The organism is Streptomyces prunicolor NBRC 13075 (genome assembly GCF_000367365.1).
GTDB classification, from domain to species: domain Bacteria; phylum Actinomycetota; class Actinomycetes; order Streptomycetales; family Streptomycetaceae; genus Streptomyces; species Streptomyces prunicolor.
The window spans coordinates 1-54,269 of sequence record NZ_BARF01000002.1; the positions used below are offsets into that span (position 1 = coordinate 1).

The 54,269-nt window shown below is 69.9% G+C and carries 65 protein-coding genes and 2 tRNA genes; 33 read left to right on the forward strand and 34 right to left on the reverse strand.

The window, feature by feature from the left end:
* Window positions 1-103 precede the first annotated feature (103 nt).
* A complete protein-coding gene (locus SPR02S_RS00245) occupies window positions 104-307 on the reverse strand; it encodes a hypothetical protein (RefSeq protein WP_019054919.1) in 204 nt (67 codons plus the stop codon).
* A gap of 219 nt (window positions 308-526) precedes the next feature.
* Here SPR02S_RS00245 and SPR02S_RS00250 point away from each other — a divergent pair, with 219 nt between their 5' ends.
* From SPR02S_RS00250 to SPR02S_RS00265, 4 genes are all read left to right on the forward strand, one after another.
* Window positions 527-1,045, forward strand: a complete 519-nt coding sequence (locus SPR02S_RS00250; RefSeq protein WP_019054920.1) for a MarR family winged helix-turn-helix transcriptional regulator — start codon at window positions 527-529, stop codon at window positions 1,043-1,045.
* A gap of 102 nt (window positions 1,046-1,147) precedes the next feature.
* Window positions 1,148-3,595 (forward strand): MFS transporter, encoded by a 2,448-nt coding sequence (locus SPR02S_RS00255; RefSeq protein ID WP_019054921.1) that lies wholly within the window; start codon window positions 1,148-1,150, stop codon window positions 3,593-3,595.
* A gap of 102 nt (window positions 3,596-3,697) precedes the next feature.
* Window positions 3,698-4,519 (forward strand): YceI family protein, encoded by an 822-nt coding sequence (locus SPR02S_RS00260; RefSeq protein WP_019054922.1) that lies wholly within the window; start codon window positions 3,698-3,700, stop codon window positions 4,517-4,519.
* Between the two features lie 28 nt (window positions 4,520-4,547).
* The gene (locus SPR02S_RS00265; RefSeq protein WP_019054923.1) at window positions 4,548-5,015 is read left to right on the forward strand and encodes a PPOX class F420-dependent oxidoreductase; all 468 of its coding nucleotides are present in this window, start codon (window positions 4,548-4,550) and stop codon (window positions 5,013-5,015) included.
* Between the two features lie 95 nt (window positions 5,016-5,110).
* On the opposite strand, the gene SPR02S_RS00270 is transcribed toward SPR02S_RS00265, so the two are convergent.
* From SPR02S_RS00270 to SPR02S_RS00310, 9 genes are all read right to left on the reverse strand, one after another.
* Window positions 5,111-5,905 carry a TetR/AcrR family transcriptional regulator gene (locus tag SPR02S_RS00270; protein WP_019054924.1) on the reverse strand — a complete coding sequence of 265 codons (795 nt, stop codon included), beginning with the start codon at window positions 5,903-5,905 and terminating at the stop codon, window positions 5,111-5,113.
* 112 nt (window positions 5,906-6,017) lie between these two features.
* Complete coding sequence (locus SPR02S_RS00275) at window positions 6,018-7,496, reverse strand: MFS transporter (RefSeq protein WP_043257981.1); 1,479 nt, start codon at window positions 7,494-7,496, stop codon at window positions 6,018-6,020.
* 116 nt (window positions 7,497-7,612) lie between these two features.
* Window positions 7,613-9,871 carry a glycosyltransferase family 39 protein gene (locus SPR02S_RS00280; protein WP_019054926.1) on the reverse strand — a complete coding sequence of 753 codons (2,259 nt, stop codon included), beginning with the start codon at window positions 9,869-9,871 and terminating at the stop codon, window positions 7,613-7,615.
* Entirely contained in the window at window positions 9,868-11,382 is a 1,515-nt protein-coding gene (locus SPR02S_RS00285; RefSeq protein WP_019054927.1) for a bifunctional glycosyltransferase family 2/GtrA family protein, read from the reverse strand. The genes SPR02S_RS00280 and SPR02S_RS00285 overlap by 4 nt, the downstream gene beginning before the upstream one ends.
* Window positions 11,383-11,396: 14 nt before the next feature.
* Window positions 11,397-13,100: a sensor histidine kinase gene (locus SPR02S_RS00290; protein ID WP_019054928.1), complete on the reverse strand. Its 1,704-nt coding sequence runs from the start codon at window positions 13,098-13,100 to the stop codon at window positions 11,397-11,399.
* A complete protein-coding gene (locus SPR02S_RS00295; RefSeq protein WP_019054929.1) occupies window positions 13,097-13,837 on the reverse strand; it encodes a response regulator transcription factor in 741 nt (246 codons plus the stop codon). Before SPR02S_RS00295 ends, SPR02S_RS00290 begins: the two co-directional genes overlap by 4 nt.
* A gap of 220 nt (window positions 13,838-14,057) precedes the next feature.
* Window positions 14,058-14,984, reverse strand: a complete 927-nt coding sequence (locus SPR02S_RS00300) for an amidohydrolase family protein (protein WP_019054930.1) — start codon at window positions 14,982-14,984, stop codon at window positions 14,058-14,060.
* Between the two features lie 58 nt (window positions 14,985-15,042).
* Window positions 15,043-15,987, reverse strand: a complete 945-nt coding sequence (locus SPR02S_RS00305; protein WP_078622768.1) for a DUF2797 domain-containing protein — start codon at window positions 15,985-15,987, stop codon at window positions 15,043-15,045.
* A 36-nt stretch (window positions 15,988-16,023) separates the two neighbouring features.
* Complete coding sequence (locus SPR02S_RS00310) at window positions 16,024-16,401, reverse strand: HGxxPAAW family protein (RefSeq protein ID WP_019054932.1); 378 nt, start codon at window positions 16,399-16,401, stop codon at window positions 16,024-16,026.
* A 92-nt stretch (window positions 16,402-16,493) separates the two neighbouring features.
* On the opposite strand from SPR02S_RS00310, the gene SPR02S_RS00315 reads away from it, so the two are divergent.
* Complete coding sequence (locus tag SPR02S_RS00315) at window positions 16,494-17,024, forward strand: MarR family winged helix-turn-helix transcriptional regulator (RefSeq protein ID WP_019054933.1); 531 nt, start codon at window positions 16,494-16,496, stop codon at window positions 17,022-17,024.
* A gap of 145 nt (window positions 17,025-17,169) precedes the next feature.
* Window positions 17,170-17,634: a hypothetical protein gene (locus SPR02S_RS54810; RefSeq protein ID WP_019054934.1), complete on the forward strand. Its 465-nt coding sequence runs from the start codon at window positions 17,170-17,172 to the stop codon at window positions 17,632-17,634.
* On the opposite strand, the gene SPR02S_RS00325 is transcribed toward SPR02S_RS54810, so the two are convergent.
* The gene (locus SPR02S_RS00325) at window positions 17,618-18,580 is read right to left on the reverse strand and encodes a phosphotransferase family protein (protein ID WP_019054935.1); all 963 of its coding nucleotides are present in this window, start codon (window positions 18,578-18,580) and stop codon (window positions 17,618-17,620) included. The genes SPR02S_RS54810 and SPR02S_RS00325 overlap by 17 nt on opposite strands.
* Window positions 18,581-18,605: 25 nt before the next feature.
* Window positions 18,606-19,583 carry an AraC family transcriptional regulator gene (locus tag SPR02S_RS00330; RefSeq protein WP_019054936.1) on the reverse strand — a complete coding sequence of 326 codons (978 nt, stop codon included), beginning with the start codon at window positions 19,581-19,583 and terminating at the stop codon, window positions 18,606-18,608.
* Between the two features lie 111 nt (window positions 19,584-19,694).
* On the opposite strand from SPR02S_RS00330, the gene SPR02S_RS00335 reads away from it, so the two are divergent.
* Both SPR02S_RS00335 and SPR02S_RS00340 read left to right on the forward strand, forming a co-directional pair.
* Window positions 19,695-20,555 carry an NmrA family NAD(P)-binding protein gene (locus SPR02S_RS00335; protein WP_019054937.1) on the forward strand — a complete coding sequence of 287 codons (861 nt, stop codon included), beginning with the start codon at window positions 19,695-19,697 and terminating at the stop codon, window positions 20,553-20,555.
* A 2-nt stretch (window positions 20,556-20,557) separates the two neighbouring features.
* Complete coding sequence (locus SPR02S_RS00340) at window positions 20,558-21,007, forward strand: nuclear transport factor 2 family protein (protein WP_043257973.1); 450 nt, start codon at window positions 20,558-20,560, stop codon at window positions 21,005-21,007.
* 167 nt (window positions 21,008-21,174) lie between these two features.
* Here the strand turns inward: SPR02S_RS00340 and SPR02S_RS58795 are convergent, their stop codons facing one another.
* From SPR02S_RS58795 to SPR02S_RS00360, 4 genes are all read right to left on the reverse strand, one after another.
* Window positions 21,175-21,339, reverse strand: coding sequence for a hypothetical protein (locus tag SPR02S_RS58795; protein WP_019054939.1), 165 nt, complete (start codon window positions 21,337-21,339; stop codon window positions 21,175-21,177).
* Between the two features lie 78 nt (window positions 21,340-21,417).
* A complete protein-coding gene (locus SPR02S_RS00350; RefSeq protein WP_026150079.1) occupies window positions 21,418-21,639 on the reverse strand; it encodes a hypothetical protein in 222 nt (73 codons plus the stop codon).
* A 239-nt stretch (window positions 21,640-21,878) separates the two neighbouring features.
* Window positions 21,879-21,951, reverse strand: a tRNA-Arg gene (locus SPR02S_RS00355).
* 394 nt (window positions 21,952-22,345) lie between these two features.
* Window positions 22,346-22,612, reverse strand: a complete 267-nt coding sequence (locus SPR02S_RS00360) for a hypothetical protein (RefSeq protein WP_019054941.1) — start codon at window positions 22,610-22,612, stop codon at window positions 22,346-22,348.
* 178 nt (window positions 22,613-22,790) lie between these two features.
* Between SPR02S_RS00360 and SPR02S_RS00365 the strand changes: the two genes are divergently transcribed.
* The 12 genes from SPR02S_RS00365 (at window position 22,791) to SPR02S_RS00420 (ending at window position 29,157) form a co-directional block, all read left to right on the forward strand.
* Window positions 22,791-23,186 (forward strand): hypothetical protein, encoded by a 396-nt coding sequence (locus SPR02S_RS00365; protein WP_019054942.1) that lies wholly within the window; start codon window positions 22,791-22,793, stop codon window positions 23,184-23,186.
* 16 nt (window positions 23,187-23,202) lie between these two features.
* On the forward strand, window positions 23,203-23,712 hold the full coding sequence (locus SPR02S_RS00370; RefSeq protein WP_106436874.1) for a hypothetical protein: 510 nt from the start codon (window positions 23,203-23,205) through the stop codon (window positions 23,710-23,712).
* A complete protein-coding gene (locus tag SPR02S_RS54815) occupies window positions 23,709-24,269 on the forward strand; it encodes a hypothetical protein (RefSeq protein WP_019054944.1) in 561 nt (186 codons plus the stop codon). Before SPR02S_RS00370 ends, SPR02S_RS54815 begins: the two co-directional genes overlap by 4 nt.
* Entirely contained in the window at window positions 24,266-24,631 is a 366-nt protein-coding gene (locus tag SPR02S_RS00380; RefSeq protein WP_019054945.1) for a DUF6907 domain-containing protein, read from the forward strand. Before SPR02S_RS54815 ends, SPR02S_RS00380 begins: the two co-directional genes overlap by 4 nt.
* On the forward strand, window positions 24,628-24,825 hold the full coding sequence (locus tag SPR02S_RS00385) for a hypothetical protein (protein ID WP_019054946.1): 198 nt from the start codon (window positions 24,628-24,630) through the stop codon (window positions 24,823-24,825). The genes SPR02S_RS00380 and SPR02S_RS00385 overlap by 4 nt, the downstream gene beginning before the upstream one ends.
* Window positions 24,822-25,181, forward strand: a complete 360-nt coding sequence (locus tag SPR02S_RS00390) for a helix-turn-helix domain-containing protein (RefSeq protein ID WP_019054947.1) — start codon at window positions 24,822-24,824, stop codon at window positions 25,179-25,181. Before SPR02S_RS00385 ends, SPR02S_RS00390 begins: the two co-directional genes overlap by 4 nt.
* Window positions 25,178-25,354 carry a hypothetical protein gene (locus tag SPR02S_RS63890; protein ID WP_019054948.1) on the forward strand — a complete coding sequence of 59 codons (177 nt, stop codon included), beginning with the start codon at window positions 25,178-25,180 and terminating at the stop codon, window positions 25,352-25,354. The genes SPR02S_RS00390 and SPR02S_RS63890 overlap by 4 nt, the downstream gene beginning before the upstream one ends.
* Window positions 25,351-25,758, forward strand: coding sequence for a hypothetical protein (locus SPR02S_RS00400; RefSeq protein ID WP_106436875.1), 408 nt, complete (start codon window positions 25,351-25,353; stop codon window positions 25,756-25,758). Before SPR02S_RS63890 ends, SPR02S_RS00400 begins: the two co-directional genes overlap by 4 nt.
* 95 nt (window positions 25,759-25,853) lie before the next feature.
* Window positions 25,854-26,093, forward strand: coding sequence for a hypothetical protein (locus SPR02S_RS00405; protein WP_019054950.1), 240 nt, complete (start codon window positions 25,854-25,856; stop codon window positions 26,091-26,093).
* Window positions 26,094-26,095: 2 nt separating this feature from the next.
* On the forward strand, window positions 26,096-26,431 hold the full coding sequence (locus tag SPR02S_RS54820) for a DUF6257 family protein (RefSeq protein WP_019054951.1): 336 nt from the start codon (window positions 26,096-26,098) through the stop codon (window positions 26,429-26,431).
* 83 nt (window positions 26,432-26,514) lie between these two features.
* Entirely contained in the window at window positions 26,515-28,611 is a 2,097-nt protein-coding gene (locus tag SPR02S_RS00415; protein ID WP_019054952.1) for an FtsK/SpoIIIE domain-containing protein, read from the forward strand.
* 354 nt (window positions 28,612-28,965) lie between these two features.
* Window positions 28,966-29,157, forward strand: coding sequence for a hypothetical protein (locus SPR02S_RS00420; RefSeq protein ID WP_019054953.1), 192 nt, complete (start codon window positions 28,966-28,968; stop codon window positions 29,155-29,157).
* Window positions 29,158-29,255: 98 nt separating this feature from the next.
* Here SPR02S_RS00420 and SPR02S_RS00425 read toward each other — a convergent pair whose 3' ends face one another.
* Both SPR02S_RS00425 and SPR02S_RS00430 read right to left on the reverse strand, forming a co-directional pair.
* Window positions 29,256-29,495 (reverse strand): hypothetical protein, encoded by a 240-nt coding sequence (locus tag SPR02S_RS00425; RefSeq protein WP_019054954.1) that lies wholly within the window; start codon window positions 29,493-29,495, stop codon window positions 29,256-29,258.
* Between the two features lie 21 nt (window positions 29,496-29,516).
* Window positions 29,517-29,732 carry a hypothetical protein gene (locus SPR02S_RS00430; RefSeq protein WP_020684146.1) on the reverse strand — a complete coding sequence of 72 codons (216 nt, stop codon included), beginning with the start codon at window positions 29,730-29,732 and terminating at the stop codon, window positions 29,517-29,519.
* Between the two features lie 313 nt (window positions 29,733-30,045).
* On the opposite strand from SPR02S_RS00430, the gene SPR02S_RS00435 reads away from it, so the two are divergent.
* The 9 genes from SPR02S_RS00435 (at window position 30,046) to SPR02S_RS00475 (ending at window position 34,009) form a co-directional block, all read left to right on the forward strand.
* Complete coding sequence (locus tag SPR02S_RS00435) at window positions 30,046-30,231, forward strand: hypothetical protein (protein ID WP_019054956.1); 186 nt, start codon at window positions 30,046-30,048, stop codon at window positions 30,229-30,231.
* A gap of 320 nt (window positions 30,232-30,551) precedes the next feature.
* A complete protein-coding gene (locus SPR02S_RS00440; RefSeq protein WP_019054957.1) occupies window positions 30,552-30,968 on the forward strand; it encodes a hypothetical protein in 417 nt (138 codons plus the stop codon).
* Between the two features lie 193 nt (window positions 30,969-31,161).
* Window positions 31,162-31,398, forward strand: a complete 237-nt coding sequence (locus SPR02S_RS54825; protein WP_052346892.1) for a hypothetical protein — start codon at window positions 31,162-31,164, stop codon at window positions 31,396-31,398.
* Window positions 31,399-31,403: 5 nt separating this feature from the next.
* The gene (locus SPR02S_RS00450; protein WP_019054959.1) at window positions 31,404-31,940 is read left to right on the forward strand and encodes a DUF6879 family protein; all 537 of its coding nucleotides are present in this window, start codon (window positions 31,404-31,406) and stop codon (window positions 31,938-31,940) included.
* Entirely contained in the window at window positions 31,937-32,779 is an 843-nt protein-coding gene (locus SPR02S_RS00455) for a helix-turn-helix domain-containing protein (protein ID WP_019054960.1), read from the forward strand. The genes SPR02S_RS00450 and SPR02S_RS00455 overlap by 4 nt, the downstream gene beginning before the upstream one ends.
* Before the next feature lie 86 nt (window positions 32,780-32,865).
* Window positions 32,866-33,321 (forward strand): hypothetical protein, encoded by a 456-nt coding sequence (locus SPR02S_RS00460; protein ID WP_019054961.1) that lies wholly within the window; start codon window positions 32,866-32,868, stop codon window positions 33,319-33,321.
* Window positions 33,318-33,503, forward strand: a complete 186-nt coding sequence (locus tag SPR02S_RS00465; protein ID WP_019054962.1) for a hypothetical protein — start codon at window positions 33,318-33,320, stop codon at window positions 33,501-33,503. The genes SPR02S_RS00460 and SPR02S_RS00465 overlap by 4 nt, the downstream gene beginning before the upstream one ends.
* The gene (locus SPR02S_RS00470) at window positions 33,500-33,706 is read left to right on the forward strand and encodes a hypothetical protein (protein WP_019054963.1); all 207 of its coding nucleotides are present in this window, start codon (window positions 33,500-33,502) and stop codon (window positions 33,704-33,706) included. The genes SPR02S_RS00465 and SPR02S_RS00470 overlap by 4 nt, the downstream gene beginning before the upstream one ends.
* A 108-nt stretch (window positions 33,707-33,814) precedes the next feature.
* The gene (locus SPR02S_RS00475; RefSeq protein ID WP_019054964.1) at window positions 33,815-34,009 is read left to right on the forward strand and encodes a hypothetical protein; all 195 of its coding nucleotides are present in this window, start codon (window positions 33,815-33,817) and stop codon (window positions 34,007-34,009) included.
* Between the two features lie 145 nt (window positions 34,010-34,154).
* Here the strand turns inward: SPR02S_RS00475 and SPR02S_RS00480 are convergent, their stop codons facing one another.
* From SPR02S_RS00480 to SPR02S_RS00545, 14 genes are all read right to left on the reverse strand, one after another.
* Entirely contained in the window at window positions 34,155-37,934 is a 3,780-nt protein-coding gene (locus tag SPR02S_RS00480; RefSeq protein WP_019054965.1) for a hypothetical protein, read from the reverse strand.
* A complete protein-coding gene (locus tag SPR02S_RS00485; protein WP_019054966.1) occupies window positions 37,931-38,302 on the reverse strand; it encodes a hypothetical protein in 372 nt (123 codons plus the stop codon). Before SPR02S_RS00485 ends, SPR02S_RS00480 begins: the two co-directional genes overlap by 4 nt.
* A 428-nt stretch (window positions 38,303-38,730) precedes the next feature.
* Window positions 38,731-39,447, reverse strand: coding sequence for a hypothetical protein (locus SPR02S_RS00495; RefSeq protein WP_043257975.1), 717 nt, complete (start codon window positions 39,445-39,447; stop codon window positions 38,731-38,733).
* Between the two features lie 87 nt (window positions 39,448-39,534).
* Complete coding sequence (locus SPR02S_RS66035) at window positions 39,535-39,843, reverse strand: WhiB family transcriptional regulator (RefSeq protein ID WP_019054968.1); 309 nt, start codon at window positions 39,841-39,843, stop codon at window positions 39,535-39,537.
* Window positions 39,840-40,019, reverse strand: coding sequence for a hypothetical protein (locus tag SPR02S_RS54840; RefSeq protein WP_019054969.1), 180 nt, complete (start codon window positions 40,017-40,019; stop codon window positions 39,840-39,842). Before SPR02S_RS54840 ends, SPR02S_RS66035 begins: the two co-directional genes overlap by 4 nt.
* A complete protein-coding gene (locus tag SPR02S_RS00510; RefSeq protein ID WP_019054970.1) occupies window positions 40,019-40,267 on the reverse strand; it encodes a hypothetical protein in 249 nt (82 codons plus the stop codon). The genes SPR02S_RS54840 and SPR02S_RS00510 overlap by 1 nt, the downstream gene beginning before the upstream one ends.
* Entirely contained in the window at window positions 40,264-40,614 is a 351-nt protein-coding gene (locus tag SPR02S_RS00515) for a helix-turn-helix domain-containing protein (RefSeq protein WP_078622769.1), read from the reverse strand. The genes SPR02S_RS00510 and SPR02S_RS00515 overlap by 4 nt, the downstream gene beginning before the upstream one ends.
* Window positions 40,614-41,006 (reverse strand): hypothetical protein, encoded by a 393-nt coding sequence (locus tag SPR02S_RS62755; RefSeq protein ID WP_158697756.1) that lies wholly within the window; start codon window positions 41,004-41,006, stop codon window positions 40,614-40,616. The genes SPR02S_RS00515 and SPR02S_RS62755 overlap by 1 nt, the downstream gene beginning before the upstream one ends.
* Before the next feature lie 47 nt (window positions 41,007-41,053).
* Complete coding sequence (locus SPR02S_RS62760) at window positions 41,054-41,212, reverse strand: hypothetical protein (RefSeq protein WP_019054972.1); 159 nt, start codon at window positions 41,210-41,212, stop codon at window positions 41,054-41,056.
* Between the two features lie 13 nt (window positions 41,213-41,225).
* Window positions 41,226-41,462 carry a hypothetical protein gene (locus SPR02S_RS00525; RefSeq protein WP_019054973.1) on the reverse strand — a complete coding sequence of 79 codons (237 nt, stop codon included), beginning with the start codon at window positions 41,460-41,462 and terminating at the stop codon, window positions 41,226-41,228.
* Window positions 41,463-41,674: 212 nt separating this feature from the next.
* Window positions 41,675-44,374, reverse strand: a complete 2,700-nt coding sequence (locus SPR02S_RS00530) for a hypothetical protein (protein WP_019054974.1) — start codon at window positions 44,372-44,374, stop codon at window positions 41,675-41,677.
* 67 nt (window positions 44,375-44,441) lie between these two features.
* On the reverse strand, window positions 44,442-44,849 hold the full coding sequence (locus SPR02S_RS00535; protein WP_158697757.1) for a hypothetical protein: 408 nt from the start codon (window positions 44,847-44,849) through the stop codon (window positions 44,442-44,444).
* Window positions 44,846-45,121 (reverse strand): hypothetical protein, encoded by a 276-nt coding sequence (locus tag SPR02S_RS00540; RefSeq protein ID WP_019054976.1) that lies wholly within the window; start codon window positions 45,119-45,121, stop codon window positions 44,846-44,848. Before SPR02S_RS00540 ends, SPR02S_RS00535 begins: the two co-directional genes overlap by 4 nt.
* Before the next feature lie 128 nt (window positions 45,122-45,249).
* The gene (locus tag SPR02S_RS00545) at window positions 45,250-45,591 is read right to left on the reverse strand and encodes a helix-turn-helix domain-containing protein (protein ID WP_019054977.1); all 342 of its coding nucleotides are present in this window, start codon (window positions 45,589-45,591) and stop codon (window positions 45,250-45,252) included.
* A 327-nt stretch (window positions 45,592-45,918) separates the two neighbouring features.
* Between SPR02S_RS00545 and SPR02S_RS62765 the strand changes: the two genes are divergently transcribed.
* Both SPR02S_RS62765 and SPR02S_RS00555 read left to right on the forward strand, forming a co-directional pair.
* Window positions 45,919-46,446 carry a helix-turn-helix domain-containing protein gene (locus tag SPR02S_RS62765; RefSeq protein ID WP_019054979.1) on the forward strand — a complete coding sequence of 176 codons (528 nt, stop codon included), beginning with the start codon at window positions 45,919-45,921 and terminating at the stop codon, window positions 46,444-46,446.
* Complete coding sequence (locus tag SPR02S_RS00555; protein WP_019054980.1) at window positions 46,443-47,951, forward strand: site-specific integrase; 1,509 nt, start codon at window positions 46,443-46,445, stop codon at window positions 47,949-47,951. The genes SPR02S_RS62765 and SPR02S_RS00555 overlap by 4 nt, the downstream gene beginning before the upstream one ends.
* Window positions 47,952-48,014: 63 nt before the next feature.
* Here the strand turns inward: SPR02S_RS00555 and SPR02S_RS00560 are convergent.
* Window positions 48,015-48,105, reverse strand: a tRNA-Ser gene (locus SPR02S_RS00560).
* A 168-nt stretch (window positions 48,106-48,273) separates the two neighbouring features.
* On the opposite strand from SPR02S_RS00560, the gene SPR02S_RS00565 reads away from it, so the two are divergent.
* The gene (locus SPR02S_RS00565) at window positions 48,274-48,777 is read left to right on the forward strand and encodes an SSI family serine proteinase inhibitor (protein ID WP_019054981.1); all 504 of its coding nucleotides are present in this window, start codon (window positions 48,274-48,276) and stop codon (window positions 48,775-48,777) included.
* 226 nt (window positions 48,778-49,003) lie between these two features.
* Window positions 49,004-53,512 carry a hybrid sensor histidine kinase/response regulator gene (locus SPR02S_RS00570; protein WP_086021574.1) on the forward strand — a complete coding sequence of 1,503 codons (4,509 nt, stop codon included), beginning with the start codon at window positions 49,004-49,006 and terminating at the stop codon, window positions 53,510-53,512.
* Window positions 53,513-53,563: 51 nt separating this feature from the next.
* Here the strand turns inward: SPR02S_RS00570 and SPR02S_RS00575 are convergent, their stop codons facing one another.
* Entirely contained in the window at window positions 53,564-54,142 is a 579-nt protein-coding gene (locus SPR02S_RS00575; protein WP_019054983.1) for a TetR/AcrR family transcriptional regulator, read from the reverse strand.
* Between the last annotated feature and the right edge of the window lie 127 nt (window positions 54,143-54,269).

Consider the following 54,269-nt stretch of genomic DNA (forward strand, 5'->3'; position numbering starts at 1 on the left):
GCCCCTTTAAGGCGCTGCAGATCGCCCGGGACGCCGGGGCCCGGACCGTTCCCCTTGGAACCGGCCCGGTAGACCCCCGCGGTGAGCAGCAACGCGGTCGGTGTTACATGAAGGCCAGGTACGCCACCGCCGCCACGACCAGCACCGCGACGACGACGCCGACGATCAGGCCGACGCGGGGGCCGGCCGAAGCCGTGGGTGCGGCCTGGGGGCCGCCGCCCTGGGGGGTCTCGTCGACGAAGGCGCGGAACATCTGGGTGCTGCCGGCGGGGTCGTAGTTGCCCTCGGGGCCCTGGGTGTTTGCCATGGGCCGAGACACTAGCGAATCCCCGGGGGACACCCAAGTGCGGGGCCTCGAATGTCCTTTCCCACCTGCGGGTTTACATACCGTAATGCTTGCCTTTGCCAACTTTTTATGCCACGCCTACCCGTTTTATTTGCCTGTAGCAACCAACATCTCTTAGTCTCTTATGGTTGCCCTAAGCAACGAACATGGCACGAACGCGGCACGAGCATGGGAGGTGAGATGGCCGAGCGGACGCAGTACGAAGAGCTGATGCGTCAGTTCAGTGCCTTCGGCGCCGTACGCAGGGAGTTGGGGCGGATCATGCCGTCCGACTGTCCCGGCGGCTCCGCGGCCGTACTGACCCTGCTCGACCGGTACGGCGACATGCGGATGAGCAAGCTCGCGGAGCTGCTCTCCGTCGACATGTCCGTGACCAGCCGCCATGTCACGCACGTCGTCGACCGGGGCTGGATCGAACGGTCCCCCGACCCCGCCGACAAACGCTCCCGCATCCTGCGCCTCACCCCCGGCGGCCGGGCCCAGGTGGACGAACTGTCCCGGCGGACCGCCCAGTTGCTCGCCGACCGGCTGGGCGACTGGAGCGACGAGGAGGTCGGCCAGCTGATCCGGCTGATGACCCGGCTCCGGGCGAGCTTCGGCGACTGTCGAGCCGCGGCGCCCTCATCCCCGTCCCCGCCCGTCGTAGCCGGGACCCCCCACACCCCCGAACTCGAACACACCACCCGTACACCCGCATAAGCACGGAAGAAAAGGAAGCCCATGGCAACGACCACACCAGCCGGTGTGCGGGCTCACGCCAAGCACGGAGGGGCCTCCCCCGCGGCCCCCGACGGCGCTCCGATGACGCACCGGCAGATCATGGAGGCGCTCTCCGGGCTGCTGCTCGGCCTGTTCGCCGCGATCATCTCGTCGACGATCGTCACCAACGCCCTGCCGACCATCATCGGCAGTCTGGGCGGCGGCCAGGAGGCCTACACCTGGGTCGTCACCGCGGCCCTGCTCTCCATGACGGCCTCGGTGCCGCTGTGGGGCAAGATGGCCGACCTGGTCAGCAAGAAGGCCCTGGTCCAGATATCCCTGGTCATCTACATCATCGGCTCGGTCGTCGCCGGCCTCGCGCAGAACCCGGCGATGCTGATCGGCGCCCGTGTCATCCAGGGCCTCGGGGCCGGCGGTCTCTCCGCCCTCGTCCAGGTCGTGATGGCCGCGATGATCGCCCCGCGCGAGCGCGGCAGGTACTCCGGCTACACCGGCGCCACCTTCGCGGTCGCGACCGTCGGCGGTCCGCTGCTCGGCGGCGTGATCACCGACACCTCGTGGCTCGGCTGGCGTTACTGCCTCTTCGTCGGGATCCCCTTCGCGCTGATCGCGCTGGTCGTCCTGCAGAAGACGTTGAACCTCCCGGTCGCCAAGCGGAAGGTCAAGGTCGACTGGACCGGCGCCTTCTTCATCACCGCGGCCGCCTCGCTGCTGCTGGTCTGGGTGACCTTCGCCAACGACAAGTACGACTGGCTGTCCTGGCAGACGTACACGATGGTGGGCGGCACGTTCGTGCTCGCGCTGCTGTTCGTGTTCACCGAGACCCGGGCCGCCGAGCCGATCATCCCGCTGCGCCTGTTCCGCAACCGCACCGTCTCGCTCGCCTCGCTGGCCTCGCTGTTCGTCGGCGTCGGCATGTACGCGGGCACGGTCTTCTTCTCCCAGTACTTCCAGCTGGCCCGCGACAAGTCCCCGACGATGTCCGGGGTCATGACGATCCCGATGATCGGCGGCCTGTTCGTCGCGTCGATGGTCTCCGGCCGCTTCATCACCAAGACCGGCCGCTGGAAGGGCTGGCTGGTCGCCGGCGGTCTCTTCCTCACCGCGGGCCTGGGCCTGCTCGGCCTGATGCGCTACGACACCCCGTACTGGGAACTGTCCATCTACATGGCCCTGTTGGGCATCGGCGTCGGCACGATGATGCAGAACCTGGTCCTCTCCACGCAGAACCAGGTCACCCCGAAGGACCTCGGCGCCGCCTCCTCCACGGTGAGCTTCTTCCGCTCGCTGGGCGGCGCGGTCGGCGTCGGTGTGCTCGGCTCGGTCATGTCCGGCCGGATCACGCACTACGCCAAGGACACCGTCGCCTCCCTCGACCCGCAGTCGCAGGCCGCCGCCGCCAAGGCCGTCGGCAGCAGCGCGCTCCCCGACATGGACGCCCTGCCCAGCACGGTCCGCACCTGGCTGGAGGGCGCCTACGGCCACGGAATCGCCGACGTCTTCCTGTACGCGGCGCCCTTCGCGCTCATCTCCTTCATCGTGGTGATGTTCATCAAGGAGGTTCCGCTGCGGACCTCCGGCGGGCTGGCGCAGGCGGCCGAGGAGGCCGTGGGTGTGCTGGACGCGGCGGAGATCCCCGCGCCCGCCGAGCAGAAGGTCCCCAGCTGGGCGGCCGAAGGTACCGAGCAGCAACTCGCCGCCGTGGCAACGGTGGTGGGGGAGGAGACCGCACCCGTGACCGCATCCGACTCCACACCCCTCTCGGGTGGGATTCCCGTCCGCGGCTTCGTCCGGGGCGCCGAGAGCGCGCCCGTCCCGCAGGCCGCCGTCACCCTGATCTCCCTCGGGGGACGGCAGTTGGGCCGCTCGGTCACGCAGTCGGACGGCTCCTACGCGCTGGCCGCGCCGAGCGTCGGGTCGTACGTCCTGATCGCCTCCGCCGACGGCTTCCAGCCGCAGGCGTCGACGGTCGTCGTCAACGGCCACGAACCGGTGTCGTACGACGTGCTGTTGAGCGGTACCAGCGGTCTGAACGGGATCGTCCGGGCGGCGGAGACGGGGCTGCCCGTCAAGGACGCGATGGTCATCGTGACGGACGTGCGCGGCGATCTGCTGTCCACCGGAACCACCGGTGAGCAGGGCGAGTTCGCGTTCGCCGAGCTGGTGCCGGGGGCCGTGACCGTCGCGGTGAACGCCGCCGGGTACCGGCCGCGCGCGCTGCCCGTCGAGGTCGGCGGCACCGGGGTCACCCGGGTCGAGATCGACCTCGACTCCGGCGCGCAGGTCCTGGGCGTGGTCCGCGCCCCGCACGGCCCGTTGGCCGACGCCCGCGTGACCCTCGTGGACGCGGCGGGCAACGTGGTCGGCACCGCCACGACCGGTTCGGACGGGGCGTACGCCTTCACCGACCTGAGCGGCGGCGAGTACACGGTGATCGCGACGGGCTACCCGCCGGTCGCGACCGCCCTCACGGTGAACGGCCGCGGAGCCGACGGGCACGACATCGAACTCGCCCACCCCGGTGAGTAGTTGATACCCCGGTCCGCGGAACTCGTCCCGAGCGGAGGCGTGTTCCGCGGACCGGTCTCATTTCTGCCGAATCTCGGCTGTACGGCAAGGAGTTAGAGGGACATGGGACTGACCGCGAAGATCCGTACCCGCGACGGATGGGCCGTGTCGCACGCGGTCGTCACGGTGACCGACATGACCGGGGCGCAGGTGCTGCGGGCCGAGGCGGACGTGGAGGGGGCGGTGCGGGACGTGAACCCGCTGGCGCCCGGGCCGTACACCGTGATCGTCACGGCCGTCGGGTACGCGCCCGCCGCCGCCACCGCGATCGTCACCGCGAGCGGGCGGGCCGAGGTCGGCACGGTGACGCTGGCGCGGCAGGGCGGTACGGAGCTGCCGCCGCCCGGGCCCTGGACGGTCGACCCCGCGCACTCCACGGTCGGCGCGGTCGCGCAGCATCTGGGGATCTCCAGCGTGCGCGGCCGTTTCACCGACTTCACGGCGTCGGTCGAGATCGCGCCCGATGACATCGCCAAGTCCCGGGTGGAGGCGGTGATCCGGGCCGCGTCCATCGACACCGGCAACGGGATGCGCGACGACCATCTGCGCTCGGCCGACTTCCTGGACGTGGCCCGCTACCCCGAGATCACGTACCGCTCGACTGCCCTCACCCCGGCCGGTTCCGACCGCTGGACCGTCTCCGGCGAGCTGACCCTCCACGGTGTCGTACGGCCCGTCGACCTCGACCTCGCCTACCTCGGCACCGGGGCCGACCCCTGGGGTGGCACGCGGGCGGCGTTCCGGGCGACCACGGAACTGCACCGCGAGGACTTCGCGATGAACTACAACCAGGTCGTGCAGGCGGGGATCGCGGCGATCGGTACGACGCTCAAGGTGGAGTTGGACATCCAGGCGGTGCAGGGGGACGCGTTGCCGCAGGCGTAGTGGGGTGGGCTGCGCCTAGGCTGGCCGTATGGCTTCGAACATCGCGAGCAACACCTCTGTGTCCCTGGACGAGCTGCTGGACTTCGTACGGCCCCGGCACCGGGCGATCCTGCTGACCCGGCGGGCGGACGGGAGCCCGCAGGGGTCGCCGCTGACCTGTGGGGTCGACGACTCGGGGCGGATCGTCGTCTCCACGTACCCCGAGCGGGCCAAGACCCGTAACGCCAAGCGGGATTCGCGGGTCAGCGTGATCATCCTGAGCGACGAGTGGGACGGGCCGTGGGTCCAGATCGACGGCACGGCCGAGGTCATCGACTCACCGGAGTCGGTGGAGCCGCTTGTCGAGTACTTCCGGAACATCTCGGGGGAGCATCCGGACTGGGACGAGTACCGCGCGGCGATGGTGAAGCAGGGGAAGTCGATTGTGCGGGTTACTCCGGAGCGGTGGGGGCCTGTTGCCACCGGCGGTTTTCCGGCGCGGCTCGTCGAAGGCTGAGGTGGTGCTGGGGGCTCCGCCCCCAGACCCCCCTTCGGCCCTGAAGGGGCCTCGTCCTCAAACTCCCCCAGAGGGGGGACCCCCAGACGGGCTGGTCATTGCCGACCTGGGTCTTGGTCTCCAGCCCTCTTCACCATCGCCTCGATGCCCGCCACCAGCAGGTCCAGGGCGAAGGTGAAGTCGCGGTCCATCATCTCCGCGACCGTGTCGCCGCCCCGGGCCGCCATGAGTTGCTTGGACTCCTCCACGACCTCGGCGGTCGTCGGGGCTCCGTCCAGCGTCGTCATGGCGTGCCGGAAGTAGTCGTCGGGGGTCATGCCGGTGTCGGCGACCCGGGCGAAGAAGTGGCCCTCGATCGTGCCGTAGCCGTACACGAACTGGAAGACCGCCGAGATCGCCCCGGTCAGCCCGTGCTCCGGCAGTCCCGTGCGCCGGATCACGCGCTGTACGACACGGGAGAAGGCCAGCGACTTCGGCCCGATGTTGAGGAAGGTACCGGCGAGCGGCGACAGCCAGGGGTGGCGGACGAGCAGGGACCTGTACTCCGTTGCCAGCATGCGGAGTTGGTCCCGCCACTCCTCTCCCTCGGCCCCCGGATCGGGCAACCGCAGCTCCCCGAAGACGGCGTCCAGGGCGAGTTCGAGGAGATCGTCCTTGGTGTCGACGTACCAGTAGACGGACATCGCGGTCACGTTCAGTTCGGCGGCGAGCCTTCGCATGGAGAACTTGGCCAGGCCTTCGGCGTCCAGCAACCGCACGGTGACTTCGGTGATGCGCGTGCGATCGAGGCCGGAGGGCTGCCCGCCGCCGCGCCCGCCCCGACGCGTCTTCGTCTCGAGCCAGACGCTGCTACGCGCGGAACGCCCTGACGGCGGGCTTGTCCTGGCCATGACGCACCTTCCTCAAGATCCAGATCCCGGATCACTGTAATCAGGGGCGCGGGGCTGTGACATGTGCGGCTCCGCCGCCTGGGCGCGACCAGCCACAACGCACCCGCAGACACTACCGAGCGACCACCACCCCCGAGTCTGCCCGCTCCGCCCGCCACAACAACGCCGCCGCAAGCAACCCCCCGGTCAAGACAGCGACCGCCCCCACCAACTGACTGACCTCCAGCCCCGCAGCGAAGGAATCGGTCACCCTCCTCCTCTCCGCAGCCGAAGACGCCTCCGCCAAGCCGACCGGCAGGGACACCGCCGCGAACCGAGAACTCAGCACCGCACCGAGAACCGCGACCCCCAACCCGTTCCCGAACTCCCCCAACGTGCCGTTGATGCCCGCACCGACCCCCGCCTTCTCCGGCGGAATCGCACTCATGATCGCGTGAGCCATCGCCGGATTGGCGATCGCCGCCCCCGCCCCGATCAGCACCAGCCCCACCAACGTCCCCGCATACCCACCGGACGCGAGCGACGCGATCGACACCAGCCCCGCCGACATCGACACCATCCCCAGCGCGATGGCCCGCGGAGCGCCGAGCCGCGCCGTCCACTTCGCCGCCAACCCCGAGAAGTTGAGCGCGACGATCACCAGAGCGAGCGGCGCCGTACGGACACCCGCCTCCAACGGGCCGTAGCCCAGGACGAATTGGAGGTGCTGGGTAAGGAGGAAGAGGGAGCCGGCCATGCCGAAGGTGATCAGGACGACCCCGGTGACCGCGCCCGTGAAGCGGCGGTCGCGGAAGAAGTCCAGGTCGAGCATGGGGTAGGGGACGCGGTTCTCCCAGTACGCGAAGGCCGCGAGGACTACGACCGCCACCGCCACCGTCAGGAGCACCCGGCCGGACGTCCAGCCGTGTGCCGGGCCGGAGATGATCGCGTAGACCAGCGTGGCCATGCCGATGGTCGAGAGCAGCGCGCCGAGGAGGTCGGGGCGGTCACCCCGAGGGTTCTTCGACTCGGGGACGAGGGCCACCGCCGCGACCAGCGCCAGCGCCGCCACCGGGATGTTGATCAGGAAGATCGCGCCCCACCAGAAGTGGTTCAGCATGAAGCCGCCGAGGAGCGGGCCCGTCGCGAAGCCGAGCGCGTTGACCGCGGCCCAGATGCCGATCGCCCTCGGCTGTTCCTCGGGGGTGAAGATCTGCATCACTACGGCCAGGGTGGTCGTGATGAGCAGCGCCCCGCCGACCCCCATACCGGCCCTCGCGGCGATCAACTGCCCTGTGGACTGGGCGAGTCCGGCCACCAGTGAACCCGCGCCGAACAGCACCAGGCCCGCGATCAGCATCTTCTTGCGGCCGTAGCGGTCGGCCGCGCTGCCTGCGGTGAGGAGGAGTCCGGACTGTACGAGGGAGTACGCGTTGATCATCCATTGGATGTCCGCGGTGCTCGCGTCGAGTTCGCGGGTGAGCGAGGGGATCGCGACGTTCAGGACGGTGTTGTCGAGCAGCACGGTGAGCTGCGCGAGGCAGATGACTCCGAGGACGATCCAGCGCTTGGGGTGGCCCTGGAGGGTTTGGGGGCCTGGGGAAGTCGGCATGTTGTACACCGTAGAACAGTTCCTATACGGCGTACAACAGAGATTCGGCGGACACGAAGAGGGGCGGTGACCGTGTGGTCACCGCCCCTGCTCAGTGGAGAACCGTCAGCCGGGTGTCAGCTGCTCGTCTTCTGCGTCAGGTCGTAGAAGGTGGCCGAACCGACCGTCACCTTCTTGTAGTTCTTCTCGACCCACGAGGAGATCTGCGAGGAGCTGCCCGTGCTGCTGCCGCCCATTCCGGTGCTGCCCGAGATGAAGTAGTGGATCTTGCCGTCCGCCACGTACTTCTTGAACTGGGCCAGCGTCGGCGACGGGTCGGTGCCGTTGAAGCCGCCGATCGCCATCACCGGGTCGCCGGTGGCGAGTTGGTAGCTCGCGGCGTTCTGGGAGCCGATGGACGCGGCGACCCAGGTGTACTTGCCTGCGTCCGTCTGGAGGAGCTTCTTGGCCGCCGAGGTGACCGTCGCGCCGTTGAGCAGGCCGCCGACGCCACCGCCGCCGCCCATGCCTCCGTCGCCGCCCGTCTGACCGCCGAAGCCGCCGCCCTGGTTCTGCGTGGTGCCGCCGCCACCGGGGGTGGTGCCGGTACCGCCGCCAGGAGCTGTGCCCGTGCCGCCGCCGGGGAAGCCGCCGCCCTGGTTCTGGGTGGTGCCGCCGTTGCCGCCCTGCTGGCCGGGCATGGTGCCCGTGCCGCCGGTGCGGTTGCCGCCGCCGAAGCCGCCTCGGCCACCGCCGCCCGGACCGCCGCCGCCCATCATGCTCGCGCCGGCCGGACCGGCCGTCGGGATGGAGCCGGTGTGTGCGGAGTTGACCGTGGAGAGGGTGTACGCCGCCGGGCCCGCGAGGCCCGCCACAATGCTCAAGCCGACTGCCGCGAGCGCGAGTTGGCGGCCGATCTTCGCTACGAAGATCAGGCCGAGCGCGCCCGCCAGGGAGCCGAGGAGGACCAGCCACTTCAGCCAGGGCAGGTAGTCGGAGGTCCGGTTGAGGAGGACGTAGCCCCAGACGCCGGCCGCAACTACCGCTGCCGCGAGGGTGATTGACGCCCAGATCTCGCCGCGCTTCTCCCAGAGGGAGCCGGCGCCGATGCCGATCACCGCGGCCATGTAGGGGGCCAGCGCGATCGTGTAGTACTGGTGGAAGATGCCGGCCATGTAGCTGAAGACGACCAGGGTCGTCACCAGCGAGCCGCCCCACACCAGCATCGAACTGCGCCTGACGGAGGTGCGGTTGAGCTTGCGCGTGGCCACCAGGCCCGCGACGAGGAGGATCAGGGCGGTGGGGAGCAGCCAGGAGATCTGGCTGCCGATCTCGTCGTTGAACATGCGGTTCCAGCCGGTGGCGCCCCACATGCCCGTGCCGGTGCCGCCGCCTCCGCCGCCGACGCTGCCGGTCTCGTCGCCGCTGAGGCGGCCGAACCCGTTGTAGCCGAAGGTCAGTTCAAGGAAGCTGTTGTTCTGCGAGCCGCCGATGTAGGGGCGCGAGGAGGCCGGCCACAGTTCGACGAGCGCCACCCACCAGCCGGCCGCGACGACCAACGCGCCGGTGGCCAGGCCCAGTTGGGCGAACCTCTTCTTCACGCTCACCGGCGCGCAGACCGCGTAGACGATGGCCAGCGGCGGCAGGATCAGGAAAGCTTGCAGGGTCTTCGACAGGAACGCGAAGCCGATCGCGACTCCGGCCCACACCAGCCACTTCGTACGGCCGTCCTCCAGGGCCCGGACGACGAGGTAGCAGGCGAGCGCCATGAGCAACGCCAGTGCGGCGTCAGGGTTGTTGAAGCGGAACATCAGCGCGGCGACCGGGGTGAGCGCCAGCACGGCGCCCGCGATCAGACCGGCCTGGGGGCTGTGCCGACGGCGTACCGCCGCGTAGACGACCGCGACCGTGCCGACGCCCATGAGGACCTCGGGGACCAGGATCGCCCACGAGTTGAGGCCGAAGATGCGGACCGAGATCTCCATCGGCCACAGGAAGGCCGAGGGCTTGTCGACGGTGATCGCGTTGCCCGCGTCGAGCGAGCCGAACAGGAACGCCTTCCAGCTCTTGCTGCCGGCCTGAACGGCCGCCGAGTAGAAGGAGTTGGAGTAGCCGGACGCGCTCAGGTTGTAGAGGTAGAGCAGCGCCGTCGCCAGCAGCATGCCCCAGAACGCGGGGCGCGCCCAGCGCGGGTCCTCGGGCCGGCCGCGCCACAGGCGGCGCCCGAGCGGCTGCTTGGGCTCACCGGCCTGGGGGGCCAAGGTGTCGGTGTCCGCGGGCGCCACCGGCTCGTGCACGGCCGTATCTCTGCCGGTGTCGCTGTCACCGGTAGGCGGCCCCCAGGACGAGGGGCTGCCTCCTCCCGGGTAGGTCGTCTGATCGGTGTCGGTGGTCATCGGGGGTCCCTCGGATCGGTGTCGTGGGGACGCACCGGCTGCAACTGCATCGTCGCGTCCCTCCAGGTGCCGTCCGCGGCTTCACCGGCGCGGAACTGGGTGGTGGTGTCGTACGACCCCTGGTGGGCCTGGGGCTGCTGCCGCTGGGGCAGCGGGGCGTACGAACCGGGGTACTGCGGGTTCTGGGGGTTGTGCGGGTACTGCGTCGCCGTCGAATAGGTGGGCGACGAAGGGGTGTTGAGGGCTACGACCGTCGACTCCTCGGCGCTGTCGCCGCGGTCCGGGAACACCCAGGCACGGAAGAGCAGGAAGCGGAGGACGGTCGCGGCGAGGTTGGCGGCCACCAGGACCGCGAGTTCGGTGGAGTGCGCCGGGTTGCTGCTGGCCGCGTTCAGGGCGGCGAGCGAACCACTGGTCAGCGCGAGGCCGATGGCGAAGACGACGAGGCCCTGCGCCTGGTGGCGGACGGCGCCGCCCCGGCCGCGGACCCCGAAGGTCAGCCTGCGGTTGGCGGCGGTGTTGGCGACCGCCGAGACCAGCAGGGCGAGCGCGTTGGCGACCTGTGAGCCGCCGAACTGCCGGAAGAGGCTGTAGAGGACGAGGTAGAAGAGGGTGGAGAGACCGCCGACCACGCAGAACCCGACGAGCTGGCGGGCCAGCCCCTTGGGCACGTCCTGGATGTCGCGGTCGCGCGGATCGTCGCCGAAGGGCCGCGTGACGCGGTCGAGCGGCAGCGAACCGGAGGCCAGGGCCTTGCCCACGCGCCACACTCCCTTCAGGTCCTCGGTCGCCGTCCTGACGATGTGGACGGTCGAGTTCGGGTCGTCGACCCAGTCGACCGGCACCTCGTGGATACGGAGTCCGGCACGTTCGGCCAGCACCAGCATCTCGGTGTCGAAGAACCAGCCGGTGTCCTCGACGAGCGGCAGCAGCGCCTGGGCCACATCACGCCGGATCGCCTTGAATCCGCACTGGGCGTCCGAGAAGCGGGCCTGGAGCGAGCCGCGCAGGATCAGGTTGTAGGTCCGGCTGATGAACTCGCGCTTGGCGCCACGCACGACACGCGACGAGCGGGCCAGCCGGGAACCGATCGCCAGGTCGGAGTGACCGGAGATCAGCGGCGCCACCAGGGGGAGCAGCGCGTTGAGGTCGGTGGAGAGGTCGACGTCCATGTAGGCGAGGATCGGGGCGTCCGAGGCGGACCAGACGGTGCGCAGTGCTCGACCGCGCCCCTTCTGCTCCAGCCGGAACGATTTGACCTCCGGGATGTCCGACTCCAGCCGCGCTGCCACCTGAGGAGTGGTGTCGATCGACGCGTTGTCCGCGATGGTGATGCGGAACGCGTACGGGAACGTGCGCTTGAGGTGCTCGTGCAGTCTGAGCACACATGGCTGGAGGTCCTTCTCCTCGTTGTAGACGGGGATCACTACGTCCAGGACAGGCGTACCGGCGTCTCCGGCCGGGAGGTGCTCCCGCGCCGGCAGGGTGCCGGGAGAAGTGTCGGTTCGCATGGAACCGACTCTCCTCAAGCGCCCTGTTGCACCCATGTGGTGGCACTGTGCTGTGCCTGTGAGTGCGATTGCCAATTTGTTTCGGGGGCGGGCGCGGGCACAGCCGGTGCGAGCGCGGGAAGATGCACGGTGAACACAGTGCGTCCGGGAACGCTGTCCACGGTGACCGCGCCGCCGTGTGCGGTCGCGACCGCCTGCACGATGGCGAGGCCCAGACCCGTCGATCCCGTGGAGCGGGAACGCGCCGAGTCGCCGCGCGCGAACCGCTCGAAGACATGCGGCAGCAAATCGGGCGGGATGCCCTGGCCGTTGTCCTCGACGTCCACGCACATCCACGGGCCGCGTCGCTGTACGCGTGCGGTGATCGTCGTACCCGGTGGGGTGTGCTTGCGGGCGTTGCCCAGCAGGTTGATGAGCACCTGCTGGATACGGGCCGCGTCCGCCGACACGAGGGCCGGTTCGTCGGGCAGGTCGAGGCGCCAGTTGTGGTCCATGCCGGCCGCGCGCGAGTCGCTGATGGTGTCCACGACGAGCGGGATGAGGTCGGTCTGGTCGAACTGGAGCGGTCTGCCCGCGTCGAGCCGGGCGAGGAGCAGCAGATCCTCCACGAGGAGGGTCATGCGCCCGGCTTCGGACTCGATTCTCCCGAGGGCGTGCTTGGTGTCGGGCCCGGTCTGTTCGCGTCCGCGCCGGGTCAGCTCCGCGTAGCCGCGGATGGAGGCGAGGGGCGTACGCAGCTCATGACTGGCGTCGGCCACGAACTGCCGTACCCGCATCTCGCTCTGCTGTCTGGCGTGCAGGGCACCGTGGACGTGGTCGAGCATCCTGTTGAGCGCAGCTCCGACCTGGCCGACCTCGGTGTGCGGGTCGGTCTCGGACTCGGGGACACGTTCGTTGAGAGTGACTTCGCCGGTGTGGAGGGGGAGTTCGGAGACGCGGGTGGCGGTGGAGGCCACGCGGCGGAGGGGGCGGGTGGCGATGCCGACCAGTACGTAGCCGGCGATCCCGGCGGCGACCAGGCCGGCGGCGGTGACGCTGAGCTCGACGAGGATGAGGGTGTTGACGGTGTTGTCGACGTCTGCGGTCGGCAGGGCGACGTAGTAACCCTCGTTGGTGGTGTCGGGGCTCTTGGCGTACTTGACCAGGTAGTCACCGAGCCCCGGAATGGTCACTGCGTGCGTGTTGCCGTCCTTCGACACGGACGCGAGGGCCTGCTTCTGCGCCGTGTTGAGACCGACGGCGTTCATCTTCTTGAACGCGCCGCTGCTGTCGGTCACCTGCTGGCTGTAGGACGCGCTGGCGATCGCGCCCTTCTTCACGTAGGCGGCAACGGTCTTCTCCTGCGTCGGACCGTTGGTGAGGAGCTTGTTGACCCTGCCGGCCGGCGTCTGGACGGGAACGGAATCGTCGCTCCCGGAAGAGGTGGACGAGGTCGAAGGGGTCGTGGAAGTGGAGGCCTTGCCGTTCGGGTTCGCCGGACCACCCGGTCCGTCCTCCGGGCTGCCCTGAGGGCGGCCCACCGCACGGATGGCCGTCTCCGTGACCTTGCCCTTGAGCTGGTCGTACAGGTGCGACTGCAAAGCGACAGTCGTCACCGTCCCGATCACCGCACACACCACCGCGATCAGCGTCACGGACGCGACGACGAGCCGGGTCCGCAGGGTGCGCGGCTTACCCGCTCGTTTCTTCTGCGCACGCGGCCGTCGTCGCCCGCTCATGAGGCCGCGGGCTTGATCAGGTAACCGGCACCGCGCCGGGTGTGGATCATCGGCTCACGTCCCGCGTCGATCTTCCGGCGGAGGTACGAGATGTAGAGCTCGACCACATTGGCCTGCCCACCGAAGTCGTACGACCACACACGGTCGAGGATCTGCGCTTTGCTGAGTACACGCCGGGGATTACGCATGAGGAAGCGCAACAGCTCAAACTCGGTCGCGGTGAGGTGGATGCCCTCACCGGCCCGCGACACCTCGTGGCTGTCCTCGTCGAGGGTGAGGTCACCCACGACCAGCACGGAGTCCGAGCGGCGGTCGGCGGCACCGGAGCGGCGGATCAGTCCGCGCAGCCGGGCGACGACCTCTTCGAGGCTGAAGGGCTTGGTGACGTAGTCGTCGCCACCGGCGGTGAGCCCGGCGATACGGTCCTCGACGGCGTCCTTCGCCGTCAGGAACAGCACCGGGACGTCCGGCAGTTCTCTGCGCATCCGACCGAGAACGGTCAGGCCGTCCATGTCCGGCAGCATCATGTCGAGGACGACGGCGTCGGGCCGGAACTCACGCGCGGTCTGGATCGCGCCGGTTCCGTCACCCGCGCTTCTGATCTGCCAGCCCTCGTATCGGAGGGCCATGGACAGCAGCTCGGTGATCGACAGCTCGTCGTCCACCACAAGCACTCGGACGGGGCTCCCGTCCGGCCTCAGCAGTTCGGTGCGCCCCTGGGGCGAGGTCGTGGTCATAGTGGACACCTTGTCGGGGTCCCCTAAGAGCACGCTTTCCAGAGTCTGTGATTTTCCTGAGAAACTCACAGGCACCACTCAGGGAACACCTTGAAACCGCTTGCCCAACGCTCATCCGACGGTCATGAAGCCGTGCGCGCCTTACACACCCGCCCCTCCCTCCCCTCCATCTGCACACTCTCCCCGCATTCCCCATACCGGCCGTACTCTCAGCTCCCGCTCACGGTCCGAACAGCCGCGCCCCGTTGTCATGGCAGACCGCCCGCAGCCAATCCTCGCCCAGGTCCAGCCGCTCCAGGGCGTGCAGCTGGTGAACGTACGGATACGGAATGTTCGGGAAGTCGCTGCCCAGGAGCACCCGGTCGCCGAGCGCGGCCAGCCGGGGGAGTGCGCGGGGCGGGAAGGGCGCGAAGCGCTCACTGAAGTCGGTGAACGCCATCGTCGTGTCCAGCCGCACCTCCCCGTACCGTTCGGCCAGGTCCAGGAAGTCCTCGTACTCCGGCATCCCCATGTGCGCGAGGACGAGTCGCAGCCGGGGGTGCCGGGCCAGCACCCGTGCGATCGGCTCGGGTCCGGTGTGCTTGCCGGGTGCGGGACCCGACCCGCAGTGGATGACGACGGGCGTCCCGCTCTCGGCGAGCAACCCCCAAGCCGGGTCCAGGAGTTCATCGGCCGGGTCGTACGCACCCACCTGCACATGCGCCTTGAACACCCGCGCGCCGGCATCGAGGGCTCGCCGCACGTAGTCCTCGACTCCCGGCTCCGGGAAGAGGGTCGAGGTGTGCAGACAGTCGGGTGTGCGCGCGGCGAAGTCGACGGCCCAGCCGTTGAGCCACTCGGCCATCCCGGGCTTGTGCGGATAGAGCATGGCGGTGAAAGCGCGTACTCCGAACTCCCTTATCAGCGCGACCCGTTCCGCCTCCTCCTTCCGGTACGTGATCGGCCACTCCAGTGCTCCACCGGTCGCCGGCCCGAGCGCGTCGAAGTAGTCCCAGACCTTGCGCAGCACCCGCTCGGGCATGAAGTGGGTGTGCACGTCGACGAGCCCGGGGAGCCCGAGCCGCCGCCAGAACGCCCGGACTTCGGCCACTTCAGATGCTTCGCCTGCTTCGGCCACTTCGGCTGCTTCGGTCTTCTCAGCGTCCACGTCTGATCCTCCCTGCCCGATGACGACAGTCACTTCGGCCACGCTGCCAGAACCGGCCTCAGAACAACCCCTCCTGCACCCCCGGCGCCTCCCGCCTGAACTCCCGTACCGGCACGGTGAATCCACCCGTCTCACCCCTGTCACCCCTGTCACCCCCGGAGGAACCGGCCGGGATCAGCTCCCACCCCGTCATCAGCCGCGTGTCCAGCACGACCACCCCCCGCCCGGTCGCGAGGTGGAGGTCCGGTCCCGCCACCGCGACGACCTCCCCGCTCACCACCCCGCCCGCGACCAGCCCGCTCACCTCGCCGACCGCGGCCGGGAGTCCCGCGAGGCCGAAGACGTCGACGTGGTCCACGGGTCGGTACGGCTCGCGGTGGAGCGACTCCGGCCATTCGCGCAGCGCGAGGGCCCATCCGTGCAGCTCGGCGATCTCGGCGGCCCGCTCCTCGGCGGACCCCGGCAACGCGGACCGTACGGCGCGCTTCTCGCCGTAGGGAATCCGGTCCGGCACCCGGAGGGCGGCGCGCAGCAACTCCTCCGTGCGCCGCGCCGCCATCAACGGGCCGAGGCCGAGCCAGCTGAAGCAGACGGCACCCTGCTCAAGCAGTCGCGCCGAGCCGCGCTCTTCGGCGGTGATGCCGACCTTGAGCAGGCCGGGACCGAACCAGGCCAGATATACGTGGTACGGCCGCGGGTCGTCCGCGATCGTGTCGGCGGCCACCGAGTGCGCCCGGTCCAGCCGCGCGCACTCCTCGCACCGCGCCCCCGTACTCCGCTCCGGCACGGCCGCCCGCACCGGACAGGCGTTCCCCCGCGCCCCCACGCATGTCCGCCCGCCCCCTTCCGCGACCTCGAAGGCCACCCGCTTCCCCCGGGGCAACGGGCTCCCGCGCCCGCCGTCCCACTTCAGCTCGGGACCGCCCGCCGCCCACCGCAGCCCCGAGCACTTCCATGCCTGCGATGCCTTCGGTGCCTGCGATCCCCGTGCTGTCTGTGCCATCGCTCACGAGATTAGACGGCGCCACTGACAATGCCGTCAGCCCGCGGTTTCACCGACCGGAGCCGACTCCCGGTACGCGACCGCGCGCTCCTCGGCCGTGTACTCCGCCGCCGCCCGCCCCCGCCCCGCCAACCGGCACCCGACACACCCGGCATGCCCCGCCCGCGCCAACGGGTCCCGCACCCGCATCCCCCACTGCGCCCGGTCCCGTCGCCCGGGCGGCTTGCCCCACCCGGTGAGATGGAGCGCCCAGGTGACCAGGACGCTCACCGCGACGATCCCCAGCCCGCCGCCGATCAGCGGGGCGGAGACCACGCACATCCCCACCCCGGCGACGGTCGTCCCGAGGGTCGCGATACCGAATCCGGTCCAGCCCGCGACCGTATGTCCCTCGTCATACTGATGTGCGCTCACGTGCGGCCTCCCTCGAAGCCCAGACAGACAACAGGTACCTCACTCGCTAAGAAGTTTAGAATAGAAACCTCTCACTAGCTAAGGCAATAACCATGCACGCCAAGCCTCGCCCCGCCGCCACCCCGGCCCAGGCGCTGGACGCGATGGACTCCCTCATCGCCACCGCCCAGCTCGGTCAGCAGGAAATGGCCGAGCGGCTGGGTCTGAACGTCACCGATCTCGTCTGTTTCGCCTACGTCATCAGGTCCGGCGAGCACCTCCTCACCGCGGGCGACCTCGCCGCACACGTCCACGTCACGACGGGCGCGGTGACCGGCATCCTCAACCGCCTGGAGCGCGCCGGTTTCATCACCCGCGTCCCCGACCCGACCGACCGCCGCCGCGTCCGCGTGGCCCCGGTACCGGCGGCGGTGGCCCGCGTGGTCGCCCTCTACGGCCCCTACTACGACCGCCTCAACGCCCAGTTCGCCGACTACTCCCCCGCCGAGATCGCCGTACTGAACGACTGGTTCACGCGGACGTCGACGCTGGCGCAGGGCTACATGGAGGAACTCCGGGCGCGGGACGGGGAACAGGGGACGGGGAACAGGGGACGGGAAACGGGGAACAGGGGACGGGGGTAAACCCGACCCCGTAGGTACAGCCCACTCCACCAACCATCCGGGAGACCACTCCATCGTGCCCGGAGCCGTACGACGACATCGTTGACCACAGCCGGGGACAGAGACCCGGCGCAGGCCCAACGGCCGCCGTACGGAGGGAAATTCCATGAAGCCCGGCGCGTTCGCATCGTTCGTCAGGTTCGTGGTGTGCGGCGGCGGGGTCGGGGTGCTGTCCAGCGCGGCGGTACCGCTGCTGGCCGCGCTGATGCCGTGGGCGGCGGCGAACGCGCTGATCACGGTCGCCTCGACCGTCCTCTGCACCGAGCTGCACGCCCTGTTCACCTTCAGCACCGGCCGCCGTCCCGGCCTGCGCGAGCACTGGCAGTCGGCGGGTTCGGCCACGGCGGCCTACGCGGCGACGTCCGCGGCGATCCTGATCCTCCACACCGTCCAGTCCTCCCCCACGATGCTCACCGAACAGCTCGTCTACCTCAGCGCCTCCGGCCTCGCCGGCATCGGCCGCTTCCTGGTCCTCCGCCTGTTCGTCTTCGCCGACCGCGGCGCCTCGGCTCCGGTCGCGATCGCGGTACGGCCGACGGTGGCAGCGCCCGCGTTCAGCGCGGCGGCGTGAGCGCCCCACGCCTCAACAGCCCTGCGCACCAACGGAAATGTCCGTCACCGCCGTCCGAGCCCGAGGCGAACAGGTCGTAGGTCGCCAGCGCATAGGCACGCTGATAGAGGACGAGCGTGTCCGGCGCGTACCCGAACTCCGCCGCGAACAGCCGGGTGAGGGCGACGGTGTGCGGCTCCGCGTACGGCCCGTACATGTCCCACACGGCGGCTGTCACGGCGGCCTCGAAGGCCGGGTCACCGGTGGTGGTGAAGAACCCGAAGTCGAGTACGGCCGTAGGGGCGCCGGTGTCGTCGACGTGGATGTTGGGCGGCACGAGGTCACCGTGCACGACGCTGACCGGGCCGCCCTCCGGCAGTGCCCGCAGGGAGTCCACTGTCCGGCGCGCGATGCCCGCGAGGTCGGGGACGTGAGCGGCGAGCAGGTCACCATGGCGATGGACGGCACGCCGGACGAGGGCGGCGAGCGCGTCGGGAAAGCGGGCGTGCCCTTCCCAGAGCGGCCGGTCGTCACCTTGCACGACGAGCCGCCGCATGGCCTCGGTACCGGGCACGGCGGCCAGCCCGCGCAACACCGTCAGCAGGGCACCGGTCTCCCGCCCGGCCAACTCCCGCCCCGGCGCCACGACCGCCGAGTCGGCCCGCAGCGGGACTCCGCCCAACTCCCGTTCATAGGTGACCAGTACGCCCTCGCGCTCCTCGACGCCGAGGATCTCCGGCGTGGCGAAGGGCAACGACTCCGCCGCCCGCGCGATGTCCTCGTAGACCCGCCGCATGAGCTCCACCCCGACCGGCCGCCGCCCGCTCCACACCTTGCCGACGATCCCGTCCCCGAGGCGGTACACGGCGCCCTCGACACCTGCGGCGAGCGGCCGGGCGTCTCCGTGACCGCGGTCGGCGAAGTACTGGATCCAGCGGGCGGTGTGTTCTTGGCGGTGGGTGACCATGGCTTGAGCGGAGCCCCTCGGGATGTCAATGGCCGTACGGGTCAGGGTCGTTCGCGAGGTGGGACTCGCGTTGGCGCCAGCTGCCCGGGGGTTCGCCGTGGTGGCGGGTGAAGGCTGCGGCGAAGGCGTAGGGGGAGCCGTAGCCGACCGTGCGGGAGATGGCGGTGAGGGTGAGGTCGCCGGTGCGGAGGTGGTCGCGGGCCAGGGCCATCCGCCAGTCGGTCAGGTACTGCATCGGGGTCTGGCCGAGGGCCTCGCGGAAGGTGCGGGCGAAGGCGGCCCTCGACAGGCCGCTGATCGCGGCGAGTTCGGGGACCGTCCAGGGGTGGCCGGCGTTCTCGTGGACGGCCTGGAGCGCGGCGTTGAGGCGGGGGTCCGCGCAAGCCCGGTACCAGCGGGGCGCGTTGGGGCTGCGCCGGAAGTCGTTGCGGATGGCGAGCACGAGGAGGACGTCGAGGAGGCGGTCCAGGACCGTGGGCCCGCCCGGTTCGCCGGGCGCCGGTGTGGCCAACTCGTGGGAGAGCAGCCCGATCACGTCCCGCAACGGGTCCCCGACCGCCGCCGACAGCGTCAGCACCTGCGGCAGCGCCTCCAGCAGCCCGGCACCGATGTCCCCCGAGAACCGGTAGGCACCGCACAGGAACACCGTCGCCCGCGGATCCTCCGAACTCCCGCCCGGGACTTGCCCGTTCCGGGACTCCTCCGAACTCCGGCCCGGGGCATGCCTGTTCCGGAACTCCTCCGGTTCGAGGCAGTCCGCGCCCGGCGCGTGACCGATGTGGTGATCGGGGCCGCCCCGGACGAGCGTCACCTCACCGGGTACGAGTTCCACCGCGTCGGCGGGGTCGCCCAGCCACAGCCAGCCCCGGCCCCGTACGACGGTGTGCACGGCCAGCTGGATCGACCCGGCCAGCCGCAGTCCCCACGGCGGCTCGGCCACCGTCCGCGCGAAGACGGCACCGGAAGCGCGGGCCCGCGCGAGGCGATCGTGCAGTATGTCCACCCGATCAGTATCCGCCGGGCGGCCCCGATGAGGGTTCCTTCGAGCGTCTGACGCAATGAATCGAGCGATTCACGCATTGATCCGCTCGCATCGCGCTCCCACGATGGAGCCATGACTGGATCACCACCCACCGCCCTCGTCCTCGGCGGCACCGGCCGCACCGGCTCCCTCGTGGCGCGGCAGCTCCCCGAACAAGGACTGCCCGCCCGCACCGCCGCCCGCCACGGCGCCGACGTCCGCTTCGACTGGGACGACCCGACCACCCACCCCGCCGCCCTCGCCGGCGTCGACCGCCTCTACCTCGTCACCCCCGTCCTGCGGATCTCCTACGCCGACCAGGTCGCCGCCTTCCTCGACCTCGCCGTGGCCGCGGGGGTACGTCACGTCACCTACCTCAGCACCTACGGCGGCCAACTGGCGCCCCCGGACGTCGACATCAGGGCCGTGGAGGACGATCTCGCCGCCCGGGACACCCTCACGCACACGATCCTGCGCCCGTCCTGGGTGATGCAGAACTTCAGCGACGCGCATCTGCCGGTCGTCGACGGAGTGATCACGGTGCCGACCGGCGGCGGTACAGAAGCCTTCGTCGACGCGGCCGACATCGCCGCCATCGCGGTGGAGACCCTGCTCGCGCCCGAGGCCCACGCCGGGGCGGAGTACGCGCCCACCGGACCGCGGGCCCTCACCGTCGCCGAGGTCGCCGACATCATCGCCGCGGTGTCCGGCCGCCCGGTCGCGCACCAGGACATCGACCCCGAGGCGTGGATCGGCGGCGCGGTCGCGGCCGGGCTCGTGCCCGCCGACTACGCGGTGATGCTCCGCTGGCTGACCGGCGCCATCGTCTCCGGCGACGGTTCCACGCCCAACGGCGACATCGAGAAGGTCACCGGCCGACCGGCGACCACCTTCGACGAGTTCGCGCGGCGCAACGCCGGTGCCTGGGCCGCACCGGTACCGGCGGTGAAGTGACCATGCCGGTGAAGGACGTTGGGGACATCGGTGACTTCGCGGCGCTCGATCCGTTCTTCCGGATCGTCCAGGAGGGGCTGGCCGGCCTCGTCGACGGCGATCACTTCTTCGAGCTCCTGGCCGAGGACGTGGTCTTCGAGTACGTCGTCTCCGTGCCCGGCTACCCACGCCGTGTCCAGGGACGCGCGGCGGTGGCCGACCTGTACCGCGGCTACGGCGACGTCATGGTCCTGCACGGCGCGGACGGACTGGCCGTCCACCGGGACTCCGGGACGTCAGTGGTCGTACTCGAGTACGCGGTGCACGGACGGGCCGTCCACACCGGGCGTGCCTACGACAACCACTTCGTCTCCGTGATCACCGTCAGGAACCGCGAAGTGACGCACTGGCGGGACTACTTGGACCCCGTCGCCGTCTTCCGGGCCGTCGGATGGCCGGCGAAGGAGCACTGAGAACCGCTGAAGGTACTGAGGTACTGGCTCAGGTACTAGCTGAGGTACTGAAGGTGCGGAGGGTGCTGAAGACATGGCGGAGGAACCGCCGAGGAACTGGCACCGGCGCCGGCACATGGTTGACGGGCTTCGCCGGACGGTGCCCGTGGAAGCCCAGCCCGCCCTGACTAGCCCGCCCTGCGGTAAGCCTCGTCCATGTCCGAGAAGGACTGTCCGTCGTCGAACGGCAGCGTCTCGTCCTCCCCGAAGTCCGGGGCCTGGAAGGGGTTCGTCGCCGGAGGGGGCGATCCCGCGTTGGACTGGCGGGTCGCCCCTTCCGGGGCGGAGAACAACGAGGTCAGTTCGATGAGAGGTCTCCCGTTCGTTACAGGCCGCTGGGACCTGGTGTGCCGTGACCGGGCACGGCGGTCCTACAGCTTGCTCATCTTGGCGTACGGACTCAGGATGCGCTCCTGAACCGACCCGAAGTCGACGAGCACCGCGATTCCGTCCTCGATGCCGATGACCCGGCCGAGGCCGTACATGTCGTGTGTGACCTGGTCGCCCACGGCGAACTGCTTGGGTGCCGCCGCGGCCGGGGCCTTGAAGGGACTGGTGGGCAAATAGCGCTTCGGTGCAGCTGGCTTTGTCATTGACTCCAGTATGGGCCTAGACACGCCACTCGCTGAGGCCGTCCACATCGCTTGTTCATCACAGATCGAGCAACCGGGAACCACTTCGCCGCCCCGGACGTACCCCTCACGCCCCTGACCTGGCCGTTCCCGGGCCAACCCCGGAACCGCCGCCGGCCTTCGAAACACAGGCTTCGAAACAACGGACGCCGGGGCACACGCGAGAGGCCCCGGATCACTCCGGGGCCTCTCGTCAGATGTGCACTCGGCAGGATTCGAACCTGCAACCTTCTGATCCGTAGTCAGATGCTCTATCCGTTAAGCTACGAGTGCTTGTTTTCTCTTGTTTTCCTTCGCCGTTCCCTGCCCTTCCGGGCCGCTCGCGGCGACAGGAAGAACATTACATGACTGCCGCCGCCATGTGAAATCCGTTAGCCATACCCCTTGTGAGCTGCGAAAACGGCCCTACGGAGGGGTTCCGGGAACGGCCGAAGCCCCGGTCGCGCGGACCAGGGCTTCGGTGAGGTGCGGAGGCGGAGGGATTTGAACCCTCGATGGGATTTGCGTCCCAAACCGCATTAGCAGTGTGTTGCCTGTCGTATGACGGTGACGCGCCTCGATTGGCCGAGACGCTCCTACGCAGGTCAACCCAGAAGCGTCATCCGATCGTGATGGGTCCCATCGAACAGCGACCGTGCCACTTGGTGCCATCGCCGTGCCATCGGAGTCAGCCCGCGCCGTCGGCCTTCTTCGGCCGGCCGCCCCTCCGTGCGCGTCGCTCCGCCAACTCCTCTTCCGCCTTGGCGAGGTCGTCGCGGTCCTGGTCGTCGCCGTGCTCGCGGACGCGGTCGCGCATGTGGTCGAGCAGGTCGTTCGTGCGGTCCGTATCGAGCCGGTCGCAGATCCGTCCGTACGCATCCCACAGAGGACCCGGCACCCGGATGGGGCGGGTCCTGGTGTGCCGGGGTGGCTCGGTCACCGGTTCCTCGGTCACTGCACTCCCTCGCTTGTAGTTGCAGGGAATCTTCGCACGAGGCTTGTGCATCTACAAGGTTTCCGGATACTGTGTAGTTGCAAGGTTAGCCACTCCGGAAACGGAACGGCCCCGGCTCGGTGCTACGAACACTGAGTCGGGGCCTGACGGACCACCTGCTACGAACAGGAGCCCCGCTATGTCGCATCCTTCCATCCGCCGCGAGCGCCGCACGACGCGCCGTTCGCTTCGAGCCACCCTGCGCCGCCGCGCCGCCGGTACCCGCCTGGCCGCCTCGTGTCACCGCCGCCCGCGTTCGCTGGCTACGGTCGCCATCGCCGCCGGCGTCGACAAGACCACCGCATCCGGCTGCGCCAACGGCCTCCGTACGGTCGCCAAGCGCTGCGGGATCGTCCCCGCCGAGACCGCCCGGACCCGCCGCACCGTCACCGGTGGCCGCGCCCGTAAGACCCGCACCGTCGCGCACTACACCCTCGGCCAGGTCTGCACGCTCCTCGGCTCGTACAAGCCCCGCAAGGCGGAGTACGTCGCCGCCGTCGCCCTGATCGCTGCCTTCACCACCAACGCCGCCTGAGCCGGGGATGAACACCATGAGCAACCGCATCCAGAACCACGTCCCCGCCGTCGACACCACCACGACCGGCCACCTGCCCTACGCCGTCCAGGCCGCCGCCCACCCGGCCGACACCACCACGGACGCCCGCGAGCACACCGAGCACACCGACGACCGCATCACCCTCGCCGCCGCCGGCCTCTACGCCGCCACGTGCGCGTACGACGAAGCACTCCGCAGGCCGAACCCCGCCGCCACGTTGGACAACATGTGTGACGCGGTCCACGAGATCGCACCGGACCTCGCCAAGGTCATCAACAGCAAGGCCAGTGCCGAGTTCGCCGAAGGTCTGCGGGTCGCGACCGTGGCCCCCCTGTGGGCGTTCGCTGCGATCGAGCACGCCCGCGTCGAGGCCGGTGACGGCTACGGCTACGTCTTCGATCTGCTCGTCGACGGCCTGAAGAACGGTGTCGACCCGGACATCACCCGGAAGACCGCGCTCGACGTGCCCCGGCGGCTCCGTGAAAACGCTGAGGCCAGCGCGTGAGCGCCACCCCGGCAGAGCAGGCGTCCACCCTCGTGGTGGGCGCCCTGCCCGGGCCCATCGACCCGGACGACCTCGACGTCGCCATCAGCGTCGGTCAGCAGATGCTCGCCATCTACGGCGACACCGACGGCCGCGACATCTACGCCTACGTCCAGGCCCACGGCGCCCTCGCCGAAGCCCTCCGCATCCTCCTGCGCGCCCTCGGCGCCGAGTCCAGTGGTCTTCCTGAGAAGACGAGTGGGCAACAGGAGACCGCGCCCCGTTGCCCGGCTGCTCACCCCGAGGACCCCACCCCGTGCGTCGGCCTGGTCGCGGTCACCGTCCTCGACGCGACGAACGCCGGCACCCACGGGTGTGAGCACCACGCCGCCCGACTCCTCGCCTCGCTGGAAGGCGGGCGCGTGTACGCCCTCGGCACGGCCCCCGAGTCCGCAGCGATCCGCGTCTTCAAGGCCGCCGCCGCCCTTCGCCCGTTCGCGTGGCTGACGGACGCCCCGCGCGTCCTGCCGTCCCAGCTCAGCCACGACGAGAACCGCCTGCGGGGCGAAGGCCGATGAGCATCGAACCCCGCACCGCGATCGTGAACGTCTTCGTCACGAAGCCTCTGGAGATCGACGAACCCACCTGGTGTGCCGGCCACCCCGACAACCGGGCTGGCTACAAGGTCGACATCAGTCACGACGGGCCCGAGCAGACCATCGCCCCCGGCGGGCGGGACCTGTTCAAGGCGCTCCTCACGCAGGCCCCGTTCGCCAGCACGGACCGCAGCATCGGCCTGTACATCGAGGCCGACCTTGAGCCGCGCACGTGCACGCCCGACGAGGTGGACCAGTTCGCCGACGACCTCATCGAGGCCGCCGCACAGCTGCGCGTACTCGGCCGCCAGCTCGCCGAGATCCTCGCGGGAGAAGACCGGTGAGCGCTTCTCTCGTACGCCGCCCGACCGAACACGCCGCGATCCGTGCGGCGTGCCGGTCGGCCCGGCCGCTCCCGCCCGTGCCCGCCCTCATGGCCGCGCTGCTCGACGCGAACGCGCGCGGCGACCGCGAGGGCACCACCCTGGCCGCGCACCGCGTCGTACGTGCCGCCGGCCTCGAATGGGAGGACCAGTGAGCACCATCTCTCGCGGCACCCGCCGCATCATCGTCGCCCACCTCACCGACCGCGGCATGACCCCGGCGGAGATCGCCGCTGAGCTGGGCGTTTCCGACGACACGGTCCGCAGGGACATCCGCGAGTGGACCCCGCCGGCACCCGCCGCCGAGCCCGAGGATGCGGCACCGCCTGCGCCCGGCCTGCTGCTCCCCGAGAGCACGCAACTCCGGCAGGACCTCAACCTCCTCGCCGACTCGTACAAGGCGCAGCGGGAGGACGTCGCAAAGTTCGCAATCCACGTTGCTGCCGAGGGAATCCGACGGCGCATGCACGCCCGGTTCGCCGCCGACGACAGGCAGGAGGTGCGGTCGTGAAGTGGATTCTCCTCGGCGGAGTGCTCGGGGTGCTGCTCCTGTACCCGTCGCTCCTCGCGGTCGTCGTCGCCGTCCTGGTGGCGGTGCTCGGCAAGCCGGTCGTCATCGCGTTCGGTGTCGGTCTCGCCGCCCGGCCGGCCGTCACCCGCCGAGTCAGAGGGTGGACGCCGTGACCGAGCCCGACCCGTCCAACCTGCCCAAGGCGTACCGCAGATACATCGAGCAGGCCGCACACCACCGGCCGCCGAACGTCCTCTACGACCAGCACGGCCGGCCGGTCCACTTTACGATCGGCCAGCCCCCGCCGCCGGTCATCGTGCAGGCCCCGATCCAGCAGGGCATGGACCCCGCCCTGCAACGGCTGATCATCGTCACGTTCCTGATCCTGGCCGTGGTCGTCGTCTGCACCGCTGCGGTGTGCGCGGTCGTGGTCCTGGTCGGCGGAACGCTGATCGGGATCATCGGCGCCGTCTCCGCGAACCTCCCAATGATCGGCGTCTCCCTGGTCGGTGTGATCCTCGCCGCCGGGTGGGCCGCCTCCAAGCTCCGCCCGACCGGTAAGCGCAAGGGCCGCTGACCTGCCCTTCCGCCCTCGGCAACCATGTCCGTCTGGGTCACGGTTGCGGGGGCGCGGTGGGGCCGGACCGTCCGGCCCACGACCAGGGAGAACCCGTGAACAAGTCCACCCAAGACCAGTACGTCCGCCTCGCGTGGAACGCCACCGCCAAGGCCGAGCAGCTGGCCCGCGACGCCGAGCGGTACGCCCGCGACGAGGACTTCCGGCACAAGGTCGAGCCCCTCGCCGCCGCCGGCCGCCTGTGGGCCGAGGTCGCGCAGTCGTACGCCGCCATTGCGGCCGTGCTGCCCGAGCCACTGCCCGAACTGCCCACCACCGAACCGACGGAGTACTGACCATGCGCAGCTCGTACACGCGCGGCGAGAAGCTGCGCCTGGCCTGGCTCGTCGCCAAGGCCGCAAAGCAGTCCATGGCCGGTGACCGCAACGTCGACACCATCGACCCGCGCCTGAAGCGGAAGGTCGACCAAATCCAGGAGCGGGCCGCCGAACGCGGAAAGGCCGAGTTCAACGCCCTACAGGGGCAGTTGGCGAAGGCCCGCCGGGAGGCCGCTGCCGCGAAGGTCACGATGCGGACCAGCAAGGGCCCGGACCGTGCCGCCGCCCGCCGGACGATGTACGAGCGTGAGGGCGCTGCCCGCCGCCTCGAACGCGAACTCCGCACCTACCAGTAACCGCGCCCGGGGACGGCGTCCACCGCCAAGCAGACCGCTGCCCCCGGGCCTCCGTACCCCAGCAAGAGGCAGGAAAAGCCAGCATGACCGACAACGTCGTACAGCTCCACAAGGACCCGCCCGAGGACACCCGCGACACCCTCACCGAAACCATCATCGACGTCGTCGCCAACGCCGAACCCCGCCCCGTCGACCCTCCCGACCAGACCGCCTCTGCCGGAACGTGGATCGCTGAGCGGCAGGCCTACCTCGCCGAAGCGCCCGCCGTAGTGCCCTCGTGGCTTCGGAAGGCCAGCGAGTTCAAAGAGGCAACCAAGTGGACGGTGTCCTACTACGCCCACGTCACCGCGTTCCACACCTTCCGGGCGCCCGTCTACCTCGCCCGTCTGCTGCTGCGCTCCCCGCGCGGCACCGGCCGGCTCATCGTCCGGTGGGGCAAGTGGGTCGCGGACACCGAAGCCCGCCCGGTCGAGGCGAAGGCCGCGGCGTCCGCGGACATCGAGGCGTGGCTGTCTCTGTCCCGCGAGAAGTCCCGCCGGGTACGGCCGCGCCGTATCGCCTCCCTCGCCGTGGCGACGGCGACCGGCATCACCGCCCTGGTCAGCTCGTTCATGGTCCCCGGCTGGACGCTCACCGCAGCGCTCACCGCCGCCGCACTGGCCGGCCTCAACGGCACGAAGGGCAGCAAGGCGCTCATCACCCGCTACGTGGCCACCAACATCCTGCGCAAGCTGGACTCGACCGAGGTGTTCGAGGCCCTCGCCGCGATCGGCATCGAGGGCCGGAAGGGGCGCCGCGGTGTCGAGTTCGCCGCCGAGGTCATGCGCGACGGGCCCGGCTGGCGCGCCGAGGTCGACCTCCCGCCCGGCATCGAGGCCACCGCCGTACTGGAGAAGCGCTCCGCCCTCGCCGCCGCCATGCGCCGACCCATCAGCACCGTGTGGCCCGAGGGCGACCGCACCGCGCACCCCGGGCGCCTGGTGCTGTGGGTGGCGCAGCGCGACCCGGCGAAGGCCGCCCGCAAGCTGTGGCCCCTCATGCGAGAGGGCCGCGCCGACGTGTACCAGCCCCTGCCCTACGGCTTCGACCCGCGCGGCAACCTCGTCGAGATCACCCTCATGTACTCCAACCTGCTGGTCGGAGGCATCCCCGGGTCCGGTAAGACGTCGTGCGCGCTCGCTATCGTGCTGGGTGTCGCCCTCGACCCGACTGCCGAACTGTGGATCTTCGAGTTGAAGGGATCCGGAGACCTCGACTCGGTCCGCCCCGTCTGCCACCGGTACGTCAGTGGCGACGAGGACGAAGACCTTGAGGCCGCGCTCGGCGGCATGCGGTCCGGGATCGCCGAGTACCAGCGCCGCGCCAAGTTCATCAAGTCCCTGCCCGCCTCCGAGGTCCCCGAGGGCCGCAAGGTCACCCGCGCCCTGGCGGAGAAGTACCCGGAGCAGAACCTCGGACCGCGCGTCATCGTCGTCGACGAGGTGCAGGAGCTGTTCACGCACGCCGAGTACAAGGAAGAGGCCGCCGCCCTCGCGACCCGCCTGATCAAGAAAGGGCGCGCCTACGGCATCATCCTCATCCTCCTCACCCAGAACCCGGATGCCCCGTCTCTGCCCACCGGCGTCTCCTCGTCGGTCGGCACCCGCCTCTGCCTCGCGGTCATGGACTGGCGGGCCAACAACAACGTCCTCGGTACCGGCGCCTACGACCGGGGCCTGCGCGCCACCGACATCAGCATCGACGAGGCAGGAACCGGGATCCTCGCCCGCGGCCGTGAAGGCATCACCGTGCGCGCGGCGTTCATCAAGCAGACGGAGGCCGAGGACATCGGCAAGCGGGCGCTGGCCATGCGGACCGCGGCCGGCACCCTCACCGGGCAGGCTGTCGGGGCGCAGGTCGAGGTGCTCGACGTCGAGACGGTCGTCGACCACGTCCGCGCGATCTGGCCGGACGGCATCGAGAGCGTGCACTCGCACCGCCTCGTCGACGCCCTCGCCGCCTACCGTCCCGACCTGTACCGGCCGTGGCTGGAGATGGATCCGGCGGCAGCGTCGACGGCGCTGAGCACCGCGCTGAAGCCGTTCAAGGTGACCACTCGGCAGCTCACGATCCGGGAGTGCTGCGGCGGCGCGAAGGGCGTGCGGTGGGTGGATCTGCCGGCCGCCGAGGACGGTGAGTAGGACCGCTCGGGCTGGTTTCGGGTGGGGCTGTGGTTTCACCCCGACCCGAAACCGGTTTCGCCCCTGATATCGGGGCTGAGCTGGGATGTTTCGGGTTTCGGGGTGTTCGCCGATCACCCGGAAACCGGGGTGTGCGAGGGGTCTGCCGTGGCTGGTGATCCGAAACCGGCAGCCAGCCCCTGCCCGTTGTCAGAGCCGCCCGGTAGCGTGAGGGCTTTGGCCCCCTGCACGGTCATCACGGCCGTACAGGGGGCCTTCCGCGTTCCCAGGGTCAGTACAGGGCGTCGATGGCCCTGAGGAATCGGTGGACGGCGCGTGATAGACCGAATCCTCACACCCAAGGGAGGGGCCAGAATGACGTACGCCGAAGACCCGAAGCGCCTGGCGCGCCTGCTGCGAGACCTCGCAGACGCGCTGGAGGCCACTGGGGTCAACCCGGTTGGAACGACCAGCGAGCGGCATCTGATGGACGATGCCCGGACTGCTGCACGCGAGCTGGACCCTGACACCGGGCGCCGGAAGCCCGGCGGCTTTGCCGCTTTCTGAACCACGCCACCCTCGTTCAGAAGCTACGCCTGCGGTTCGACCATCGCAGGCACCACTCGGCCCCCGCCCAGCAAGGCGGGGCCGTTCGCATACGTGGTTCAGGGCGCTCCCAGCTCCCCGACGTCGACCTGATACTCAAGGCCGAGCGAATCGAGCCGCTCTCGCACGGCATCGCGCACATCACCGACGATCGCGATCCCTACCCCGATATGGCCATCAGAGCCCGGCCGCTCGACAAGGCCCTCTACGACTTCGGGAGCGATGCTCCGCAAGGTGCTGAGAGCTTCGTCGAGCCGGTCCGGCGAGACGCTTGTTCGGACGCGCGTGACTGTGTCCATAGCTGCCTCCTCTTCGGTAGATCAGCGCTCCCACACGTCCGGTCCGCCGCCCCGCCACTCGATCAGCCCGGACTGCTCGACGTACGCCTCGTCGACATCCTCGATCCCAGCACGGCGCAGGAACTCGGCGATGTCCCGGAGCCCGTACGCGCGGCCGAGGATCTCGCTGTCGACGCGCACGCGGCGGCCGCCGTCCTCGTCGGGCGGGTACACGACCACGGGCAGCGCGGAAGCCATACCGTCAGCCTGTCGCGCCCCGCCACCGGCCGCGAGCTGAGCCATCTGCCCGGGTACTCCCCGCGATCAGGCGGAGCCGCGCGAGGCTAACGAGGGCAGCCTCCCGACATGAACAACCCAGAGAGTAAAGATCAGGAACCCGGCGCTGTATGAGCGCGGGCCCGCTGTTCGACCGGGAAGAAGCCGAGCGCCGTCTCGGGCCGGCCGCTGTCGCTGCGTCTCGCCGGAACGCGGCTGCTGCTCCTCCGCTTCGGCCGGAGCAGCGCGAGTTCCTCCGGAGGCTGTTCGCGTCCGCCCGCCCCGTAACCTCCAGGTGACCCGCGAGGAGCGGCTCGCGATCCTCGGCCCCGAGACCGTCGCGAAGATCCGCGCCCGCGTCGCGCTCGCCCCGGAGCCCAGCGACGAACTCGTCGAGGAACTCCGCCGGATCATGACCAACCCCGGCGGCGAGGCCCCGCGGTCGCGACCGGCGAACGAGACTACGGAAGGCCAGATGTGAATGCCCGGTCCGGGCCACGCCCGTGACGGGGAGGACGGGACCCATCCGCGTGGGCAACGGCTCCGAATCAGAGGCGAGGGACACGGAGCGGTGCCCTTACCCGTCGCCCGGCTGTGGCTGGGACGCTCCAGCCGGCCGACGAGAGGCGTGCCAAGTACGTGCCATCTGCCAGAGAACCCGCAGGTCAAAGCCAACACACCGCAGGCTCTATGCGGTTGGCAGGTTCACCCGTGCGCGGTCACAAGACGGACACACCGCCCACGCGCTCACCCCGTGTCGAGCATGATGCCCACCTTGATACGCACGATCCTGGGGGGACCATGCGCCGTACCACCACCGTCTTGCTGCTCACCGCCGCGCTCACTGCCGGGGCGGTCGGCTGCTCGAAGTCCGGCGACGAGACTGCCAAGGACTGCGCCACCGCGCTCACCGCACGGACCGGAGGTAAGCCCGCGGACACGCCGACCGTCAACGAAGCGAAGGAGCGGGTTGACGCGCTCGACAAGACGCTCGCAGGCATGGTTCGTTCGGGGTACGAGACCGTAGCCAAGCAGGCGGCCGACGCTCTAGAGCAGAAGACCAAGGCGGGCGGGAAGAGCCGACCGGGAGCGTGCAAGCCGCTCTCGGAGGACGACTACACCACGTTGCTCATGGCCAAGTCGATCGACGGTCTGGGCTGGACGGATGAGGGTGGGAAGTTCGACAAGCTCAAGATGGCGGACAGCCTGGGCAGCTAGCGCGGCTGTCGTCGTAGCGCGGCCCCGCTCCGGTTGGTCCGGGGCGGGGCCATCGTCATGCGGGGGCTCCTGCCGCTGCTTGCGCGCAATCACAGCACCCCTCGCGCATATGGGCAATCTGCCGCAATCCCCGGGCGCGGCTCTGCCGATCCTGCGCATGCTGGACTTCCAACCAGCGCAGATGGAGGGCGACATGACGCTCAGGTTCATCGGCACCACATCGGAGCACGGCAACTGCCCCACGCTGTACGAGGTCGTCGAGACCGGCGAGATCCTCGTCCAGGGCGAGCGCGAGACCGACCCCGAGCATCTCGCCCAACTCCGGGACGTGAAGGACTCCGAGACGTTCGTACGGATCCCGCGCGAGCTGCTCACCCGCTTCGCCCCACGGGACACTGAGTCGACCGCCGAGCCGCAGACCAAGGAGTAGAACGCGTGCCGGACCTGATCCCGTTCGACGAGATCACCCACCTGTTCACCGACTTCGAGCACACCGCCTGGCGTCTGGAGACCCAGCGCGGCTACGCGACCGACCGCGTCAGCCCCAACTGGCCGCGCTTCCAGCGAGGGGAAACCTTCGACTACGACCCGGCCAGCCCCTGGCATGTGGGTGTGCGCGAGCAGACCGAGGCCGGCAAGCGGTACGGACGTGTGCGCCTGGTCGACGATCCGCCGACCGAGGGACAGCGGTTCCTCCTCGCCACCGGCCTGGGCAACGTGGCGGCTGGCGAGGACATCCGCAACCTCTACCGCGCGGACGCCGTACGGATCGGACTGCCGGACTATGACTTCTGGCTCTTCGACTCCCGCACCCTCGTGAAGTTCGTCATCGACGACCAGGGCGTGACCCTCGGCGTACAGATCCTCGAAGACGCCGAGAGCGTCGTACGCGCCTGCCAGGCCCGGGACGCTGCCCTGCACTTCGCGGTACCTACCAGCCAGTTCCAGGCGCAGGTACCGTCAGCCGGGTGAGCACCGATTTCCAGTCCGGCCGCGAGGCCCTCGGTGTGCGGCTACGCGAGCTGCGCACCGAGGCTGGCCTTCAGGGCAAGGACCTTGCGGAGCGGCTGGGCTGGCAGCGGTCGAAGGTGTCACGGCTGGAGCTGGGGAAGCAGACCGCGACCGCCGAGGACCTCGACGCGTGGGCGCAGACCCTCGGCGTCCCGAACGAAGCCGGCGACCTGAAGAGCCGCCTGCGGGGCCTGGAGTCCCAAGCCCGGTCGTGGCGCCGACAGCTCTCCACCGGACACCGCGGGGTGCAGGAGCGGTACGTCGCCGAGTACCGGCGTACGTCCACCGTGCGCGGCTATGAGGCGACCGTCATCCCCGGGTTGTTCCAGACCCCGGACTACGCCCGGCATCTGCTGCTCCACAACGCGGAGTTGATGCAGTCGCCGCGCGATACCGAGGACGCCGTACGCGCCCGCATGAAGCGCCAAGAGGTGCTGTACGAGGCAGACAAGGCCTTCCGCGTCCTGATCTGGGAGGGCGCTCTCCATGCCCTCGTATGCCCGCACGAGACGATGGCTGGCCAACTCGACCGGCTCGTCGGGCTGATCGGCCTGAACACCGTGGCGCTCGGCGTCGTGCCGTTCGGGGTGCAGTTGAAGCTCAGCCCGAAGCACGGGTTCTGGATCTTCGATGAGGAACGCGTCATCGTCGAGACGATCAACACGGAGTTCACCCTCGAATCCGCCGAGGACGTTGCCCTGTACGGACGGGTGTGGGACCGCCTCGACGAGGGCGCCGTCTACGGTCCCCAGGCGCACCGGCTGATCGGCCGCGCGCGGGCCGCCCTGGACCTCGCGTGAGCAATCCGCCCCAACCCCGGTAGCAGGTCCGCAATCGCGCGCAATCGGCGCGCGCGTCCGTGGCGCCGGTTCCTAACGTCCTGGTCATGGCCACAAAGCCCGCCCTGTCGCTCCGGCAGCAAGGCCAGAAATGGTTGCTGTCCTGCACTACTGACCCCACCGGTGCGCGCCGTCGATGGGACCGCGAGGAACTCGCCCCCTTCCCCACCGCCATCCACTGGCGGGTCGTCGAGGCGCCGCTCCTGCCGTCGATGCACGCGATGCAGCGGATCGGCTCGAAGCGTCTCGGTCCGGTCCTCGCCGATGTCGAGGCCGAGTTGACGTGGTGGCTGCTCCCGCCCGATGTGGGCGACCAGCTGGACGACGTACGGCAGCTCACCGTCCGGTGTTCCGGCTGGGTCCTCGACTGCCCGCCGGTGCTGTACGCGGTGGACGGACGCATGTGGCTGGAACGGCCGGACGGTACCGGCCGGTTGACCGATCCCGTACTGCTGGGTGCCGCGTTCGGCCCGGGCGGACAACTCTCGGAGGCTGCTCGATGAAGACGGACATGGACGCGCCCCCCGTACTCGGGCTTCCGCTCGAAGCGCCGGCGGTCAACCCGAACTGCGGTGTGTGTGCGGCGCTCGCGCGGCAGCGTGCGGACGCTCGGGCGGCCGGGGACTTCTCGAAGGTGGCAGATGTCAACGTGGAGTTGCGCAGCCATCAGGCGGCCATCTCATGACCGTGCGCGTCTGCCGGGCCTGCGACGAGCCGATCACCGACCCCGACGACGCGATCCTCGTCTGGCATCAAGAGTCGATGTCCGGCCCGGGCAGGGACGTGTGGGCACACCGCGACCACGCCGACCTCATCGAGCCGGATACCTCACTGGTCCGCGTCCTGGCCCGCGTCATGATCTCCAAGGCCATGCAGTCGGGCGACTGACTGCCCCGTAACCCCTGCTGCCGGCGGAGACTGGCGGTAGCAGGAAGGGCGGCCGTCTTCACCTCCCCCGGGCGGGGCGGCCGCCGTACACCCCCCACAGGAACCGCCTTGAACGAACCGCTCACACCCACGCAACAGTCCATCGTCGACTTCGCCCGCCGCGACCTGGCGACCGCGCGCTCTTCGGACCTCGGGTCGATAGAAGCCGCGAGCCTGATCCTCCTCGTCGAGCGCATGCGGCACCGGCTCGACTCGGTGCTGGAAGTCATCGACGAGGTGGCCGCCGGGATCGGCAGCGCCTGAATCTCCCGCCCGCCCCGTACCCCGTGCCTGTTGGGGCGGGCGGGTCACGGCCCGGCGGTGTACGCGTCTCCACCGCCAGGCCCGGGGTCGTTGGTACCTGAGCACGACGGAGGGGCCCGGCACAGGCCGAGCCCCTCCGTACGCGTCAGCGCCCGCGCGGCGGCTTCAGCGTGGCTTCGATCGAACCCCGGGCACGAACCTGCTCGCGGCCCACGTCAACCCACACCTCACCGAACTGCTGCTTGCCGATCGCGAGTTGAATGACGATCGGCCGGTCTGTGCCGCCGCTCGCGCCGATCGGCGCAGTGGCTGCGGCCGGCCCGCGGCGGGGGGTGTTGAGCATCGACGCCCATGGCGCCTGAGCCGCCGCCAGCTTCCTGCGCGTGTCCGGGTTCGACCACACACGGGACCCCACCGGCAGATCTGCCAGCTCCATCCCCTGCTCGCCCACCAGCGTCAGCCCGCTCCGGATACCGCCCGACGCCGCAGCCCCGACGATCCCGCCGGCGGCCTTGCCCTTCAGCGCCTTGGTGATGAACTTCTCCATCGTCTTGGCCAGGGAGTTCATCGACTTTTCCAGCTTCGACTGCTGCGAGGTCAGCGACTTGACCAGCTTGTCCTGCGCCTTGATCGCCGCCCCGTAGTACGCGTCCGCCGTCGTCTTCCCCGCGCTGGTGGCGGCCGTGGCGATCTGCGCCTGAAGCTGGTTCATCGACGAGATCTCCGAGCCGGACGCGCCGAGCAGCGCGCCCGCCGTCTCCAGCCCGCCGCCACCCACCCCGGCCTCGGCGATCTGCTGGATCAGTCCCTTGTCCAGGCCTTTCGACTTCAGGTCCTTCAGCGCGTCGTCGAACGCGGTCGTCTTGTCGCGGCTGGCGGTGAGGCCGCCCATGATCGAGGCGACCGTGACGGTGCTCCCCGACGCGCCCTGCGTGATGTTCGCCGACGACATGAGCCCGCTCTTCACGCCGTCGGCCATCTGCGAGGCGGAATTCTTCAGGTCGTCCAACTTGGACTTCGCCGTGGCCAGCGATGCCGTCACCTTCGTGAGGGCCTTCTCCTGGCCGATCAACGCCTTACCCACCGAGCTGAGGTGCTTCAGCAGGTTCGACTCGGTCTTCCCCGAGAACGCCCCCTTGATCTTTCCGGCCGCATCGTTCAGCGACGACACCAGCGAGTTGATGTCCGTCGGCGCCGCGAGACCGTGCTCGAACGGTGTGCGGACGTAGCCCGCCGTACGGCCGAAGCTACTGATCCCGAACGAGCCCCGCAGCGACGAGCGGGCGTCCTTCTCCGCCTGCGACACCTTGCCGCCCTTGGCGAACCGCGGTCCCTCGAACTGGCCGTCGTTGATCCGCTGGAGGAAGTGCTCGCCGTACTTGTCGACCGCGGCTTTCTTGACGACGAACTCGCCGTTGCTGAGCCACGGCGCCGGCACATCATCGGATGTGCCGGTCCCAGGGCCGCGGACCGGGCCGCCGTCGGCGTACCGGAACCCGCTGCCCTTCCCGGTGTAGAGGCCGCCGGTCGCGCCGACCATGTCGTGGACGCTCTTGCCGCCAGAGACGCTCTTCGCGACCGAGTAGGTGGTATTGACCTTGTTGTTGTACGTCCACGTTGTGGCGGCCTTCCCGTTCAACGCCCTCAGCGCAGCCGCAATGTTCTTGATCGAGGAGAGAGCGCTCCCCTTCGTGGTGACCTTCACCGACCCATCAGGCAGCCGCTGCACCTTCAGACCGAAGCTTTCGAGGACCTGCTCGCCGCTCTTCGACAACGCCTTCAGCGTCACCGACTTCGTGTCCGGCGTCTTCTTCACGGCCGCGTTGAACGCAGTGATGTCCCGCTTCGCGTCCTCGGTGTCCATCTGGATCTTGGGTGTGGTGTCCGTCGGGATCGTCAGAAGCTGTCTGGCGAGAGCCTTCGCCTGCTCCGTCGTCAGGCCCATCGCTTCGCCGTTCTTGATGAGCGCCGCGCGGCCCCGGTCGTAGATCCCGTTGACCGTGTCCCAGCTCGCGTTCGCCGCGCGCTGACTGGTACCGGCCGCGTCGGTCTTGTCGGCGAGATCCTGTAGCGCGGTCGCCGCTGCCTGCGCCTTCGCCGAGTTCGTGTCGAGGACACCGTTGTTCATGGACAGGGAGCCCGCGTTGTCCTTCGCGGCCTTCGCCGCGCTGTCGATCGCAGCCTCGAAGCCGATCATCCCGCCGAGCCCTGCCCTGTTGACGTCGTTCAACGCCTGGATCGCACCGCGCAGGCCGTCCGCGCTGGACTTCTGCGCGTCCAGCTTCGCGGCCGTGTCCTGCGCCGCCTGCCCGAACAGGCCCTGCGACTGAGCAGTAAGCCTCGCCTCCGACGCCTGGTCCGCCAGCGCGGACTTGTACTCGCCGAGGCTCCCTTGCAGCTTCTTGACCTGCGCAGGGTCCATGGTCTTGAGCATGTCCTTGAGCGCCACCGCAGCCAGCTTGGCCTTATCGCCCTTGACCAGGCCAGCCAGCGACTCATCGATCGCCTTGAAGGAACCGGTCAGCGCCTCCGTGGCATCGCCGCCCTTGAGCAGGCCCCCCGAGATGCTGTGTCCCCAGTTGTTGACGCTCTCCGACACAGCGGGATTGAGCACCTTGTCCATCTGGGACTTCAGCTTTTCGAAGTGCGTGCCGAACTTGCTCGCCGCTTCACCGGTGACTTGCCCCGTGGCGCCGAGCCGGGCCAGCGACGAGGTGAGCTTGTCGACGTCCGGCGGCGCCGACTTGCCGATGTTGGACAGCTTCGACACCACCAGCACCAGCGCCGCGATCCCCGCCACGATGACCGAAGCCCGTGCCGCCACACCCAGCGACAGAAACGCCGCCTTCAGCCCAGCGAGTCCGCCGCCAGCCGCCACTGACGCCGTCCGCAAGGCAGCGATCTTCACACCCAGAGCCTGAATGCCGCCCGCCGCCGCACCGATCCCGGCACCCGCCAGCTTGATCAGCTTGAACGCGGCGTACACCTGCATCAGGTTGCCGATCAACTCCGGCGGCACCGCAGCAACCAGCTTCGCGAACGCGTTGACGATAGTGAGCAGCCCCGGCCCAGCGTCCGCCGCGCCCTGCGCGATGTTGCCGAGCGCCTGCATCAGGTTCGACAGCAGCTCCTTGACCGCCGGACCCTGCGTGCGGGCGTAGTCCATGAACTCGGCGATCGGCCCGTGCGCATCACCCTCCGACAAGACCCGGATGAAATGGATCGTCCCGTCGACGGCGCCCTTCAACGACTTGTTCGCGTAGTCGTCCACCTTGTTCGACAGCGAGTCGAAGCCCGACGAGTTGACCGCCCCGCCGGCCACCTTCATCAGCCGGTCCAACTGCGTCGACGACGCCGCCACCATCGGCGTCAGCTTCGGGACGATCGCGCCGAGCACCGCGAAGGAGTGCTCGACCGGCGCCATCGTGAAGCGCGCCGTCGAGTCCGAGAACGAGGTGAACTTGTCCTGCAAGTTCGAGTAGCCAGCCGCTGCCTGCTGCGTCGCCGCCGGCATCCCCTTCAGTGCCTGCGCCGCCTCGACCTGCGCCGCCGCGGCCTGGCTGGAGTGCTGCCCGTACTTGGCGACCGCGTCCGAGTACTTCGTCTGCGCCTTCGCGGCCTCGCTCAGATTGGTGATCTGCGGCTTCAGCGCAGCCCCGAACGCGGCGACCGCCAGACCGGCACCGCCCGCATGCACGGCGATCGGAGCCAACGACGCCGCCACAGGGACAGCGGCCGGCGCCAGCGACAGCAGCGACGCCTTCAGGTCGACCATGCCGCGTTCCATCATCGACGAGGAGCGGCGCACGTTGTTGCCCGTGGCGGCGAACCGGCCGTCCAGCGTGCGCAGCTGGCCGTTGATATCCCGGAACCCGGCCGCAGTCCGGTTGTTGACCGAGACTGTGATCGTCACGTCATCGCTCACGAGGCCACCTCACTCAGCAGCCGCGCCAACTCGGCATCCATGTCACACGGCCACACCCCGACCGGCAGCCCGACCATGGCGAACAGGTCCAAGACCTCGTCCATCGGCCACTCGGGAACCGTGAAGTCCAGCCCGAGGACCTGGAACAGGCCGTACACCACGAGGAACGCCCCCTCGTTGATGCGGCCCTCAGCGCACGCGGCACGGGCTTCGGCGACGTCCTGGTCGTCGAGACCGTAGAGCGTGAAGAACATCCCCTTGTGTTCGCCCTCGACGATCGTGATGTTCGTGCACTTCGCGTGCGCCTGGCCCAGGGATGCCGCCCGTACGGGCTTCTGGCGGCGCTTGCGGTTCTTGTGTCGACTCACCGGACCCCACCGCCCGCCAGCGCGCTCACGGCCCCGTCCAGCAGCCTCAGCCGCACCCGTTGTACGTCCGACCGGAACTCAGGCCGCGCCCGCCAGCGCCGCACTGTCCGACCGGACACGCCGATCTCCGGGCCGATCTCCTCCGTTGGGCGCCCCATCGCGAGCAGTACCGCGGCTCGTACCCGAGGGGGCATGTCCCCGTGTCCAACACCGTCCAATGTTGTCCACCTCCTACAAAGACCGTACGGCCGAATGCAGGTATTCACACAGATACGACCGAACAACTTTGGAGGTTTCCTACACAGAGAGAAGCGCCCGACTCCCCCTCAGGGAGAACCGGGCGCTACGCCCTACAACGACCGCTCAGCGGCCCCTCGCCGGTGTGACGCCCATGCCGTTCCTCCTCACGGACTCGACCGCCTGAGCGGTCACTTCGACGCCTGCATCGCCTGGAACGCGTTCACGACCCGCGGCGGCTGGGGATACTGCACAACCGCCAGCTCCGACACCCCCGACATCAGATCGTCCCCTCGCTGCTCCCACACCCGATAACCAAGCAGGCCCGCCAACGACGCCCGCGCCGGATGCATGGGCGCCAGCCTCGCCTGCGCCACCCGATCCGCCACCCACAGCAGCGCCCCCGACGGAGCCAGCGACTCGTACGCCACTCCCCGCACCCGAACCGTGGTCGTGAACAGCCCACTGCCGCCACCGGTCGCCCCATCCAGGCCGAGCCCCACCGCCTCCAACGCGCCCGCGTGCCGAACCACCTGCCCGTCGTACGCCTCAGCAGCCACCATCAGAGCCACGAGCGCACGCTGCGCCACCTCGGCCGCGTCCTCCAGCTTCGAGCGGGCCGCCTTCATCTCCTTGCCGGCCGCCGCGATCTGCACCCCGGCCGCCTGCTCCCGCTTCTCCCGCGTCGCCGCCGCCCGCTCCGCCGCCACCCGCGCATCGAACACCTCGCGCAACTCCCGGGCGTTCATACGGCACTGCGCCACCCGCTTCAGCACCGCCGTCAACTCGGCCGCCTTCACCGTGCTGTTCGGCGACTCCATCAGCGCTTCCTCGGCCGCTGTACGCGCCTGCTCCGCCTCGGCGACTTCGGTCTCTGCCTCGGTCACCATCTCGGCTGTGATCTGCATTCCGTTACTCCTTGATCGCATCTACTGGTAACCCGGTGGGCACACTGCCGCCCGGGCCGCTCCACGTCAGGGGCCCACCGCCCCGCACTACACCGCCGGCATCCCCCTCGGCGGCCCCCGCTCCGGCTCCAACCGGCGGCGCCTCACCGTGACCCGCCCGCCCCTCGTCATCCCGCCCCACACCCCGTGAAGCCCCGGCCGCTCCAGCGCGTACGCCCCGTAGTCGTCCCGGTAACCGCAACCCGCGCACAGCCTCGCGGCCTGCGCAGAGCGAAGCCCGCTCACGAAATACGCCTCCGGATCAGCCCGGCACGGCGCCGCCGGCCCCGGCTCGAACACGAACCCCGGAACCCCCAGCACCAACAGGCCAGGCCTCGCACCAGGCGCCCCGCTCACCGATCGCCCTCACTCATCCGCCAGTTCAGGACCAGCACCGCCCCACCCGCCGCCGCGAACCCGCCCGGCACCGACACCAGGAACACCGCCACCGCCAGCAGCCCGAGCCCCACCCCGTCCAGCAGATCCGACCGGGCCCCCGACAGCACTTCCCGCACCCTCCGCAGCCGCCCCATCAGAAGCCGCCCTCCCGCTCACGCCGCGCGCGCTCCGTCGCCGCCGCGATCTGCTCCCGAAGCGCCGCCTGCCCCGCCCTGTTGTGCGCCTGCACCGCCTCGAACTCCTCATCCGCCGACAACTCCCCCCGGTCTGTACTGACCGACCCATCAGTCCGTGACCCTGACCGCACCAGGGCCCACGCCACCGCCACGACCGCCACCGTCAGACACACGACGACGACCGCCCCGAACGCCCACCCGTTCACCGCGCGCCTCCCTCGGCACGCTCCAGCGCCTGGGCAATACCGCCGGCCAGCAGCTTCCGGCGCCGACGAGGAGACGCACCCGGCGGAATCACCACCGTCACCGGCCCGGAGCCGCACAGCCGCGCCTGCACCTCATCCATCGCCACGAGAATCGCCTCAGCGTCGAGCGGCTTCCGCGCCGCCAACTCCCTGACGAGGTCCAACTCCCGCACGAACACCGGGTCCTTCAACCACGCCCGGATCGTGCTCGGATGCACACCCACACTCTCCGCAACAGCACGCTGCGACTGACCAGCCACAAGCGGCAGAATCGCGTCCACACGCTTCGCAGGATCAACACGGGACATCAGATCTCTCCTCGGTGAAGCGGGCCGCCCGGCCCGTCGAGTTCATGGATGTACGGCCGGCCACGAGCACACGCCCGAGTACCACGCATCGGCGGAAGCCGCCTCGCCTGAAGGCCGTACTGCTGCGGCAGCATCCAGTCCATCAACCACCAGTAACGCCGCCACGCAGTCGTCGGACTCATCCCCAGCGACGCCGCCGCCCGACGGAACGTCCAGTGCCGGCCAAGCACCAACTCAGCCACAGCCAACCCCTCCGTGGCCTTGATACCGAGATCAAGGCGAAGGTGCGGATACGGGCCACCACGCCGCGCACTCCAACCCAACGGAGAAGATGAAACAGATTTGGCCAGGGGACGGCCGGCCGCCTGCCGCTCGGGCTCCTCAACGGTCATCAGGTCCTCCTTCAGGTTGGCCGACCGCCGAGTGACGGTCGGTGGATCTACGAGCGGTTGGTCTCGCCGCGGCTGATGGCCAGCCAGCACGCCCGGTTGTCGCCGCCGTCCTCGTGCACGTACCGGTCGAGGGAGCGGACGTAGACCGAGGGGGACTTGCAGGCGGGGCACGGCACGAGCTTCGGGATACCGGGGTTGTCGACCATGGGGTGCCTCTGTTCAGGGCCGGAAGGTGGCGGGGACCGAGACGGCGCGCACGGCGTCGGGGAGCGCGGACAACACGCCGGACAGGACCGGGCAGCCGTCGTCGTGACGGATCTCCAGCCGCGGGCCGCCGGTGTCTGGGTCGGTGCCGAGCGCGGTTTCGCTACAGCAGTGGCCGCACTGGTAGTTGGTGGCAAGGGTGACGGGGTCGATGTCGCCGATGACGTAGTCGGTGTGTTGGGGAGTGTTCATCGGGGCTCCGTTGGCTCTCTGCGGTGTCGGACCCGTGGGTGTCGGACCACGGAGGTCCGACAGTGGTTCTCGGGATGACCTGGGGCTTCGGGTGTTGCGTGACTCTCATCTGAAGTGTTTTGTCTAGTTATGCCTGCTATTGGAGAGAGAGGCTGTCGGACCTTTGGGTCCGACAGGTCCGACAGGTCCGACAGCACTCGCCGTAACCACAGCTACTCCGGAGCCACTGACCCGGCAGCCAGCAGGCCACCGGCCAACAGCACCAGCCAGCCCTGCTCACTGCCGTACTGGAGCGCCGCAGACCACAGCGAGTCCGTCGCTCCGGACGCCCGGTACTTGTCGCGGTCGGGCTTCTTGATGCAGTTCCGGTTCACGTCGCGCACCGGGATCTCGCCGCCGTGACGGGTGACGTAGCGGTGCGCGCGCTTGGCGACGTTCTCGACGGACGGGTGCACGCCGTTGACGACCTCGTACACCGCGGCCTGAGACTCTGCGGCCGTCCGGACGGCCTCAGCTCGGCGCGCGTCCAGCTCAGCCTGCGTGCGCCGCCTGGCCGCGTCCTGGACGCGGTCGCGTACCTTCCTGGACGTCTCCCACATCACGGTGGCCCTGTCCCAGTCCTCGGCCTTGACCGAGGTGCGCCCATGCAGGAGAGCGAGCAACGCCGCACACTTCAGCCGCCACAGCGGCTCGTGCGTATCCAACGGGGCGTCAGCGCCGCGACCGAAGGAGATCTCAAGGGCCAACTGGTCGAGCTCATCGGTGACGTGCCCAGGCACCGGAATGGTGGTGCCGCGGAGCCCGGACACCCATGTCGTGACGGGGACGTCCTCGCCGTCCTGCTTTGTGACCATGACCGGCCTGGTCGTGGTTGGCCGTTTATCCGGGGTGTCGGGTCCGAGAGTGGCGTGCGCCCACGCGAGGCGCTGCGGCAGTCCGATGGAGCCCATCTCCAGCAGCTTCGCCGCTGGTTCTTCCTGTACGCCGAGCGACATGGACAGCGTGTAGCGGCCCTTGGGCAGCGCCCGCCGCCGCTCGACCTCGGCGTTGGATGTGCCCTGTCGCTCGCTCATCCACGCCTTGCAGAGAACACCGTTGAGGGTGGCGGCTGCGGACATCTGCGCCATGGCGTCGAGGACGCTGCCCTCAGTGGCGAGGGCATAGCCGCGGTTCCTCTTCTGTACGAGGATCTTCTTCTTCCCGTCTTCGTCGTCGGGGTCGATGGCGAGGTCGAGGTAGGCGGCGATCAGGCCTTGTCCGGTGGAGATGTCGATGTATGCGAGGTCGACGGCAGGGAAAGGGGTGAGTTCCTCGGCGGTGTTCTCGGCGTTGCCCTTGCCGCTGCCGGACGGGCCGAACAGTCCGCAGTACCAACCGAGGGTTGCGGGTTGGTGGATGCCGCTGTCGACGCGGACCGTGGGGTCCGCCATGGCGGCGGTGCGGGCGAGGACGGCGTGAAGGACGCCGTCGGGCGAGGCGCGTCGCGCCCGGGCCATCTGCCGAATCTGCTGGAGTACGGCCGTGGCGTTCCAGAAGGTGTCGGGAATTCGGTCCGCTGGTTGGTCGGGCGCCTCGCCGGAGTCCTCGGGTGGCTCGTCCTGTACGCCGTCCCAGGGGTCGTCGGCGAGCGAGGCCCGGAAGTCGTCGGCGTCGTCATGGTTGCGCTCGCGGTCCTTCATGCACCGCCGCTTCACCTCGGTGAGGACGGCGGGCGCCAGGCGTCCGGCCGCGCCTCTCGCGGGCCTGCCGGCCGCCGCGCGCATGATGTCGCTCGCGGCCTCCGAGGTGTTCCCGGCGTAGTGGAGGTGCGCGTACAGCGTGCCGACGGTGAGCTTCTGCCCCGGGGGTTGCGCCCCGACGGGGAGGTCTGAGCGTTCGGACCAGTTGACGGCGACGTGGTCGTCGCACAGCAGGCTGTACGCGCTGCTTGGGCCGTCGCCTCCGGCGGTGGGGCGCAGCCACTTCTCTCGGCCGCCGGTCTGCCCGACGTAGGTCCAGCCCTCGGGTTCGAGGATGTCCTTGAACGTCAGCATGTCGGCGAGGACGTCGAGGGGGCCGTCGCCGCTGTGCAGTCCAGAGGGACGCGCGCGCTGCGGGGACGCGGTCGGGACGCCCGTGCGCTGCGCCTTGCGTTCCTGCTTTTCGCGGCCCGCCTGTCCCAGCAACTCCCGCGCTGCGGGAGCCAGCTCGGAGACGGTGGCGGCAAGGTCCGTCCACTCGAAGACCTCGCCCGTCCCCGGCCCGACCGAGGTAGGCCGCTCCAGCCCCTCCTTGCGATTCGGGGGGCCGGGCACCTTCATGAGCCGGTCCAAGTTGCCAACCTCGACGTCCCATGACCAGCCATGCCGGTAGGCCTCGGCCGCCAGGATCGCCTGAACGCCCGTGGTGACTGCCTTCACCCGAGCACTGTCCTCGGCGTTCTGAATCAGGTAGTTCTCGGCGAGCAGCCACACCGGGTTGTAGCCGCCTCCGGTGTTCACCCAGCCCGAAGGAGTCGGCAGGCCCGACTCGGCAACGACCTTCGCCACGGAGTCCGCATCCGGCGGAGCGGGGAGGTCGTCGGGGCCGGGCTTGTGGCCGATGGTGCCGTAGTCGCCATCCGCCCAAAGGTGGGTGAGGCCGAAGGCCAAGTCCTCGCCGCCTCGACCCTTCTTTCCGTCGGGGCCCACGGGCGGGTGCTCGCGGAGTGTGGTGCTCTGTGCGTAGACGCCCTTTGCCTTCCGCCGGTCCCGCTCTGAGACGTACTGGACCGCCGCCTCAATGCCGGGTCCGTCGGTGGCGAACCGCCGGCCCACCCATCCGTCTTTGTCCGAGCAGATGCTGAGGAGCCCGGGGCACCCGCCGTACAGGTGCGTCAGCCAGCCCCGCACGACCTCAGGGTCTGCGGTGAGCGGCTGCTGCTCGTCGTTCACTCGTCGCGCTCCGTGGGCTGTGCCGCAGCTCCCGCACGGTGGCGGGAGCAGGGGAAGTCAAAGGGGTTCAGCACTCGGCCGCGGCTCTGTCCGCCGCGAGCCGGTCGATGGCCAGCCGCATGAGGTGCAGGACGCCGTCGGCGTTGTACGCGGTGCCGTTCTCGATGACCGGCCGGCCTCCGGTCGCCGCGGTGCTGATCAGGTAGACGACCGAGCAGTCGACGAGAGTCTCGGCGATGGTCAGAGCGTCGTAGTCGGTGAGCACCTTGCCGTTGCCGAGGTCGAGTTCGACGACCGAGCCGGGCTTGTAGGTGTTCATGAATCCGTGCTTGTCATCCCGCGAACGGATCGTCACCCAGCCGTGTTCATCAACCAGGACCCTCGTCCGGCACAGCGCGTGTACGGCCGGGCCGGGCCCCCGCCCGGCCGCCGAAGCAACAAGGCGGGTACGACCGTTGCCGGTGCGCGTGGTCATTCGGGCCTCACGATGAGGTGGACGACGAGCACCGCCGGCAGCTCGTCGCCGGGGGTCTCGCGCCGCTTCATGTTGCCGAGCAACTGGTCGAGCTCGGCCTGCTTCGAGGCGAAGGTGTCGGCGACCATACGGCGCGCGGACTCGACCACCGCAGCAGCGAGGCCCTGTTGGACGGCGTGGACGTGCGCGGTCAGCGGCGCGACCAGTCCCTGCCCGATGCCGGTCAGGCGGTCGTACAGCGCGGTGTCGAGGCGATGTGTCAAAGTGGACATGCGTCCAACTCCATTTCGATCAATGACGGGCCTCCGGTCGCTGCCGAGCGATTTGCCGGGGGCCTTGTCAGTTGGGTAGACGTACAGGCCCGGTCGCTGGTGGTGATGACACCGACGACCGGGCCGTCTCATGCGCCACTGAGGGGGCGGATCACGGCCGATTCCCCAACCCTGCAACCGCATTGAGACTGCGATGCCATGGCGTCCGAACTGTGGTTATGCGGCCCCGATGCACATTGCTGCTCGCTCTCGTCACGCGGGGAATCCGGGGCGTAGAGGAGGGTGAGCAGGTCCCGAGTCGGAATCTTGATCTTCCGGCCGAGCGTGAGTACACGCGTCGCGGTCCACTCGCCTCGGCGGATCTGCGCGTACACGGTGTCCTTGTTGACGTCGAAGATCGACGCCACCGTGGGGACGTCCGTCGTCGGACCGAGCGCCTCGACTGCCTCGCGAGTCCAGGAGCCGGTCATACCGACTCCTCAGCGAACCCGCATTGAGCGAGGAACTGGCGGGTGCGAACCCGCACCGCACGACCCGTGCGAACGACGGGCCACTCCCCCCGCTGCGCCGCGGCGTACCCAGTGCGGCGAGCGACGCCAGCGATGCGCGCCGCGAGCGGCACGGAAATCGTCGGATACTCGTCGGGATCCGGGATCTGCGCTCGCACGGCACAGGTCGGATCGACCAAGCGATCAGAATGATGCTTCACGAGATACATCCTGCACCTTGGCTGGAATGTGCGTCAAGGGCATCGAGTGCATCTTGTGCAGGCATCATTTTGATGCGACGCTGCGACGGTGGCAGAGAAGCAGAAGAGCTCCCTCGGACCGGCCGGGGAGACCCTGAGACAGAACATCAAGCGCATCCGAGAAGGGCAGCGCATCACGTACGTGGAGTTGTCCGAACGCCTGGAGAGCATCGGCCGGCCGATTCCCGTGTTGGGCCTCCGGCGCGTTGAGCGCGGGGAACGGCGTGTGGACGTCGACGACTTGTTCGCGCTCGCCTACGCGCTCGGCGTGCCGCCCGTCGATCTGCTGGTACCTGGCGACTTGGTCAGCAACGACTCGTACAGCGTTACGCCTGAGGTGCACACCTATGCCGGGCCAGCCCGCGCATGGATTCGCGGTGACGCCTACATCCCGGATCACCTCGGGGACCCGCGGGACCCCTTCGGTCTACCGGCACCCACGGCGTGGGAAGCCGACCCGAACGGCATGGTCCGTTGGATGGCCCGGGGGCGCAGCGATCAGGTGTTGCAGTGGCTGATGGAAAGCATCCCGATGGAGCCGCTTGAGCCCGAGCAGGGGGGAGACGATCAGACGTGAAGCCCTATAAGGCGTGCTCATGCCGGGACCCGGAGACGAAACGGCTCCTCGGCAAGCAGTGCCCGAACATCAGCAAGAAGGGTCACGGCGGCTGGTACGCCCGGTACGAGGCGCCGAAGTCCGCGGGCGGGAATCGTCGCCAGCCCCGCATCGGCCCGTACGACACCGAGAAGGCGTGCAAGGAAGCGCTCGGGAAGGCGCTCGGTACGTCCGCCAACCCGAAAGCGCACGACGAGCGGAAGACCACGCTCGGCCAGTACCTCGAACGCCGGTACACGTGGCGGACGTCGGAGGCAGAGACAGGCGAGGGGCTGAAGAAGTCCACGCTGGACGCCGAGCGTGAGGCCATTGACCTCTACCTGAACCCGGGCCTCGGCCACATCAAGGTCGTCGACCTGGACGACGAGCACATCCGCGAGCTGTACGCCGCGATGCGGAAGATCAACCGGCCCGACGAGGGCGACGAGCGCACGGAGATCCTGCGCCGGCTGCAAGAGGTCCGGGCGACCCGCCACGGCAAGCGGCTGCACAGCCGTCCCATCTCCGAGTCCCGCATCCGCCGCGTTCACGCCGTGCTGCACGGGGTGCTCGCGGACGCGTCGAAGCTGTCGAAGATCCGGACGGACAACCCGTCTGACGGGGTCTGGCGGTCGAAGGGCGGGAAGCGCAAGCAGGGCCGCGCGAAGCCCCTGCTGTGGACGGCCGAGCGGGTCGAGCAGTGGGAGAAGACCGGGGTCATCCCGGCGAAGGTCATGGTGTGGTCGTCCGACCAGTGCGGCAACTTCCTCGACTTCGCCGACGCCTCCGAGGAGCGGCTGTATCCCGCGTTCCACCTGGATGCCCACTACGGGCCGCGTCGTGGCGAGTTGGTCGGCGCCGAGGAGCAGGACCTGAGCCTCGAACGGAAGCGCCTGCACGTCCTTCAGGCGCAGTCGGACGACGAACTCGACGACACCAAGACCGAGGCCGGCTACCGGCAGATCCCGCTCGACGACGAGACCGTCCGCGTCCACAAGGCGTGGCACAAGCGGAAGCTCGAAGAGCGGCTGAAGTGGGGCGAGGCGTACAAGGACTCGGGGCGCGTCTACTGCTACGAGGACGGCACAGCACTGAAGGCCGAGTACCTGTCGAGCCGCTTCCGGATCCTGCTTGAGCGGCACGCCAACATCCGCGCGAAGGGCAAGGAAGGGTGGTCGCTCAAGCGGATCGCCCTCAAGTTCCGGACGACCGAGGCCGCGGTCGAGGTGGCCCTCAGGCTGACGCTGCCACCCATCCGCTTCCATGATCTGCGTCACGGTGCGGCCACGATGCTGATCGCCGCCGGGGTCGACGACAAGTTCGTCTCGGAGGTGCTCGGCCACTCGTCCGTCAGCTTCACGAAGGACGTGTACGCGGTGGTCGCCGAGGAGATGGAGGCCGACGCCACACGCCGGATTGCCGCCTTCATTCCGCGCCAGAAACGCCTTTCAGCGGTTGGTGCCATCAGCGTGCCATCAGGGGGTTGAAAATGGCTCTGAAGACGACTCAGGGAGCCCGGCCGTTTCGGGCCGAACTCCCTGGTCAAGGTGCGGAGGCGGAGGGATTTGAACCCTCGATGGGATTTGCGTCCCAAACCGCATTAGCAGTGCGGCGCCATAGACCGGACTAGGCGACGCCTCCAGCACAACCACCCGCGCGAGCGCGGAAGGTGCGTGCAGATGATGACACAGATGAGCGCGGTGTCACCAATCGCCTCCCACGGTACTAGGCGGGCGGGCCGCAGGGCAAAGCCGTTGTCGCCGGCCGCCGTGTCCGCAACGTCCGGGGGCGGTGGGCGTTAGTCAGGTCATGTCCCAGGTCAGCCGTCTCCACCGCCCGCTCCGTCCGCTCCGTCTCCTCCTGGTCGCCGCCGCGTCCGCCGCCGGTGTCGGCTCGCTGGCCGCGGTGCCCGCCACCGCGTCCCCCGGCACCCTCCACACCCTCGCGCCACCGCCCGTCCGCGACGAGGACCGGTCCGGCGGCGACCACCTCACCGTCACCGTCCGGCACGCGGGCGGCTCGGCCGACGGGACGCACGAGCTGTACTGCCACCCCGGCGGCGGCACCCACCCGGACGTGACCGGCGCCTGCGCGGCCGTCGGCCGCAACACCCAGTGGGGGAAGGACCCCTTCGCACCGGTGCCCCCGGACAGCATCTGCACGATGCTCTACGGCGGCCCCGCCACCGCCCATGTCACCGGCACCTGGGCCGGACGCCCCGTCGACACCACGTACGACCGGAGCAACGGCTGCGAGATCTCCCGCTGGAACGGGATGGTCCCGCTGCTGCCCGATCTCGGCCGTGGCCGCTGAAGGATCCCGGCCGAGGTCGCTGGAGGATCTCTGCCGTAACCACTGAAGACGGCAGGTATGGGTGCTCGGTCACACGTTCTACGTCACTTCGGCGTGCGACCTCCCTCTCATCTCACTCCGCGAGCACAAGGAGTGCCCTTAGACTCCCTCGCGTGACACGTCGCGGGCCGGTTGGCAAGATGGCCTACGCGGTCGGCAAGGTGCGGTAACAGGGAGGAAGCGTCTCGTGAGCAGCAGGCCATCCCGAGGCGCTGCTCGCCTCGCAGCCATACTCGACGCGCTCCCGGACGCGTTGGTACTGGTCAACGCCAACGGGACCGTCGTCAACGCGAACACCATCGCGCTCGAAGCCTTCGAGGCCCCGGGCACCGCGCTCGTCGGGCGCGGACTGCTGGACCTGCTGCCGGAGTTCGACTCCCGGCTCATCCCGGGTTCCATGCGCCGCCCCGACTCGATGGACCCGCGCGGCCGGACCAAGCCGACCCGCATGACCGCCCGCCGCACCGACGGCTCCGAGTTCCCCGTCGAGGTCACCAGCGCCAACCTCGAGGACGGCCAGCAGGCCTACGACGGCTACGGCTACACCTCCGACGAACTCCTGATGCTCGTCGTGCGCGACCTCTCCGGGACCGTGGACACCGAGGCCGAGCTGGCCCGTTCGCAGCGGCAGACCGAGATGATCCTGCGCGCGGCGGCCGAGGGCGTCGTAGGGACGGACACGGACGGGCGGGTCGTGCTCGTCAATCCGGCCGCCGCCCAGATCCTCGGGTACCGCGCCAGCGACCTCGGCGGCAAGGAACTGCACACCCTCATCCTGCACTCGCGTGCGGACGGCTCCCCCTTCCCGTACGCGGAGTCGCCGCTCGCCGACACCCTGCGCTCCGGGCGCAAGCACCGGGTGCGCGGGCAGGTGCTGTTCGCCAAGAACGGGGACCGGGTCTCCGTCGACCTCACCACCGCGCCCGTGCGCGACGGCGACCAACTCGTCGGCGCCGTGATGACCTTCACCGACCGGCGGCCCTACGACTCGCTCGCCGAGGAGAAGGACGCGGCCGACAAGGAGCACCGCGACCAGCTGGAGCGCCTCGACGAGGAGCACGCCTCCGAGCTGACCTCGCTGCGCCAGAAGCACATCACCGAGATCGAGGAACTCCAGGAGCAGCACGAGGAGGAACTCGCCGCGAACGAGGAGCGGTACGCCGCGCTCGGGGAGCGGGAGAAGGACCGGTTCGACGAACTGGCCGGACGGCACGAGCAACTCCTCACGCTGCTCGGGCGGTCGTTGCGCGGGCCCCTGGACGAACTGCGCCGGGAACTGGCCGCGTTGGCCGCCGATGACGCGGGCCAGCTGTGGCCCGAGGCCAACCAGGTGCTCCATCACCTCTCGGCGGGGTACTCGCGCATCACGCAACTCATCGACAACGTGCTCGGTTACCAGCGGCTGGAGACCGGCGCCGACCACATCACCCGTACGAAGGTGATGCTGGACGCCGTCGTGGCGGCCGGTGTCGACGGGGCCGTGGAACTGATCGGGCCCGGGCGGGTGCAGTTCGCCGTGCACGCGCCGCCCATCGAGGCCGAGGTCGACCCCGTTCTCCTCGCGACCGCGCTCGCGCATCTCGTCGCGGATGTCGCGGGCGTCGACGCGACCGGCAACTCGCCTGTGTCGGCGGGCGGTTACATGGACAACACGGTCGTCGTGGCGGCGGCGCAGCGCGGTGAGGTCGTACGGATCGAGGTGCGCGGGCCGTACGCCGGGGGAGACCCGGTGCACGAGCCGATCGTGCGCGGGATCGTGCGGGCGCACGGCGGTGTCCTCCAGACGCACGACGTGCCGGGCATGAGCGGCAGCGCGTATGTCCTGGAGGTGCCCATCGGGGGCGGGGCCGGCGCCGTAGCCGCTCCGGCCGCGACCGGTGGCGGCGCCGAACTCGCCCTGCCCGAGCCCGCCTCGGCCAGCAACGGACGCCGGCGCGCCCGGCGGTCCTCCGTGGACGCGTTCCTGGAGAGCGAGGTGCCGGGGTCCGATGACACCGGTGGCTCCGACGGCTCCGGTGGCGAGGCCGCGGTGCCTACTGGGCGGCGCAGGAGGCGGGCGGGCGATGAGTCCGCGGCGGTCGCGGTGGCCGGTGAAGCGGGGGGCGAAGGTGCGTCCAGCGGTACCGGGCGGCGGCGTGGACGGGCGGCCGACGGTGATTCCGCGGACGGTTCCCCAGGTGTGTCCGGGGGTGTCTCCGAGGGCGCTGTGATGACGGCGGCGGAGCATGCCGCTGGAACTGCCGCTTCAGGTACGGGACTTGGTGGCACCGTGTCGCCGCGAGGCGTGCCCGTGGGCGGTGAACGGCAGGCGCTGCCGGCCGCGTTGCCCGCGAGCGGCTCCGCCGATGCCGGCGACGACTCCGACTCCGGTGGCGAGGACGGGCAGCCGACCGGGCGTCGGCGGCGGGCCCTGGCCGCTGCGGCCGAGCGGGCCGCGGCGCAGGAGGCGGGGGCGCGGACGGTGTTCGCGTTGCCGCCGGCCGAGGCCGATCGGACGCCGGAGGTCTCTGGGGCTACGGCTGGGACCACGGCTGCGCAGGCTCCCGGGGTTCCGGTTGGGCCCGGGGTTGCCGTCGCGCCTGGGGTTCCGGTTGTGCCTGGGCAGGTTCCTGGTGGGGTTCCCAGTGGTCATCCCGGTGACGACGGGCGGCACGATGCCGTTCCGGTTGATCAGTCCGAGGATCACACTCCGCCTCAGCCGCATCCCGCGAGCGCGCCGACTGGGCGGCGGCGTCGGGCTGTTGCTCAGCCGCAGCCGCATCCTCAGGCGCAGGGCGCGGAGTCGGTGCCGGTACAGGCCGGCGCCCCGGTTCAGGCCGGCGTCGAGGTGCAGGGACAGGGGCAGCCCGGTGCGGTGGTTCCGGCGCAGGGTACGGCCGGGCAGGGGCAGCAGGGGATTCCGGCGCAGGTCGGTGCGGGGCAGCAACAGGGCGTAGGACAGGTGGGAGTTGGGCAACCGGGCGCTGGTCAGGTGGTCGGGGGGCAGCCCGGTACCGCCATGCAGCTTGCTCCCGCGCAGAGTCTTCCCGCTCCGGGGCAGATCCCGGCGGGGCAGCCGTTGCCGGCCGAGGCGGTTCCCGGTCAGGGGATCCCGGCGCAGGGCAACCCCGGGCAGGGCGGCCCTGGTCAGCCGGTTTCGCCGCAAGGCATCCAGGGGCAGGGAGTGCAGGGGCAGGGACTTCCCGGCCAGCCGGTCTCACCTCAGGGAATCCCGGGGCAGGGAATCCAGGGCCAAGGAGCACCCGGTGTTCCGGGTCAGCCGATTCCGCCCCAGGGCATTCCCGGTCAGGCCGCGCCCGCTCAGGGGCAGCCCGTCTCGCCGCACGGCATTCCCGGTCAAGTCGCCCCGGTGCAGGGCCAGTCCGGTGGGCCGGTGCCGCCGCAGGCACTGCCCGCCGCGCAGCCGAACCCGGCCGCGGGTACGCCCGGCGCGGCTCCGGCGCCCGTACCGGCGACCGGCGCCGAACCCGCCGTAGCGCCGAACCCGGCACCGAACCCGCAGCCGAACGCCAACCCGAATACGCCCGCGCCCGGGACCCCGGTCGCCGCGCGGGCCGCGCAGCCCTTGCCCGCCGAGGCCGCCGCCGCTGCCGTCGACCCCAACTCCACTCAGGGGCGGGCGATCAGTGTGCGGACGTTGGGGCAGGGGGTGCCGTTCACGCGGCAGGCCGCTCAGGTGCAACAGCCGACCGCTACGCCTCCGCCGCATCAACCGGGCGGGCGGCGGCGGAAGTTGGGGACGCGGCCCGATACCGGTGCCCCCGGGGCGGCGCGGCAACATCCGCAGGGTGAGCAGCCGCAGCCCTCCATGGCCGGGCAGTCGCGGCTCGCGCAGATGACCGAGGGCGCCGGACGGTCGTATGCCATAGGGGCACCGGACGAAAATGCCGCCGAGGGGCCGGAGCCGTTGGACGGGCCCGGTGGGGCTGTCGAGATCGCGGACACGCCCAGGCCGCAGCCGCTCGACGACGAGCTGCCCCCGGAGCCGCTCGACAATCCGCGTCGGCTGCTGGTGTGGCCCGCGCCGGACGTGACGACCACGCAGGCGCTGAGCGACCGCGGGTACCGGCCCGTCATCGTGCACTCGCGCGAGGAGGTCGACGCGCAGATCGCCGCGTTCCCGGCGGCGCTGTTCGTGGACCCGTTGACCGGGCCGATCACGCGGACCGCGCTTCAGTCCTTGCGGCAGGCGGCCGTCGCCGCCGAGGTGCCCGTGCTTGTCACCGCCGGGCTCGGGCAGGCCACGCGTGAGGCGGCCTACGGTGCCGATCCCGCCGTCCTGTTGAAGGCGCTCGCGCCGCGGGACAGTGAGCAGCATCCGCCGCGGGTGCTGCTGATCGAGGAGCACGCGGAGATCGCGCTGGCGCTGACCGCGACGCTGGAGCGGCGTGGGATGCAGGTGGCGCGGGCCGCGAGTGACGCCGATGCGGTGACTCTGGCCGGGCAGCTGAGGCCGAACCTCGTCGTCATGGACCTGTTGCAGGTGCACAAGCGGCGGGCCGGGATCGTCGACTGGCTGCGGGCGAACGGGCAACTCAACCGCACCCCGCTCGTCGTGTACACCGCCGCGGTGGACCAGGCCGACCTGCCTCGGCTCGCCTCCGGTGAGACCGTGCTCTTCCTCGCCGAGCGGTCGACGAGCACCGAGGTCCAGTCGCGGATCGTCGATCTGCTCGCCCGGATCGGTACCAACTAGCCCACGGCACGGTTCAGTTGGTGACGACCGCCAACTGGCCGTCGGGCGGGGCTACTTGGCGACCAGTCGCCGTGCCGCCTCCTTGATCGACTCGCGGAGGCGGTCGCGGTCCGGGTCGTCCGCGCCCACCAGGACGCGGCGCATCTGCGGTACGACGACACCCCAGTTAGCCATCGCGACCAGCAGGAAGAGGAGGTCGCGGGCCGGGATCGCGTCGGTCACGACACCCCGGTCCTGGCCGTCCTGGAGGGCGGCGACCTTGAACGCGTAGTGCTGCTGGCGCTCGACCTCGTCGGGGAGTTCGGCGGTGCCGTACTCCAGGCCCTCCCAGAAGAGGAGGCGGAGCACTTCGGGGTGGGCCTCGTGGTAGTCCATGAGGCGGTCGATCCAGCCCTCGATGTCGTCGGGGTCGACGGGGAGCTGCACGGCCAGGTCGAGCATGGACCTGCCGAGGACCTGCGTGAACAGCTCCGCCTTGTTGCCGAAGTAGGCGTAGATCAGCTGCTTGTTGGCCTTCGCCTCGGACGCGATGCGGTCGATACGGGCGCCCGCGATGCCGTGCCGCGCGAACTCGGCGACCGCCGCCTCGAAGATCCGGGCCTTGGTGGCCTCGGGGTCTCTGACTCCCATGGGGCCAGGGTACTCGGCGGGCGACGGTAACCAACTATTTGGTTGACAGGGAATTCCGGGGTGCCGCATGCTGTTCCAGCTTCCAACCAACCAGTTAGTTGCTAGAGCTGGCTCGAAGGAGTCCTAC

Excerpts from the sequence above, each read along its gene's own strand:
- SPR02S_RS00245 (WP_019054919.1), bottom strand. The coding sequence starts at position 307 with ATGGCAAACACCCAGGGCCCCGAGGGCAACTACGACCCCGCCGGCAGC.
- SPR02S_RS00250 (WP_019054920.1), top strand. The coding sequence starts at position 527 with ATGGCCGAGCGGACGCAGTACGAAGAGCTGATGCGTCAGTTCAGTGCC.
- SPR02S_RS00255 (WP_019054921.1), top strand. The coding sequence starts at position 1,148 with ATGACGCACCGGCAGATCATGGAGGCGCTCTCCGGGCTGCTGCTCGGC.
- SPR02S_RS00260 (WP_019054922.1), top strand. The coding sequence starts at position 3,698 with ATGGGACTGACCGCGAAGATCCGTACCCGCGACGGATGGGCCGTGTCG.
- SPR02S_RS00265 (WP_019054923.1), top strand. The coding sequence starts at position 4,548 with ATGGCTTCGAACATCGCGAGCAACACCTCTGTGTCCCTGGACGAGCTG.
- SPR02S_RS00270 (WP_019054924.1), bottom strand. The coding sequence starts at position 5,905 with ATGGCCAGGACAAGCCCGCCGTCAGGGCGTTCCGCGCGTAGCAGCGTC.
- SPR02S_RS00275 (WP_043257981.1), bottom strand. The coding sequence starts at position 7,496 with ATGCCGACTTCCCCAGGCCCCCAAACCCTCCAGGGCCACCCCAAGCGC.
- SPR02S_RS00280 (WP_019054926.1), bottom strand. The coding sequence starts at position 9,871 with ATGACCACCGACACCGATCAGACGACCTACCCGGGAGGAGGCAGCCCC.
- SPR02S_RS00285 (WP_019054927.1), bottom strand. The coding sequence starts at position 11,382 with ATGCGAACCGACACTTCTCCCGGCACCCTGCCGGCGCGGGAGCACCTC.
- SPR02S_RS00290 (WP_019054928.1), bottom strand. The coding sequence starts at position 13,100 with ATGAGCGGGCGACGACGGCCGCGTGCGCAGAAGAAACGAGCGGGTAAG.
- SPR02S_RS00295 (WP_019054929.1), bottom strand. The coding sequence starts at position 13,837 with ATGACCACGACCTCGCCCCAGGGGCGCACCGAACTGCTGAGGCCGGAC.
- SPR02S_RS00305 (WP_078622768.1), bottom strand. The coding sequence starts at position 15,987 with ATGGCACAGACAGCACGGGGATCGCAGGCACCGAAGGCATCGCAGGCA.
- SPR02S_RS00315 (WP_019054933.1), top strand. The coding sequence starts at position 16,494 with ATGCACGCCAAGCCTCGCCCCGCCGCCACCCCGGCCCAGGCGCTGGAC.
- SPR02S_RS54810 (WP_019054934.1), top strand. The coding sequence starts at position 17,170 with ATGAAGCCCGGCGCGTTCGCATCGTTCGTCAGGTTCGTGGTGTGCGGC.
- SPR02S_RS00325 (WP_019054935.1), bottom strand. The coding sequence starts at position 18,580 with ATGGTCACCCACCGCCAAGAACACACCGCCCGCTGGATCCAGTACTTC.
- SPR02S_RS00335 (WP_019054937.1), top strand. The coding sequence starts at position 19,695 with ATGACTGGATCACCACCCACCGCCCTCGTCCTCGGCGGCACCGGCCGC.
- SPR02S_RS00340 (WP_043257973.1), top strand. The coding sequence starts at position 20,558 with ATGCCGGTGAAGGACGTTGGGGACATCGGTGACTTCGCGGCGCTCGAT.
- SPR02S_RS00350 (WP_026150079.1), bottom strand. The coding sequence starts at position 21,639 with ATGACAAAGCCAGCTGCACCGAAGCGCTATTTGCCCACCAGTCCCTTC.
- SPR02S_RS00365 (WP_019054942.1), top strand. The coding sequence starts at position 22,791 with ATGTCGCATCCTTCCATCCGCCGCGAGCGCCGCACGACGCGCCGTTCG.
- SPR02S_RS00370 (WP_106436874.1), top strand. The coding sequence starts at position 23,203 with ATGAGCAACCGCATCCAGAACCACGTCCCCGCCGTCGACACCACCACG.
- SPR02S_RS00380 (WP_019054945.1), top strand. The coding sequence starts at position 24,266 with ATGAGCATCGAACCCCGCACCGCGATCGTGAACGTCTTCGTCACGAAG.
- SPR02S_RS54820 (WP_019054951.1), top strand. The coding sequence starts at position 26,096 with ATGCGCAGCTCGTACACGCGCGGCGAGAAGCTGCGCCTGGCCTGGCTC.
- SPR02S_RS00415 (WP_019054952.1), top strand. The coding sequence starts at position 26,515 with ATGACCGACAACGTCGTACAGCTCCACAAGGACCCGCCCGAGGACACC.
- SPR02S_RS00420 (WP_019054953.1), top strand. The coding sequence starts at position 28,966 with ATGACGTACGCCGAAGACCCGAAGCGCCTGGCGCGCCTGCTGCGAGAC.
- SPR02S_RS00425 (WP_019054954.1), bottom strand. The coding sequence starts at position 29,495 with ATGGACACAGTCACGCGCGTCCGAACAAGCGTCTCGCCGGACCGGCTC.
- SPR02S_RS00430 (WP_020684146.1), bottom strand. The coding sequence starts at position 29,732 with ATGGCTTCCGCGCTGCCCGTGGTCGTGTACCCGCCCGACGAGGACGGC.
- SPR02S_RS00440 (WP_019054957.1), top strand. The coding sequence starts at position 30,552 with ATGCGCCGTACCACCACCGTCTTGCTGCTCACCGCCGCGCTCACTGCC.
- SPR02S_RS54825 (WP_052346892.1), top strand. The coding sequence starts at position 31,162 with ATGACGCTCAGGTTCATCGGCACCACATCGGAGCACGGCAACTGCCCC.
- SPR02S_RS00460 (WP_019054961.1), top strand. The coding sequence starts at position 32,866 with ATGGCCACAAAGCCCGCCCTGTCGCTCCGGCAGCAAGGCCAGAAATGG.
- SPR02S_RS00465 (WP_019054962.1), top strand. The coding sequence starts at position 33,318 with ATGAAGACGGACATGGACGCGCCCCCCGTACTCGGGCTTCCGCTCGAA.
- SPR02S_RS00470 (WP_019054963.1), top strand. The coding sequence starts at position 33,500 with ATGACCGTGCGCGTCTGCCGGGCCTGCGACGAGCCGATCACCGACCCC.
- SPR02S_RS00495 (WP_043257975.1), bottom strand. The coding sequence starts at position 39,447 with ATGCAGATCACAGCCGAGATGGTGACCGAGGCAGAGACCGAAGTCGCC.
- SPR02S_RS54840 (WP_019054969.1), bottom strand. The coding sequence starts at position 40,019 with ATGGGGCGGCTGCGGAGGGTGCGGGAAGTGCTGTCGGGGGCCCGGTCG.
- SPR02S_RS00515 (WP_078622769.1), bottom strand. The coding sequence starts at position 40,614 with ATGTCCCGTGTTGATCCTGCGAAGCGTGTGGACGCGATTCTGCCGCTT.
- SPR02S_RS62755 (WP_158697756.1), bottom strand. The coding sequence starts at position 41,006 with ATGACCGTTGAGGAGCCCGAGCGGCAGGCGGCCGGCCGTCCCCTGGCC.
- SPR02S_RS62760 (WP_019054972.1), bottom strand. The coding sequence starts at position 41,212 with ATGGTCGACAACCCCGGTATCCCGAAGCTCGTGCCGTGCCCCGCCTGC.
- SPR02S_RS00525 (WP_019054973.1), bottom strand. The coding sequence starts at position 41,462 with ATGAACACTCCCCAACACACCGACTACGTCATCGGCGACATCGACCCC.
- SPR02S_RS00535 (WP_158697757.1), bottom strand. The coding sequence starts at position 44,849 with ATGACCACGCGCACCGGCAACGGTCGTACCCGCCTTGTTGCTTCGGCG.
- SPR02S_RS00540 (WP_019054976.1), bottom strand. The coding sequence starts at position 45,121 with ATGTCCACTTTGACACATCGCCTCGACACCGCGCTGTACGACCGCCTG.
- SPR02S_RS00545 (WP_019054977.1), bottom strand. The coding sequence starts at position 45,591 with ATGACCGGCTCCTGGACTCGCGAGGCAGTCGAGGCGCTCGGTCCGACG.
- SPR02S_RS00565 (WP_019054981.1), top strand. The coding sequence starts at position 48,274 with ATGTCCCAGGTCAGCCGTCTCCACCGCCCGCTCCGTCCGCTCCGTCTC.
- SPR02S_RS00575 (WP_019054983.1), bottom strand. The coding sequence starts at position 54,142 with ATGGGAGTCAGAGACCCCGAGGCCACCAAGGCCCGGATCTTCGAGGCG.